This window comes from Kocuria palustris, assembly GCF_007666205.1.
GTDB lineage: Bacteria > Actinomycetota > Actinomycetes > Actinomycetales > Micrococcaceae > Kocuria > Kocuria palustris_A.
In genome coordinates, this window is sequence record NZ_VDOR01000006.1 from 113058 (window position 1) to 154808 (window position 41751).

General features: G+C 70.3%; 33 protein-coding genes and 1 pseudogene. 20 read left to right on the top strand and 14 right to left on the bottom strand.

Annotation, left to right across the window (positions count from 1 at the left end):
* Positions 1-66 precede the first annotated feature (66 nt).
* The 6 genes from mtrA (at position 67) to secA (ending at position 10187) form a co-directional block, all read left to right on the top strand.
* Positions 67-753 carry an MtrAB system response regulator MtrA gene (gene mtrA / locus FSY66_RS07815; RefSeq protein ID WP_144793222.1) on the top strand — a complete coding sequence of 229 codons (687 nt, stop codon included), beginning with the start codon at positions 67-69 and terminating at the stop codon, positions 751-753.
* A gap of 22 nt (positions 754-775) precedes the next feature.
* Positions 776-3352 carry an MtrAB system histidine kinase MtrB gene (mtrB, locus tag FSY66_RS07820; RefSeq protein WP_260853581.1) on the top strand — a complete coding sequence of 859 codons (2577 nt, stop codon included), beginning with the start codon at positions 776-778 and terminating at the stop codon, positions 3350-3352.
* 1 nt (position 3353) lies between these two features.
* Positions 3354-5120 (top strand): LpqB family beta-propeller domain-containing protein, encoded by a 1767-nt coding sequence (locus FSY66_RS07830; protein WP_144793225.1) that lies wholly within the window; start codon positions 3354-3356, stop codon positions 5118-5120.
* Positions 5121-5238: 118 nt separating this feature from the next.
* The gene (locus FSY66_RS07835; RefSeq protein ID WP_144793228.1) at positions 5239-6150 is read left to right on the top strand and encodes a ComF family protein; all 912 of its coding nucleotides are present in this window, start codon (positions 5239-5241) and stop codon (positions 6148-6150) included.
* A gap of 118 nt (positions 6151-6268) precedes the next feature.
* Entirely contained in the window at positions 6269-6949 is a 681-nt protein-coding gene (gene hpf, locus FSY66_RS07840) for a ribosome hibernation-promoting factor, HPF/YfiA family (protein ID WP_144793231.1), read from the top strand.
* 229 nt (positions 6950-7178) lie between these two features.
* Positions 7179-10187, top strand: coding sequence for a preprotein translocase subunit SecA (secA, locus tag FSY66_RS07845; protein WP_260853582.1), 3009 nt, complete (start codon positions 7179-7181; stop codon positions 10185-10187).
* 3 nt (positions 10188-10190) lie between these two features.
* On the opposite strand, the gene FSY66_RS07850 is transcribed toward secA, so the two are convergent.
* Together FSY66_RS07850 and FSY66_RS07855 are read right to left on the bottom strand one after the other, a co-directional pair.
* Positions 10191-10676: an Rv3235 family protein gene (locus tag FSY66_RS07850; RefSeq protein WP_144793234.1), complete on the bottom strand. Its 486-nt coding sequence runs from the start codon at positions 10674-10676 to the stop codon at positions 10191-10193.
* A 43-nt stretch (positions 10677-10719) separates the two neighbouring features.
* Positions 10720-10938: a LysM peptidoglycan-binding domain-containing protein gene (locus tag FSY66_RS07855; protein ID WP_144793237.1), complete on the bottom strand. Its 219-nt coding sequence runs from the start codon at positions 10936-10938 to the stop codon at positions 10720-10722.
* A 789-nt stretch (positions 10939-11727) separates the two neighbouring features.
* Between FSY66_RS07855 and FSY66_RS07860 the strand changes: the two genes are divergently transcribed.
* Positions 11728-12297 carry a hypothetical protein gene (locus FSY66_RS07860; protein WP_144793241.1) on the top strand — a complete coding sequence of 190 codons (570 nt, stop codon included), beginning with the start codon at positions 11728-11730 and terminating at the stop codon, positions 12295-12297.
* Positions 12298-12311: 14 nt separating this feature from the next.
* On the opposite strand, the gene FSY66_RS07865 is transcribed toward FSY66_RS07860, so the two are convergent.
* Entirely contained in the window at positions 12312-12530 is a 219-nt protein-coding gene (locus tag FSY66_RS07865) for a helix-turn-helix domain-containing protein (RefSeq protein WP_144793244.1), read from the bottom strand.
* A gap of 395 nt (positions 12531-12925) precedes the next feature.
* Here FSY66_RS07865 and FSY66_RS07870 point away from each other — a divergent pair, with 395 nt between their 5' ends.
* From FSY66_RS07870 to FSY66_RS07880, 3 genes are read left to right on the top strand one after another with little or no spacing between them, the layout of a single operon-like run.
* On the top strand, positions 12926-13570 hold the full coding sequence (locus FSY66_RS07870; protein WP_144793247.1) for an SAF domain-containing protein: 645 nt from the start codon (positions 12926-12928) through the stop codon (positions 13568-13570).
* Positions 13567-15144, top strand: coding sequence for a CpaE/TadZ family protein (locus FSY66_RS07875; protein ID WP_144793250.1), 1578 nt, complete (start codon positions 13567-13569; stop codon positions 15142-15144). The genes FSY66_RS07870 and FSY66_RS07875 overlap by 4 nt, the downstream gene beginning before the upstream one ends.
* A gap of 43 nt (positions 15145-15187) precedes the next feature.
* Positions 15188-16819: a sensor histidine kinase gene (locus tag FSY66_RS07880; protein ID WP_186304504.1), complete on the top strand. Its 1632-nt coding sequence runs from the start codon at positions 15188-15190 to the stop codon at positions 16817-16819.
* Between the two features lie 78 nt (positions 16820-16897).
* On the opposite strand, the gene FSY66_RS07885 is transcribed toward FSY66_RS07880, so the two are convergent.
* A complete protein-coding gene (locus FSY66_RS07885; protein WP_144793256.1) occupies positions 16898-17146 on the bottom strand; it encodes a WhiB family transcriptional regulator in 249 nt (82 codons plus the stop codon).
* A gap of 365 nt (positions 17147-17511) precedes the next feature.
* Between FSY66_RS07885 and FSY66_RS07890 the strand changes: the two genes are divergently transcribed.
* From FSY66_RS07890 to FSY66_RS07910, 5 genes are all read left to right on the top strand, one after another.
* The gene (locus tag FSY66_RS07890) at positions 17512-17949 is read left to right on the top strand and encodes a hypothetical protein (protein ID WP_144793259.1); all 438 of its coding nucleotides are present in this window, start codon (positions 17512-17514) and stop codon (positions 17947-17949) included.
* A gap of 215 nt (positions 17950-18164) precedes the next feature.
* Positions 18165-19352 carry a UDP-galactopyranose mutase gene (gene glf / locus FSY66_RS07895; protein WP_144793262.1) on the top strand — a complete coding sequence of 396 codons (1188 nt, stop codon included), beginning with the start codon at positions 18165-18167 and terminating at the stop codon, positions 19350-19352.
* A gap of 89 nt (positions 19353-19441) precedes the next feature.
* Positions 19442-21406 (top strand): glycosyltransferase, encoded by a 1965-nt coding sequence (locus FSY66_RS07900; RefSeq protein WP_144793327.1) that lies wholly within the window; start codon positions 19442-19444, stop codon positions 21404-21406.
* Positions 21407-21538: 132 nt separating this feature from the next.
* On the top strand, positions 21539-22408 hold the full coding sequence (locus FSY66_RS07905) for an ABC transporter permease (protein WP_144793265.1): 870 nt from the start codon (positions 21539-21541) through the stop codon (positions 22406-22408).
* 5 nt (positions 22409-22413) lie between these two features.
* Entirely contained in the window at positions 22414-23379 is a 966-nt protein-coding gene (locus FSY66_RS07910) for an ABC transporter ATP-binding protein (RefSeq protein WP_260853583.1), read from the top strand.
* A gap of 59 nt (positions 23380-23438) precedes the next feature.
* Here the strand turns inward: FSY66_RS07910 and FSY66_RS07915 are convergent, their stop codons facing one another.
* Entirely contained in the window at positions 23439-23816 is a 378-nt protein-coding gene (locus FSY66_RS07915; protein WP_144793267.1) for a hypothetical protein, read from the bottom strand.
* A gap of 1976 nt (positions 23817-25792) precedes the next feature.
* Complete coding sequence (locus FSY66_RS12595) at positions 25793-25951, bottom strand: hypothetical protein (protein WP_186304505.1); 159 nt, start codon at positions 25949-25951, stop codon at positions 25793-25795.
* A 455-nt stretch (positions 25952-26406) separates the two neighbouring features.
* On the opposite strand from FSY66_RS12595, the gene FSY66_RS07920 reads away from it, so the two are divergent.
* Entirely contained in the window at positions 26407-26910 is a 504-nt protein-coding gene (locus FSY66_RS07920) for an FBP domain-containing protein (protein ID WP_144793270.1), read from the top strand.
* Between the two features lie 195 nt (positions 26911-27105).
* Here FSY66_RS07920 and FSY66_RS07925 read toward each other — a convergent pair whose 3' ends face one another.
* From FSY66_RS07925 to FSY66_RS07940, 4 genes are all read right to left on the bottom strand, one after another.
* The gene (locus FSY66_RS07925) at positions 27106-27348 is read right to left on the bottom strand and encodes a hypothetical protein (protein WP_222115522.1); all 243 of its coding nucleotides are present in this window, start codon (positions 27346-27348) and stop codon (positions 27106-27108) included.
* A 446-nt stretch (positions 27349-27794) separates the two neighbouring features.
* A complete protein-coding gene (locus tag FSY66_RS07930; RefSeq protein WP_006215294.1) occupies positions 27795-28106 on the bottom strand; it encodes a putative quinol monooxygenase in 312 nt (103 codons plus the stop codon).
* Positions 28107-28113: 7 nt separating this feature from the next.
* The gene (locus FSY66_RS07935; RefSeq protein ID WP_144793273.1) at positions 28114-28662 is read right to left on the bottom strand and encodes a type 1 glutamine amidotransferase domain-containing protein; all 549 of its coding nucleotides are present in this window, start codon (positions 28660-28662) and stop codon (positions 28114-28116) included.
* 551 nt (positions 28663-29213) lie between these two features.
* On the bottom strand, positions 29214-31895 hold the full coding sequence (locus tag FSY66_RS07940; protein WP_144793276.1) for an excinuclease ABC subunit UvrA: 2682 nt from the start codon (positions 31893-31895) through the stop codon (positions 29214-29216).
* Positions 31896-32120: 225 nt separating this feature from the next.
* Here FSY66_RS07940 and FSY66_RS07945 point away from each other — a divergent pair, with 225 nt between their 5' ends.
* Positions 32121-33314: an alcohol dehydrogenase catalytic domain-containing protein gene (locus FSY66_RS07945; RefSeq protein WP_144793279.1), complete on the top strand. Its 1194-nt coding sequence runs from the start codon at positions 32121-32123 to the stop codon at positions 33312-33314.
* Positions 33315-34146: 832 nt separating this feature from the next.
* Here the strand turns inward: FSY66_RS07945 and hxlA are convergent.
* Entirely contained in the window at positions 34147-34770 is a 624-nt protein-coding gene (hxlA, locus tag FSY66_RS07950; protein WP_024290845.1) for a 3-hexulose-6-phosphate synthase, read from the bottom strand.
* A 53-nt stretch (positions 34771-34823) separates the two neighbouring features.
* Positions 34824-35396, bottom strand: a complete 573-nt coding sequence (gene hxlB, locus FSY66_RS07955; protein WP_006215287.1) for a 6-phospho-3-hexuloisomerase — start codon at positions 35394-35396, stop codon at positions 34824-34826.
* A gap of 92 nt (positions 35397-35488) precedes the next feature.
* Between hxlB and FSY66_RS07960 the strand changes: the two genes are divergently transcribed.
* Positions 35489-36340: a LuxR C-terminal-related transcriptional regulator gene (locus FSY66_RS07960; protein ID WP_144793282.1), complete on the top strand. Its 852-nt coding sequence runs from the start codon at positions 35489-35491 to the stop codon at positions 36338-36340.
* A 324-nt stretch (positions 36341-36664) separates the two neighbouring features.
* Here the strand turns inward: FSY66_RS07960 and FSY66_RS07965 are convergent, their stop codons facing one another.
* Positions 36665-38422 (bottom strand): oleate hydratase, encoded by a 1758-nt coding sequence (locus FSY66_RS07965; protein WP_144793285.1) that lies wholly within the window; start codon positions 38420-38422, stop codon positions 36665-36667.
* Between the two features lie 87 nt (positions 38423-38509).
* Between FSY66_RS07965 and FSY66_RS12665 the strand changes: the two genes are divergently transcribed.
* Together FSY66_RS12665 and FSY66_RS12865 are read left to right on the top strand one after the other, a co-directional pair.
* A complete protein-coding gene (locus tag FSY66_RS12665; RefSeq protein WP_222115523.1) occupies positions 38510-39241 on the top strand; it encodes a TetR/AcrR family transcriptional regulator in 732 nt (243 codons plus the stop codon).
* Between the two features lie 163 nt (positions 39242-39404).
* Positions 39405-39780 (top strand): annotated as a pseudogene (locus FSY66_RS12865) (transposase); the annotation flags it as partial.
* 32 nt (positions 39781-39812) lie between these two features.
* Here FSY66_RS12865 and nhaA read toward each other — a convergent pair.
* Positions 39813-41678, bottom strand: coding sequence for a Na+/H+ antiporter NhaA (gene nhaA, locus FSY66_RS07980; protein WP_260853586.1), 1866 nt, complete (start codon positions 41676-41678; stop codon positions 39813-39815).
* Positions 41679-41751 lie beyond the last annotated feature (73 nt).

Sequence of the window (41751 nt, forward strand, 5' to 3'; positions counted from 1 at the left end):
GGCAGATGCGCCCGGCGGAGGAGCCGGCGCGCGAGCCGGCCCGATGCGAAGGAGAGAGACGGTTCAGTGGCCAAAGCACGCATCCTCGTCGTCGACGACGACTCCGCCCTGGCGGAGATGATCGGGATCATCCTCACCGCGGAGAACTACGAGACGATCTTCTGCGCCGACGGCGCCGAGGCCGTGGACCTCTTCCGCTCCTCCGATCCGGATCTCGTCCTGCTGGACCTGATGCTGCCGGGCAAGGACGGCATCCAGATCTGCACGGAGATCCGGCAGTTCTCCGACACCTCGATCGTGATGCTGACCGCCAAGTCCGACACGGACGACGTCGTGCGCGGCCTCGAGGCCGGGGCCGACGACTACATCCCCAAGCCGTTCAAGCCCGCCGAGCTGCTGGCCCGCGTCAAGGCCCGGCTGCGCCCGGGATCGCGCGCCACGAGCGACGAGCTCGTCGTCGGCGACGTCACCGTCGACATCACCGGGCACCGCGTCCTGCGCGGCGAGGAGGAGATCCCGCTGACGCCGCTCGAGTTCGAGCTGCTGGCCACGCTCGCCCGCTCGCCCGAGCAGGTCTTCACCCGCGACATGCTGCTGCGCCAGGTCTGGGGCTACCAGAACGCCGCCGACACCCGGCTCGTGAACGTCCACGTCCAGCGCCTGCGCTCCAAGGTCGAGAAGGACCCGGAGAACCCCCAGATCGTCGTGACCGTGCGCGGGGTCGGCTACCGCGCCGGCCACGAGCACCGCTGAGCGGGCCGGGGATCCACCGCCCATGACCGAGCGCGCCGCGGCCCCCTCCGCACCCTCCGGCACCGCCGAAGGGCCGGAGCCGAGCGCGCGCGCCGGCATGCCCCCGGAGCCCTCCGCGGCCGGGCCCACGCTGCCCGTGGACGTGCTCGACACCCCGGACCGTGAGGTCTCCGAGGCCGCGGGGTCCTCGGCCGGCCGGAGGGGGAGGCGGCCGCGGCGCAACCGGTACCGGGGCCCCGTCGGCGGGCTGCGGCTGCGGGTGCGCCTGCTGCTGCGCCGGTGGCGGCACTCCCTGCAGTTCCGCGCCGTCTCGGTGGCTCTCGTCGGGGCCCTGATCGTCTTCCTGGTCACCGGCAGCTTCCTGTCGCACCAGATCTCCGAGCGGCTCTTCAACGACGCCCTGGGACAGGCCCTGAGCCAGTCCGAGGCGGACTACCGCAGCGTGCAGGCCAGCTTCGAGGCCTCCGAGGGCGGCGACCAGGCCCAGCTGCAGACCCTCGTGTCCTCGACCCTGGGCGGCCTGGACTCGGGCAGCGACCGGGAGCGCAGCCGCTGGGTGCTGCTCCCGCTCGACGAGGAGGCGGACCGCGGCCCCGACGCCCTGCCGCCCCAGGCCGAGAAGGACTGGATGGGCCCGGACACGATCCCGGAGGACCTCAAGCAGGAGGTCGCGGAGAGCGGCGGGCCCGGCGAGCGCGTGTACTGGCAGTCGAGCTCGGCCCGCATCGACGAGGACGCCCTGCCCGTCCCCGTCGTGATCGTGGGCCAGGTCGTCGAGCCGGAGCAGGGCTCGCCCTACGGCCTCTACTTCGTCCACGACTTCTCGCAGCCGCAGCGCACGCTCGATGCCATCCACGCCGTGCTGCTGCTGGCCACGCTGGTGCAGGCCCTGCTCGTGTCCGGGGTGGTCTGGTACGTCACGCGGGAGGTCGTCCGGCCGGTCACCTACACCGCCCGGTCCTCCGAGTCGCTGGCCGACGGCAACCTGGACGCGCGCATGGAGGTCCAGGGCTCGCACGAGGTCGCCCGCCTGGGCCGGTCCTTCAACCGCATGGCCGACAACCTCGCGGATCAGATCACGCGGCTCGAGCAGCTGTCCAAGATGCAGCAGACCTTCGTCTCGGACGTCTCCCACGAGCTGCGCACGCCCCTGACGACCGTGCGCATGGCCGCCGAGGTCCTGTACAACGCCCGCGACGACTTCGACCCGGTCAACCGCCGCTCGGCGGAGCTGCTGTACCACCAGGTCGATCGGTTCGACGTCCTGCTCGCGGATCTGCTCGAGATCTCCCGCTTCGACGCCGGGGCCGCCCGGCTCGAGATCACCGGGGTCAACATCCTCCAGCAGGTCTCGGGGGTCCTGGAGTCCACGGCCCCGCTGGCCGCGAACGCCGGAAGCGTGATCCGGGTGCACGCCGACCGCCAGCGGATCCTCGTGCAGATGGACCAGCGGCGCATCGAGCGCATCCTGCGCAACCTGGTGGTCAACGCGATCGAGCACGGCGAGGGCCGTCCGATCGACGTCGTCGTGCGGGCCTCGGACGCCGCAGTGGGGGTCGCCGTGCGGGACCACGGCATCGGGCTCACCGAGGAGCAGACCGCCAAGGTCTTCGACCGCTTCTGGCGCGCGGACCCGGCGCGGGCGCGCACGACGGGCGGCACCGGCCTCGGCCTGTCCATCTCGGCCGAGGACACCCGGCTGCACGGGGGCTGGCTGGACGCCTGGGGCTCGCCGGGCGAGGGCGCCTGCTTCCGCCTGTGCCTGCCGCTGCTGCAGTCGCGGCCGCTGAGCGAGGACGACGAGCCGCCGGTCGAGCTGCCCCCGGAGACCGAGTCCATGGCCGTGGTCGGCGTGGTCACGGACACCGGCACCATGGTGGCCATCCCGCTCGATCAGGACTCGGTGGCCGCCCGCTCGACCGGCCAGCTGCAGCTCGCCGCGATCCGGCAGGCGGCGGCCGATGACGTCGACGCGGACGCGGACGCGGCGGCCGAGGCGGGGGCCGCAGCCGAGGGGGAGGCGGGCGGCCGGTCGCCGGCCGAGGCCGCGGAGGCCCCCGCAGCGGCGCCGAGGGGGTCGACCGCCGCGGCCCGCGAGTCGATCGACGGCCGCTTCGTCGGGTCGTCCGCGACCGGGCGCTCCGAGGGAGGGCCCCGCTACACCCCGATCGCCCTGGACGACGAGGCCCGGGAGGATCTGCTCCTCCCGGCGGTCCAGGAGAGCGGGCCGACCGGCATCGCCGACCCGGGCCAGGGGCAGGAGGAGGTCCCCGGCTTCCGCTCGGGGATCCTGGACGACGACGGCCGCCTCGCCGCTCCGGGCCCGGACGCAGGGCCGCACGACCCGGAGGCTCGGCTCGGCACGGCCTTCCGCGATGCGCCGGCATCGGATGAGCCGCCGGCGCCCTTCGAGGAGGACGACCTGGACGTGTCCTACGATGACCTGTTCCCGGACGACACCGGCGAGCTGCCGGCCTTCCGCGATCTGCCGGAGGAGCCGGCGGGGCCCGTCGGCGGCGAGGCGCCCGCGGCCGCCGAGGACGCCGATGAGGTCGCCGCCGAGGACGGGGACGAGCACGGCGACGGACGGAGCACCTGACATGCAGCGCATCCCACGGAACCCCGGTGGTCAGGCCCGCGCCGCAGGCGCCCCCCGGCCGCGCCTGCGATCGCGCCGGGCGCGTGCGGCCCTGTCCATGGGCGCGGTCGCCGCGCTCGTCGTGACCGGCTGCGCATCGATCCCCACGTCCGGTCCGGTCCACATCGCCGAGGGCCCCACCGACGAGGCCACCGACGAGACCGCCCCGGTCTTCGCCGCCCCCGCTCCGGGGGCATCCCCCGAGCAGATCGTCACGGACTTCCTGGCGGCCGGGCAGGGCGCGGCCGACGACTACGCAGCGGCGCGCGAGTACCTGGCCCCGGATCTCGCCGACAGCTGGCGCCCCGGGCAGCAGACCGTCGTCTTCTCCGGGGAGGCGGGGATCCAGCAGGGGCTCGAGGAGGACCAGGTCCGGGTCAGCGTGGACACGCGGGCAGAGATCGACGTCGACGGCATCATGGACCGAAAGGAGCCAGGGACCACCGACGAGTTCGACCTGCGGCTGACGCAGGTCGACGGCGAGTGGCGGATCTCGGAGGCCCCCGATGCCGTGCTCATCCCGGCCGGCAACCTGGACGACGTCTACCAGCCGTACAACCTCTACTTCATGGAGCCGGGCGGGCAGTTCGCGGTGCCGGATCCGCGCTGGTTCCCGGACCGCCCCGTCGTGTCCACGCAGCTCACGCGAGCGCTGCTCAACGGCCCGGCGCCCTATCTCGAGGACTCGGTGCGCAGCCACTTCCCGGACGGGGCCGATCTGGCCGACGGCACCACGGTCCCGGTGCAGGACGGCGAGGCCTCGGTCGAGATGACGATCCCCGAGTTCAGCCCCACCGATCTGGAGACGACCGAGGGGATGTACGGGCAGCTCATGCTCACCCTGGGCGACCTCCCGTCCGTCGACGACGTCGCCATGACGGTCAACGGGTCCCCGCTCGAGCTCGCCCCGGACGCCGCGGCCGAGCTGCCGTCGACCGCCAGCTCCGTTCCGGGCCGCCAGGTCGGCCTGCGCGACGAGGAGCTCGTGTTCCACCAGGGCGGCCAGATCAGCCCGGTCCCCGAGCTCGCGGGTGCCCTCGACGGCCGCTCGCCGAGCGCGCCGGCGATGGATCCCGACATGGAGGGCTTCGCGGCCCTGGCCGATGACGCCGGCACCATGGTCACCTTCACGACCTCCGAGCCGCAGCCGCAGGATCGCGTCAGCGGCAGCGGGCTCACGGACCCGTCGGTGGACAGCCGGGGATGGGCCTGGACGGCGGACGACGAGGGCGCTGTCAGGGCGGCGGCGCTCGCCGAGCCGGACCGGCCTGCGCTCGAGGTCCAGGCGGATGCCCTCGAGGACACGCCCATCTCGAGCCTGCGGGTGTCCCGGGGCGGCACCCGGGCGCTGATCGTCACCGACGAGGGCGAGGACTCCAGGATCCTCGTGGCCGGCATCGTGCGCGGCGAGGACGGCGAGCCGGAGCGGCTCAACGACCCCCAGCTGGTCGATCTCGGCACCATCGAGTCGCCCGCCTCAGCGGCGTGGATCAGCGACTCCGAGTTCGTGGCGGCCGCAGCGGGCCAGGACGGCGCCACGCCCCAGATCTACGACGTCTCGGGCCGTCACCGCAGCCTGCCCGTGGTCGCCGACGGCGTGCAGAACGTGGCCGGCGGCGACGGCGAGGGGGAGATCTACGTCGAGAGCGACGGCGAGGTGCGGCTGCTCACCGGCGAGGCCTGGTCGCCGCAGACCGACGAGATCTCCGACCTGGCCTTCGCCGGCTGAGATCCGGCGCGGGAGGCCGCGGCCCCACAGCACGGCCCGGTGCTCCCGGCCCCGCGAGACGGTGCCCGCGCGCAGCGGGGGTCTGCGGGCCAAGACCTGCTCGGGCAGGCTTCCGGGGATGAGCATCCCGACCCGCGGCCCCCGCCAGGATCCGACCCGCGCCGGCCGCCCGGGCGACGGGGGCGACGGCGGGCCGGCTCGTGCGCATCGGGTGAGCGGCCGGCGACTGGATGCGAGTCTGGTCCGCGCGAGCGCGGCTGCGCACCGGGCGATCGAGCCGATGCTGCCGGTGCAGTGCGCGGTGTGCCGCGAACCGGGCCGATCCCTGTGCCGCGCGTGCCGCCGGCTGCTGCGTCGCAGCTGCGCGCGGCCGCATCGGGTCGGCTCCGCGTCCGCGCAGCTGCGCGGGCTGCCCGTCGTGGCCGCCGGCGCCTACGAGTTCGAGCTCGCAGTGTGCCTCATGGCTCTGAAGGACGGCGGCCGCACCGACCTGCTCGGCGAGCTCGCCCCCGTGCTGGCCGCGGCCGTGCGGGCGGCGCTGGGAGACGCCTGCGGGGGCGCCGTGCTCGTGCCGATCCCCACCTCCGCCCGAGCGCTGCGGCGCCGCTGGTTCGACCCGGTTCAGGAGCTGCTGCGGCGGGCCCGCCGCGACGGCCTCCTGCCGGGCTGCACCTCGATCGAGCCGTGGCTGGGGCACCGCTCGCGCCGGGCGGGGGCCGCGGCGGCCGGGCTGGGCGCCCGGGCCGCTGCCCAGAAGACCCGCGACGCCGCGGGGCGCGCCCGGGCCGAGGACCCGTTCGAGGTCGTCCGGCCCCGCGGCCGGACCGGGCCGCCCCCGGCCGTCGTCCTGGTCGACGACGTGCTCACGACCGGCGCCACCCTGCGCCGCGCCGCGGACCGGCTCGAGGCGACGGGCCTGCGGGTCCGCGGAGCCGTCGTGCTGGCGGCGGTGCGGGCCCCGTCGGCCGGGCCGGCGGACGACGATGACGACGTGCGCGTCCAGGGCGAATCGCCGATGGCCGGACGATGAATCCTCGATGTGCTCCGAGTAACATCCTGTTACCGGGGCCCCTCGTCCCGGGTGGAGGTCGCCTCCGCCGGCCTCCGCAGCGTTGACGGCGGGATCCGCCGCCGATTGGGAGGACAGCATGGAACTCACCATCCAGGGTCGCAGCGTCACCATCTCGGATCGCTTCCGCGAGTACGTGGAGGGCCGGGTCGTCAGGTTCGAGGAGCTGGGCGACAAGGTGCAGCGCATCGAGATCAAGGTCCTCAAGGAGAATCCGCACCCCGGCCACGACGGCATGCGCGTCGAGGCCACCGTCATCGGCCGCGGTCCCGTGGTGCGCGCCGAGGCCCGCGGCGACGACAAGCAGGCGGCCTTCGACGCCGCCTACGCCAAGCTCATCGAGCAGCTGCGCCGCGCCCGCGATCGTCGCAAGATCCACCGCGGCAATCACCGTCCCACAGCTGTCCACGAGGCGACCGCCGATCTGCCCGTCGCCCCGGTCGGCGAGCAGCCCTATGCCACGCCGGAGGAGCTCAGCGCCGCCGAGGAGGAGGCCTTCGACACCGAGTACCCCCTGAGCGAGGACGTCCCTCCGGTCGAGATCCGGCGCAAGAGCTTCCCCGCCGAGCGGATGAGCGCCGATCAGGCGATCGATCGCATGGAGCTCGTGGGGCACGACTTCTTCCTCTACCTCGATTCGGAGACCGACGAGGCCTCGGTGGCCTACCGCCGCAAGGGCTGGGAATACGGTGTGATCTCCCTCAGCGAAGCGGTCGCCGAGCCCGAGACGACCGAATCGAGGGCCTACCAGACGAGCTGATGCCCCGCCCGGCGGCGCCGTCCCGACGGGCCGCGCCGCCTCGGGCACCGCGCGCACGGCAGCCGCGGCCGGGACCCATCCGGCCGCGGCTGCCGTCATGGGCTCTGCCGTACACTGTCTCGAGTCGTCGGCCGACCTCGCGGCCGGAACCGGGAGCAGACCGCGGAGATCCCGCGCTCGAACCCGGTCGATCGCGGCGACGAACACCACGATCAAGGAGCGTGAGCCTGTGGCGTCAATCCTGGAGAAGGTGCTCCGGACCGGCGACAAGAAGGTCCTGCGCCGACTGCGGTCCTACGCGGATGCGATCAACACGCTGGAGGACGGCTTCCGGGAGTTCACCGACGCCGAGCTGCGCGCCGAGACGGATGCGTTCCGGCAGCGCGTCGAGGAGGGCGAATCCCTCGACCGCATGCTCCCCGAGGCCTTCGCGGTGGTCCGCGAGGCCTCGCACCGCGTTCTGGGCAAGCGCCACTACGACGTCCAGCTGATGGGCGGTGCCGCACTGCACCTGGGCAACATCGCCGAGATGAAGACCGGCGAGGGCAAGACCCTCGTGGCCACGGCGCCGGCCTACCTCAACGCCCTGTCCGGCAAGGGCGTCCACGTCATCACGGTCAACGACTACCTCGCCTCGTCCCAGGCCGAGCAGATGGGCCGCGTCTACCGGTTCCTGGGGATGGAGACCGGGACGATCGTGGCCGGTCAGAGCCCCGACGTGCGCCGCAAGCAGTACGCCGCGGACATCACCTACGGCACGAACAACGAGTTCGGCTTCGACTACCTGCGCGACAACATGGCCTGGTCCGTCGACGAGCTCGTCCAGCGCGGCCACAACTTCGCGATCGTCGACGAGGTCGACTCGATCCTCATCGACGAGGCCCGCACGCCGCTGATCATCTCGGGGCCCGCCTCCGGGGAGGCGAACCGCTGGTACTCGGTCTTCGCCGCGCTCGTCGAGCGCCTGGACCTGGACGAGGACTACGAGGCCGACGAGAAGAAGCGCACCGTCTCCGTGCTCGAGCCCGGGATCGACAAGGTCGAGGACTGGCTGGGCATCGAGAACCTCTACGACACCTCGAACACCCCGCTGATCGGCTTCCTGAACAATGCGCTCAAGGCCAAGGAGCTGTTCACCCGCGACAAGGACTACGTCGTGATGAAGGGCGAGGTCCAGATCGTCGACGAGCACACCGGCCGCATCCTGAAGGGCCGGCGCTACAACGAGGGGCAGCACCAGGCGATCGAGGCCAAGGAGAAGGTGAAGGTCAAGCCCGAGAACCAGACGATGGCGACCATCACCCTGCAGAACTACTTCCGCCTCTACGACAAGCTCGGCGGCATGACCGGCACGGCCGAGACCGAGGCCGCGGAGTTCATGAACACCTACGAGCTCGGCGTCGTGGCGATCGAGACCAACCGGCCGATGATCCGCGAGGACCAGGAGGACCTGGTCTACAAGAACGAGGTCGTGAAGTTCGCGGCCGTGGTGCAGGACATCGAGCAGCGCCACGAGAAGGGCCAGCCGGTGCTCGTGGGCACCACCTCGGTCGAGAAGTCCGAGTACCTCTCCAAGCTGCTGGCCAAGCGCGGCGTGCGGCACGAGGTCCTCAATGCCAAGAACAACGAGCGCGAGGCCGCGATCGTGGCCCAGGCCGGGCGCCGGGGCGCCGTCACGGTCGCGACCAACATGGCCGGGCGAGGCACCGACATCATCCTGGGCGGCAATGCCGAGGCGATCGCCATGGAGCGGATGAAGGAGCTCGGCCTGGACCCGGACCGCGATCCGGAGGCCTACGAGCAGCAGTGGCCCGAGGCCCTCGCGGCCGCCGAGCACGAGATCGGCGACGAGCACGAGCAGGTCAAGGAGCTCGGCGGGCTGTACGTGCTCGGCACGGAGCGCCACGAGTCCCGCCGCATCGACAATCAGCTGCGCGGCCGCGCCGGGCGCCAGGGCGATCCCGGCGAGTCCCGGTTCTACCTCTCGCTCAACGACGACCTCATGCGCCTGTTCAACGCCGGCGGCGCCTCGCGGCTGATGGCCAACGCCGCCGAGGACACCGCGCTCGAGTTCCGCATCGTCTCCCGCGCGATCGCCTCGGCCCAGAACATGGTCGAGGGCCGCAACGCCGAGCAGCGCAAGAACGTCCTGAAGTACGACGATGTCCTCAATCGCCAGCGCACGGCGATCTACGCCGATCGCCGACGGATCCTGGAGGGCCACGACCTGCAGGATCAGGTCCAGCAGTTCCTGCGCGAGGTGGTCGGCTCGATCGTCGTCGACAAGACCAGCTCCGGGCACCCCGAGGACTGGGATCTGGACGCGCTGTGGGAGTCCCTGCGCACCGTGTACCCCGTCTCGGTGACCCAGGACGAGCTGATCGAGGAGGCCGGCGGGCGCGACCGGCTCACGACCGCGTTCCTGCGCGAGCAGCTGATCTCCGATGCCGAGGTGGTCTACGAGGAGCGCGAGGAGCAGATCGGCTCCGAGGCCATGCGCCATCTCGAGCGGCGCGTGGTGCTCTCGGTCCTGGGCCGCAAGTGGCCGGAGCACCTCTACGAGATGGACTACCTCAAGGACGGCATCGGCCTGCGGGCCATGGCCCAGCGCGATCCGCTGGTCGAGTACCAGCGCGAGGGCCACATCATGTACCAGACGCTGATGGAGGGCATCCGCGAGGAGACGGTCACCTACCTCTTCAACGTGGATCTCGCCTCCCAGCGCGCGGGCGCCGGCGGGGGCCCGCTGGCGGGCGGGCTGCCCAAGCAGCCCAGGTTCCTCCAGTACTCGGCCCCCACCGAGAGCGGCCGGACCCAGGTGCGCACCGAGCGCAGCGGGGGCGACTCGGCCGACTCATCGGGTGCGGCGTCCTCGGGCTCGCAGGCGTCCTCGTCCGGTGGGGGTGCCGACGACGAGAGCGCGAGCCGCAAGGGCAAGGGCGCTGCCTCCCGGAGCTCGGCGGGGAGGAGCTCATCGGGCCGAGGCTCGGCGGGCAAGGGCTCCGGTCGCAGGGGCTCCGTGCGCGGGGGAGCGACGGCCGGCGCAGGCTCCTCCGCGGCAGGGGCGACACCGGCGGCCGCCGCCACCGGGACGGCGACCTCCGTGGCCGACCCGGCAGCCGCCCCCGGGGAAGCGGGTGCGGATGCTGCCCCCGCCCCCCGGTCGCGCGCCGAGCGCCGGGCCGCCGAGGCCCAGGCCGCTCGCAGCGCCAGGAAGCGGGCCAGGAAGAGCGGCTGAGCCTCACCCGATCTCGAGGACCGTGACCCGCCACGAGTGCTCCGATCGCTCCGCGCGCACCACGACGGCGCGCGAACGGGCGTCGTCGCGGATCACGAGGGCGGCCTCGTAGATCCCCTCCGCGACAGCGCACACGCGCTGGCCGAGCACCTCGGAGTGCTGATGCACGCGATGCACCGGGGCCTCCGGGGGCTCGAGGCGTCGCCGACGCTGCAGGAGCACGCAGCGGCGATGCAGGCGCTCGACGATCTCCGGCTCGACCCAGCGCGTGAGCTGCGCCGCCGGGCGCGCCCCTGCCAGGACCTCGACCGCGGCCACCGCGACGGCGCGGGTCAGCGCTGCGGCGCGCTCGCGTTCCGTTCCGGGAGCGGTCCGGGCCTCCTGAGCGCGCTGCTGCCCTCGCCAGACGTAGGGGCGAGCCGTGCCCGGCGGTGCCGGCGGGCGGTCCCCGGAGCGCGGGGCGGGCGGTCGGTGCGAGGTGATGGGCATGGTGGGCTCCTCATGCTGCGGACGGGCAGGGGCGGATCGGGTCTCAGGGCTCGGGCAGCAGCTCGGCGGGCACCAGCAGGACAGTCCCGGCCAGGACGCGATCCGGGTCGCGGATCTGATCCGCATTCGCCTTCCAGAGCAGCGGCCACGCCCGGGCGACGTCCTGCGGCGCGGCGTGCGGACCCAGCAGGTCCGAGGTCAGCGACCACAGCGTCTCGCCGCTGCGGACCGTGATGGCTCCCTGGGCCAGGCGGTCCTGCATCGCCCTCCGGCCGTCCGCTCCGGGGGTGCTCACCGGCTCGGCCGGGGCCCACAGGGGGCTCGGCACCCCGGGCTCGGCCGCCGCGGACGCTTCGGAGACGGGTGCTTCGGGGACGAGGGGGGACCCGCTCGTCGTCGGCGCACCGGCAGCCGTCCCGGTCGTCGCGTCCGGTCCGGGCACGGGGCGCTGCACCTCCGCGGGCGGCGATGCCTGAGCGATCGCGGGCGCGGCGCAGCCCGTCGTCGCGGAACCGCCGGCCGCCAGCAGGAGCAGACCCTGCCGCCAGCGGAGGGATTCGGCGGATCGCCGTCGCCGCGGGCGGTGGCATCGGTCGGCAGGTCCCGGGGCGGGAGCTGAGGGAGACGGGGTGAAGCGGGCCGCGGTCCGGGCTGCCATGGGGCACCTCTCAGGATGTCGTGGGCATCGACCGGGGTGCTGACCGCCGCGCGGGCGGGCCATCGGCTCGTTGCGTCGATGCCTCTGAGTCGTCCGCCGCATCGCGCGGTCGGCGAAGATGATCGCAGTCGATGCGTGCGGAAGTCGGCCAATGCCGTGTTGTGTCATTTGATGCTGTTTGATTCCGATTGCTGTCATCAGCATCGCGGCGCCGGGGAAACCTGTCAATGACCGATGAATTCCACTGCGCATGGCTTGGAGGGCCGCCCCTCCCTAGACTCGAGCCACCTGTTCCGAGCGGCAGCAGGACGGCCCGGCGCGGGACATGACGCACACCCGCCGTCGGCCATGTCCGGTGCGGCGATGCCCCGCGGGGCGGGCGAGGGGGAGAGGATGCGCTGGGACGAGCTCTTCGCGGACATGGAGGCTCAGCTGGCGGCTGCGCGGTTCCGGGACGTCGAGCGCGAGGCCGCGGAGCTGACGCGTGCGGAGACGGCCGAGGCCCTCCTCCAGGATCGCTTCGCCGGGTGCCAGGGCGCTCGAGTCCGGATCGGCCTGCGCGGCGGATCGTCGGCGCGCGGGGAGGTCGTCGCCGCCGGGATGGGATGGGCGATGCTCCAGGACGGAGCGGTCGAGCTGGTGGTCCCCATGGAGTCCCTGCTGTGGGTCGAGGGCCTCGACCGGCGTCGCAGCGCACCGGAGCAGCGCAGCCGGCTCGCCCTGGGCCATGCGGTGCGCGCGCTCGCCCGGGCCCGCGCGGCCGTGCGGATCGTGCTGGTCGACGGGGTGCCGGGGGCCTCCCTCGACGGCACGATCGACCGGGCCGGCCGGGATCATCTGGATCTGGCCATGCACCCGGACGACGAGTTCCGGCGACGTCGCGCCGTGCGGGCGGTCCGCACGATCCCGTACTCGGGGATCGCGTGCCTGGTCTCGATGACGTCCGGGTCCGGAAGCGCCTGAGGGCGGCCCGGGGATCAGTCCAGCGAGGCTCCGCTGCGCACAGCTTCGGCCGTCTCCTGGTGGCGGCGCTCGACCCACTGCTCGAAGCGGGCCTTCTCGACCCGCCACTGCCCGCGGCCGCCGACCTGGATGGCGGGCAGCTCTCCCGATCGCACCATGGCCCGGGCCTGGGAGGCCGAGATGGCGAGGATCTCGGCCACGTCGGCCAGGGTGTAGAACTGCTGCTCGGCCATGGCATCTCCTGGGGCGTCCGGTGCGACGATCCGACGGCGTCCGCGGCGCAGGGCGGAGCCGACTGGACCGATGCGCGCCGTCGGCGCGCCATCGGGCGGTCGTCGCATGGGGGATCCGGACCGCGGCCCGGCATCGCTGTGCGGCCATTGTGCCATTCGAGGCCATCGGGCGCGGGCAGCCTGTGGAGGGCGCCCGCAGGTCGCGGATGATGCGGCTGAGGGGCGCTCGTCGCCATTCGGCCTCAGGTCAAGTCATCGAGTCGTCCACAGTTGGTTCGGAGGCCTCCCGCGGGGGAGGCGGCATGGTCACGATGGTCGAGACGGCACCGCATCCGCCGTGCTGCCCAGGACCGCCGTCCCCGGCGGCCGCCCGCCCGAGCGCTCAGGAGCAGACCGTGTCCAGGATCCGCACCGCCGCAGCAGGCCGCTTCCGGCGCCCGAGCTGGCGGGAGCCCCGTCTGCTGATCGGGCTCGGGCTGGCCGTCGTCTCGCTCGCCGCCACGACGGCCGCCGTCACCTACGGCGACGCCACCGAGCCGTTCGCCGTGGCCGCGCACGACCTCGAGGTCGGCGAGGAGGTGGGCGCCGATGATCTGCGAGCCGCCGACCTGCGGCTCGAGTCCACCGGGGAGGCCTATCTCTCGGGGGCCCAGGACCTGCGGGAGGGGGCCGTCGTCGTCGACCGCGTGGCGGAGGGGCAGCTCATCCCCGTCGACTCGATCGGTCGCCGTCAGGATCTCGACCGGCGACCGATCGGGATCCCCCTGTCGACCCCTCTGCCGACCGGCACGGAGCCGGGCGGGCTCGTCGACATCTGGGCCGCGGAGCGGGAGCGCACCGGCGGCGACTGGAGCGAGCCGGAGCAGATCCTCGAGGGGGCCGAGCTCGCCGGCGTCGAGGACGCGGCCGGAGGCCTGGGAGCCGATGCCGACGCCGCGGCCCAGGTGCTCGTGGACTCCGATGACGTCGAGGACGTGGTCGCAGCGCTGTCGGGGGAGTCCCGCATCACCCTGGTGCCGCATCTCGGCGGCGGGCGATGAGCCTCCCGCTGGCCTGCCTGGGGCCGCAGGCCGATCTGCTCGGGCAGGAGATCGATCGGCTGCACGGCCCCGTGACCCTGGTGCGGCGCTGCGCCGATCTCGTCGAGCTGCTCGCCGTCGTGCGCTCGGGACTCGCGCTCGCCGTGATGATCGACGAGGACGAGCCCGAGCTCTCGGCCGTGGTCATCGACTCCCTGCAGCAGGCGGCGGCGGTGGTCGCGGTGGTCGTGGGCATTCCCGCACCGGCCGGGGCGCTCGCCGGGGACCCGGACGGCGGACCGGCCGCAGAGCCGTCCGGGGACGCGCCACGGGAGACGGGGTGGACGGCGCTGGGCGCGGTGGAGATCCCGGCGGACCTGCCGGGGCGCCAGGCGGCCTCGGCTCTGATCGAGGCATCGGAGGGGCTGCCGCCGCCGGGGCGCACCCGTGAGATCGCCGCGGTCTCCGACGGCCTCGGCGGCGATGGAGCCGACACCGGGCGGGAGCTGCCGCGCAGGACGGGGCTGCCGCTGGATCCGGACGACGCGGGGTTCGACGAGGACTCCGCCGTCCAGTACGACGCTGCCTCGACCGGGCCTGGCGGTGAGCACCCGGTCCCGCCGCGAGGGCGCGTCGTCGTGGTGTGGGGCCCGCACGGATCTCCCGGGCGCTCGACGGTCGCGGTCAACCTGGCCGCGGAGTGCGCGCAGCAGGGGGCCGCGGTGACGCTGGTGGATCTCGACACCTGGGGGCCGTCCGTCGCCGCTCTGCTGGGGCTGCTGGACGAGACCGCGGGCGTGGCCCTGGCCTGCCGGGCCGCCGATCGGGACCGGCTGACGCCCGACGCGCTCGATCGCGCCGCCGTCGAGGTCCAGGTGGGGCCCGCTCGCCTCACCGTCCTGACGGGCCTCACCCGCCCCGAGCGGTGGCCCGAGCTGAGGGCCGGCAGCGTCCAGCGGCTGCTGCGCGCCTGCCAGCACATGCCCCGGGCCGAGCAGCTCGCCGCAGACGCGGAACCCGGTGCGGCTCGGAGCGCCGCGCTGCCGTCGGGGCCCGCTCCGGTGATCGTCGTGGACGTCGGCTTCAGCCTCGAGGAGGACGAGGAGCTCGTCACCGAGCTCGAGGCCCCGCGCCGCAGCGCGGCCACCACCGCGGCTCTGGCCGAGGCGGATCTGGTCCTGGCGGTGTGCTCGAGCGAGGTGCTCGGCATCCCCCGGGCTGCCCGATCCCTGCCGGCCCTGCTCGAGGCGACCCCCGCCCCGGTCATGCTCGTGGCCAACCAGGTGCGCCGCTCGGCGGCCGGGGCCGCGCCCCGCTCGGCCCTGAAGGAGGCATGGGCGGCCACCGGGGCGCCCGGTCAGTGGGATGCCTTCCTGTCATGGGAGCCGCGAGCCGTGGACACGGCCGCCCTGGCCGGCTCGGTGCTCGCGGAATCGGCGCCGAGCTGCGCGCTGCGGGGGCAGCTGCGGGATCTGGCCGCCTCGGTCCTGCGGCGCCTCGACGGCGACCTCGGGGCGCCGGGCGAGCCCGAGGAGATCGAGGACGTCCGCGGCACTCGCCTGGGCCGGGCCCTCGGAGGCTGGAGGCGCCGGTGATAGCCTCGAAGCCACGTCTCCGGCCGGGCGAGGATGCTCGGCTGTGCACCGGAAGGATGTGGCGCACGTGTCCCTGGCCGAGCTGCACAGCCGCGACGGGTTCTCCGCCGAGGCCGTCGAGCACCTCCACCTGCTCGTCGGCGAATGGCAGGTCCTGGCCGATCTCGGCTTCGGCGATGTCCACCTGACGTTCCCCGACCGCAGCTTCCAGCCGTCGCCGGGCGCCATGCGGATGCCCAGCAGGGACTCGGACTTCCTGATCCTGGATCACGCGCGCCCCGGCACGGCGCAGACGCTGTTCCCCGCCGATCAGATCGGGCAGCACCTGGACGCGCCGCTGAACAGCCTGCTGCGCGAGGTCTGGGGCGACCGCGGCGTGAGCGCCCACCGCAACACCGAGCGCAGGCTCATCCCCCGGGTGAGCGAGGCCGCCCAGGCGCTCGTGACCACCATCTTCTTCGCCGACCAGCCCATCGCGGTCCTGTCCCTGATCACGACCCGCGCAGCGGGGACCACTTCGGCTCCCGGCGAGGCCACGTACCGTGAGATCGCCGCGGAGCTGCTGCGGATGGCGGGCGCCGGGGACTGGCCGCAGGCCGGCACGCAGCCCTCGCCGCGGCGCGGCAATCCGCGCGTGGGCGACGGCGTGATCCGGCTGGGCGCGGACGACCGCGTGAGATTCATGTCGCCGAACGCCGTCTCGGCGGTCGCGCGCCTCGGGGCGGGGGAGACCGCCGTCGGCCGTCAGCTCACCGAGGTGCTGGGTCCGGAGTCGTTCGTCGGCGAGCAGGTGGACGAGGGCCTGATGGGCGTGCTGCGCGGGCGGGTGCCCAGCCACGCCGAGGTCCGCCGGGGTCGGTCGGTCGTGATGTTCCGCTCGATCCCGCTGAGCGACGACGGCCTCCGGGTGGGCGCCGTGCTGCTGTGCCGCGACGTCTCGGAGCTGCGGCGCCGGGAGCGCGAGCTGTCCTCCAAGGACGCGACCATCAGGGAGACGCATCACCGCGTCAAGAACAGCCTGCAGGCCGTCGCGGCGATGATGCGCATGCAGTCGCGGCGAGCCGGCAGCGACGAGGCGCGGCGCGGCCTCTCCGAGGCCATGCGCCGGCTCGAGGCGGTCTCTGCGGTGCACGAGACGCTGTCGCACACCCCGGAGGGATCGGTCGACTTCGACGAGCACTTCAGCCGGCAGATCCGGGCGATCGCCGAGCTCGCGGCCACCGGCCAGACGGTGCGCACCCGGGTCACGGGGGAGTTCGGCCGCCTTCCCGGGCAGCAGGTGACGGCCATGGCGCTCGTGCTCAACGAGATGCTCACCAATGCCGTGGAGCACGGCCTGCGCGGCAGGGACGGCACGATCGAGGTCGACGCCCGGCGTCGCGTCCCGGAGCCGTCAGAAGGCGGGCAGCCGCTGAGCGAGGGCCGCCCCGCGCCGGCCGCGGAGCTCGTGGTCACGATCGCCGACGACGGGGTGGGCATGGATGCGTCGGTGAGCACCGGTCGCTGGTCTGCCGACGATCCCGACTCGTCGGCCATGCCGTCCCAGGGGCTCGGCAGCCAGATCGTGCGCAGCCTGGTGCTCGGCGAGCTCGAGGGCAGCGTGAGCTGGCGCCCCGGAGACGACTCCGGCACGGTCATGGAGATGACCGTGCCGGTGCACGAGACCTCGCGCTGAGGAGGTCTCAGGGGCTGCTCGTCGGGCGTCGGCGCTCCGGTGCGGGACGGGCGGCGAGGCGCCGGAGGGGAGCCGGGCTCAGGAGGCGCGGCGGGCGCGCGCGTTGCGGCGCTTGAGGGAGCGGCGCTCGTCCTCGCTCATGCCGCCCCAGACGCCGGCGTCCTGGCCGGAGGACATGGCCCAGGCGAGGCACTCGTCCATCACGGAGCAGGTGCGGCACACGGCCTTGGCCTCCTCGATCTGGAGCAGGGCCGGTCCCGTGTTCCCCACGGGGAAGAACAGCTCGGGGTCCTTCTCGAGGCAGGCTGCTTGTGAACGCCAATCCATGACGCATCGACTCCTTTCGGAAGGCACGGAGTCTGCCGGGCATGGGCAGGCCCGAGCAGAAGAGGGGTGCCCGGAAGCGGGCGGACGACGGGCCTGTTGCGACCCGTTCGAGATTGCATCCACTTTTCCATGTGAACGGCACGTGAACAAGGAGTTGGGATGTTCATCACACCCCCTGGCGGGCGGGGGCGACGGCCTGCAGGCCGCGCCTCGGCGATGACCCGAGCGGGGGATCCGGGGCCGCAGGGGCGGCCGCGGCGGATCGGGTGCCCGACGTCATGACCGGCCGGGCCGCCCGGATACGCTGGGCACTCGCAGCGCGGCTGACCGCAGCCCGAACCGACACCCGCACGAAGGAGCAGCCCGTGGCATCCGCCGGCGACCGAGACCCCTCCGAGGCCGCGACCCGGCCGCTGCGACCGCAGGCGATCGTGCCGCTCGTGGCCGTCGTCGCTGCGCAGAGCATCGTGCTCTTCGCCGCAGCCGTCTGGCTGCTCTCGGGGCTGTTCACGGGGCATGCGGCGTCGGTGGGCGCCACCGTCATGCTCGCGGCGCTGCTGGCCGGCGGCGGGCTGTGGCTGCTGCGCGCGGCCATGGGCCTGTGGGCGGGCCGGCGCTGGCCCCGGGCCGCGGCCCTGACCGCCCAGCTGTTCGCCGTGATCATCGCCGGGGCTGTGATCCTCCCCTTCAGCGGGTGGCTCGCCCTGGCCGTGATCCTGGCTGCGCTGGTCGCAGGCGCCTCCCTGTTCCGGCAGTCCGTCGTGGACTGGACGACCCAGGACGTGCCCGAGGATCGGCGCTGAGGACGGCTCATCGGCCGGCCCCGTGACTGGGCAGGGCCTGGGAGCCGGCGCAGAGACGCTGCAGGAGACCGTCGCTCCTGTGCGTCCGCCCGGGAGCACGAGGCGGGCTCCGGTAACGTGGCCCCGATGCCGACCGGCCGCGGGCATGCGGGCCGGAGATCGACGCGGCCGCCGCCCCGCTGGATCGGCGTCGGCCGAGGAACGGGAGACAACTGATGAACGCAGACCTCGTCGTGGTCGGATCGGGCCTGTTCGGCCTGACCGTCGCAGAGCGCGCCGCCAACGACCTCGGGCTGAAGGTCGTGATCCTGGACCGGCGCTCCCACATCGGCGGCAACGCCTACTCCGAGAAGGAGGAGCGGACCGGGATCGAGGTGCACCGCTACGGAGCGCACCTGTTCCACACCTCCAACGAGCGCGTGTGGGACTACGTGAACCGCTTCACCACGTTCACGGACTACGTCCACAAGGTCTACACCCGCCATGACGGCGAGGTGTTCCCCATGCCGATCAACCTGGGCACGATCAACCAGTTCTTCCGCTCGGCCTACTCCCCGGGCGAGGCCCGGGAGCTGATCCGGGAGCAGGCCGGCGAGCTGGCGGGCACCGATCCGCAGAACCTCAACGACAAGGGCATCCAGCTCATCGGCCGCCCCCTCTACGAGGCGTTCATCAAGCACTACACGGCCAAGCAGTGGCAGACCGCCCCGGAGGAGCTGCCGGCCTCGATCATCAAGCGGCTGCCCGTGCGCTACACGTACGACAACCGCTACTTCAACGACACCCACGAGGGCCTGCCCACCGACGGCTACACCGCGTGGCTCGAGCGCATGGCGGATCAGCCGAACATCGAGGTCCGCCTGGACACCGACTTCTTCGACGACTCCCACGAGTTCTCCAAGTCCAGGGTCGTCGGCCAGGTCCCGGTGATCTACACCGGCCCCGTGGACCGCTACTTCGACTTCGTCGAGGGAGACCTCTCCTGGCGGACGATCGACCTGGAGGAGGAGGTCCTGGAGATCGAGGACTTCCAGGGCACCCCCGTCATGAACTACCCGGATGCCGACGTCCCGTTCACCCGCATCCACGAGTTCCGCCACTTCCACCCGGAGCGCGACTACACCAAGGACGCCACGGTGATCATGCGCGAGTTCTCCCGCTTCGCGCAGAAGGGCGACGAGCCGTACTACCCGGTGAACACGTCGGCGGACCGCGAGAAGCTGCTCAAGTACCGCGATCTCGCGGCCGGCGAGTCCGACGTCCTCTTCGGCGGGCGCCTGGGCACCTACAAGTACCTCGACATGCACATGGCCATCGGAGCAGCGCTGTCGATGGTCGACAACAAGATCACCCCCCACTTCCGTGGCGGCCACCGGATCCAGAGCGGAGGAATCGACGCGTGAGCCAGCAGAGCACCCCCGGCGAGGCAGCACAGGCCGGCACGGCCCCCCAGGACGGAGCCGGCAGCGGCGAGCAGGACCCCCAGGGCTTCCTGGGCAAGATCACCAACGCCCCCGAGCAGTCCCAGCAGGCCCTGCGGGAGGTGGCCCGCGTGGTCCTGCCGCAGGCCAAGGACCTGGATGCGCTGCCCCTCTACGTGGACGGGCCGCTGCACCGGGCGGGCACCTCGGGCTCCGCCGACGAGGTCGCCGAGCATCCCGACGACATCCTGAGCCGGCGCTCCATGCGCATCCGCTCGGGACGCCGCGTCTCCTTCGGCTCCTACTTCAACGCGTTCCCGGCCTCTTACTGGCGCCGGTGGACGACCGCGGAGAAGGTCGTGCTCTCGGTCCGGACCACGGGCGCGGGCTCGCTGATCGTCTACCGCTCGAACGCCCGCGGCATCTCCCAGCGCGTGGAGAACGTGCGGCTGTCCGCAGACTCCGAGGTCACGGAGTTCGAGCTGACGCTGGCGCCCTTCGGCGACGGCGGCTGGTACTGGTTCGACCTGATCGCCGACGAGGAGGGCATGATCCTGGACGGGGCCTCGTGGTCCGTCCCGGACACCGTCGAGCAGGGCACCGTGACCCTGGGCGTGACGACCTTCAACCGCCCCGACTACTGCGTGAACACCATCCGGACGATCGCCGAGGCCGACGGCTTCGACGACATCCTGGACGAGCTGATCATCGTGGACCAGGGCAACAAGCTGGTCGAGGACGAGCCCGACTTCCCGGAGGCGCAGGAGGCCATGGGCGGGCGGCTGCGCATGATCCGCCAGGGCAATCTGGGCGGCTCGGGCGGCTTCTCCCGCAACATGTACGAGGTGGTCCAGGGCCGCGCCGACGGCTCGGCCTCCGACTACGTCCTGATCCTCGACGACGACATCCTCCTGGAGACCGAGGGCGTCCTGCGCGCCGTCGCCTTCGCGGACTTCTGCCGCACTCCCACGATCGTGGGCGGGCACATGTTCGACATGTACAACCGCCCGGTGCTCAACGGCTACGCCGAGGTCGTCGACCGCTACCGCTTCCTGTGGGGCCCGATCGAGCATCTGGGCGGCATCGACTTCTCGGAGGCGGGCCTGCGCTCGCGACCGAACCTGCACCGCCGCTGGGACGCCGACTACAACGGCTGGTGGATGTGCCTGATCCCGCGCAAGGTGCTGCAGGACGTCGGGCTGTCGCTGCCGGTGTTCATCAAGTGGGACGACTCCGAGTACTCGCTGCGCGCCGCCGAGGCCGGGTACCCGACCGTCTCCCTGCCCGGGGCGGCCGTGTGGCACGTGTCCTGGATGGACAAGGACGACGCCGTCGACTGGCAGGCCTACTTCCACGAGCGCAACCGCCTGATAGCGGCCCTGCTGCACTCGCCGTTCCCGCGCGGCGGGCGCATGGTGCGCGAGTCCCTGGCCGTGGACACCAAGCACACGGTCTCCATGCAGTACTACGCCGCAACGTGCGTGCTGATGGCCATCGAGGACGTCCTGCGCGGCCCCGAGGGCCTGCACGGGATGATCGGCACCAGGATGCCGGAGATCCGCTCCCTGAAGTCCGAGTTCTCGGACGCCCAGTTCAGCCAGGACCAGGGCGCGTTCCCGGCGGCCAAGCGGCGTCGTCCGCCCAAGCGCCGAGGCCTGCCCAAGCCGCCGGCCTACTGGCAGCTGCCGCCGTGGGCGGTCAAGACCCTGCTCAAGCAGACGGTCCTGCCGGTGCGCGAGCTGGCGCAGAGCCATCCCGAGGAGTGGGTCGCCCACCAGGATGGCAAGTGGTACCACCTGGCCACCCTGGACTCGGCCGTGGTCTCCAATGCCGACGGCACCGGTGCGGCCTGGCACAAGCGCGACCCCAAGGCGGTGCGCGAGCTCACCGCCCGCAGCGCCAAGCTGCACGCCGAGCTGCTCTCGCGCTGGGACTCGCTGTCCGAGCAGTACCGCGAGGCTCTGGGCGAGATCACCTCGCCCGAGGCGTGGGCGAAGACCTTCGAGGACAACCCGCCGGTGGACGTCCAGCGCTGATCCGCGGCGCATGACCGATCCACCACGACGACGGGCGCAGCGGCGCACCCAGCCGCTGCGCCCGGCGTCGTCGTGATCCCAGCGCACGGCCGCCCCAGCGCCGCAGTGCGCTCACTGACGCAAGGAGCAAGGATGAGCACGACAGCGCCGGAGCTGATGACACCCGGCAAGGGACGCGGACTGCTGGACGTCTTCCGGAACCGCTATCTGCTGAGGCTGCTGGTCGACAAGGAGATCCAGGTCCGCTATCGCGGGACCGTGCTGGGCCTGGTGTGGTCCTATCTCAAGCCGGCCGTGCAGTTCTTCGTCTACTACATCGCGATGGGCATCTTCCTGGAGCTCGAGAAGGGCCTGGAGAACTTCGCGATCTACCTGTTCTCCGGGATCGTGCTGATGAATCTCTTCGGGGAGATCTTCGGCAATGCCTCGCGGTCCATGACGGACAACGGCGGGCTGCTCAAGAAGATCTACCTGCCACGGCAGCTCTTCCCGGTGGCCAATCTCTTCGTGGCCCTGGTGCACTTCGTGCCGCAGCTGCTGATCCTGCTGATCGCCTGCCTGACGGCTGGCTGGCATCCGGATCTCAAGCAGTTCCTGTGCATGATTGCCGGGTTCGTCATCGTGGCGGTCTTCGCGCTGGGGCTGGGCATGATCTTCGCGACACTCAACGTGTTCTTCCGCGATGCCGAGAACTTCGTGGACCTGATTCTCATGGTCTCGACTTGGGCTTCGCCCGTGCTATATCCCTTCACCCGGGTTATCGACAAGTTGCCCGAGTGGGTCTACTACCTCTACTTCGCCAATCCGCTCACGGTGGCAGTGGAGCTGTTCCACTACGCCTTCTGGTTCCCCTCCACCGAGCTGCCGCAGCCGCTGTGGCATGTGGCGGATCACCTCATGACGTTCTGGACGCCCTTCGCCCTGCTGGTCTCCGTGGCTGTTGTGCTCATCGGCGATCTCATCTTCCGCCGCTACGAGGGCAATTTCGCCCAGGAGCTCTGATCCTCATGACCACCATCCCCTTCAAAAAGCCCGGGGTCACCCTGAGCGAGGACACCGTGGCGATCCGCGCCGAGCGCATGACCAAGTGGTTCACGCTGCGGCACACCCGCTCCATCAAGGAGGCCGTGCTGTGGATCCTGCGCGGTCGGAAGAAGGATCTCTCCGACAAGTTCAAGGCCCTCGACGACATCTCCTTCGACATCCACGACGGTGAGACCGTGGCGCTGCTGGGCTTCAACGGCTCGGGCAAGTCGACGTCGCTGAAGATGATCTCCGGGGTCATGCATCCGGATGAGGGCTATGTGGGCACCCGTCGGAAGGTCGCGGGGCTGATCGAGGTCGGCGCGGGCTTCCACCCGGATCTCACCGGACGCGACAATGTGTATCTCAACGGCGCGATCCTGGGCATGGACAAGGCGGAGATCGACTCCAAGTTCGACGAGATCGCCGCGTTCTCCGAGATCGGGGAGTTCATCGACACGCAGGTGAAGTTCTACTCCTCAGGCATGTACCTGCGCCTGGCCTTCGCGGTGGCGATCCACACCGACCCGGAGGTCTTCCTGGTCGACGAGATCCTCTCCGTGGGCGATGAGCCGTTCCAGAAGAAGTGCATCCGCCGCATCAAGGATCTGGTGCGCCACGGCAAGACCCTCGTGGTCGTCTCCCACGACCTGGACCTGATCATGGACATCTGCGAGCGCGGCATCGTGCTCGAGCACGGGAAGGTCGTGTACGACGGCTCCTCCGTGGGTGCGGTGGCCATGCTGCGCGACCGCCCCGCCGATGAGGTCCAGCGCGAGCAGAACGAGCGCGTGGAGCGACGCCTCCACTGGAAGCGGGTCGACCGCGAGAAGGAGGCCGCCGAGGCCGCCGAGCGCGGCGAGGCCTATGTGCCGGAGTACGATCCCGAGCTGGACGATCCGGCGGATCTCGATGATCCCACCAAGGTGCGCCGCACCATGGGGCTGTGAGCGTTCGTCGGAGCGCGGCGGGATGAGCGAAGGGGGCCGGTCGGATGACTGACCCCTTCTCACGCTCCGGGCGGCCGGCCCAGGAACCACGCCTCGGCCCGGCCGTAGCGGGCCGGTCCGTGTGAGTACTCCACCCCGCGGTAGTCGAGCAGCAGGACGTGGGCGTCGTCGAGCAGGCGCGAGGCGCTGGGGCCGGCGATCACGCGGGTGAGATCCAGGACGCGCAGACCGCGCAGGGGTGCGTCGCCCTGATCGTCCGGGGCCGCCCAGCGCCGCACCGGGATGCCGGAGGACTGGAAGCGCAGCCACGGGCCCCGCGCCGCTGCGCGGCCCTGTGCGCAGCGCGCCCAGCGCTGGGGCGAGCGCACCGCCGCAGCCACCCCGCCCGCATCGCGCACGCGCTGCTCGACCTCCAGGGCCCGGTGACGGCGCAGCACCTCCCGCAGGCGCTACGGCTCCGAGGCCCCGAGGGCTCGTTCGATGGCACGGGCGTGGTGCAGGTAGTTGCCGTGCAGGCGCACCCAGCCATCGGCGGTGGCGTGGAAGCCGGACAGCGGACCGGCGGTCTCTACCCTGCGCCCGTTGACGCGCAGGTGGGAGATTGAGGCGAAGGAGGCGGCCGTCCGCTGGAGATATTTGGAGAAGGCGCACCCGGTCAGGTGCGCAGGCGACGCGCTCGGCAATCAAGTTAGGACAGCCCTCCACCACAAACTTCCGTCGATTCTGTTGGCGACCCTGAAAACGAGCCGAGTCGTTGGTATGGGGGCATGACTGCGACTAGACGTAACGACCAGTCTGAGGACAGGCAGGACAGGACCTTCGGCAGGTGTTGATCCTGTGCGATGAAGGCGAACCGGGAGGGGCAGGGAGATAGTCACGTTTACATGGAAATCATGGGGCGGGCATCAGGCAAGCATGGTTTTCCCTAAACGACACGATCGGTGTCTATGGAGCAGGCGCTCGCCAGACTGGGGAGAGCACATCGCGCAAAACTCAGTGCCGGTTGCAGCGAGTTGTGAGATGTGACACGATGCCGATGTCCGTTGTAGCTACGCTATGGAAGGTGTTGATTGTGAAGCGACTCAAGATGGGTGCAGTGGCGGCAGTGCTGACTATGAGTCTCATGGGGGTTTCTGCTCCTGGGGCATCGGCGGCGCTTATTTCCAAGGAGGTAATTAAGGGTCCATTTAGTGGAATTGATTTTTGTCATCGGTCAGTGCAGTACAATGGTGGAAGTGCGAGTGCTTGGTGTGTGAAGCACGATGACGGCAAGTGGTGGTTGCACGTTTTGGTGCCAACTGGTCGAATGTGAGAGTTGCGGCGTCAATGACTTGAGGTGCGCCTAGCTTTTCACTTGACCTGATTCGAAATCATTGAGGGGCCCGCATTGCGTGGAGTTTCGCGCGAGGCGGGTCCCGATCACTTTGGTTTCTGTAAGTGAAATTGGGTGCGGCCATTATTCTTTTATTTGATTTGTTTCGCCGATTGAAATCGCGAGAATAAAACGACCTGCCGCAGGTGGCGCAACCCCGGTTGTTCTGGTCGCAGGAGGTCCAGTGGCGCACACCGTGGCCTGGTCGTTTGTTGGAGCCGACGTGGAGTGCGCCCGTGTGGGGGCACTCGGTCTTGAACAAGGTTGTTCATAGTCTTCGCGTGCGCGTTGTAGCGCGTGTCGCCTTCGGTCCCAAACGAATGTTCGATGCCCACCAGGGGCGGGTGCTAGGTGTAGCGAAAAGGCATGTATCGATTTCCTGCGTCGCCGTGGCCAATCAGAGAACCAGGTAATTCGGGATGTCCTTCACGATTGCGTCGCCACATTGGGAGTTGCGGGGAGTCGCGATGGAGGCATAACGAGATTGGTGCGCATTCTAAAGCTGACGTGCCAGCCCACGACTCGCAGAGCGAGCATGTCCTCTACAAACGGGAGGAGATGAACCCTGCCCAGGTCTTCACGTACGTGACATATGCGACCGCATGTGACCCCGTGCTGCGGTAGAGTTTTGATTCAACAGGTCGCCCGCACATCTGCCATCGGCCCCGGGGCCGGGTGGTCCGTAACTACGTTGACTGGCGGATGCCCTCGAGCCAGATGCCGTTGCATGGTGTGGCCGAACTTGTCCGCGGGAGGTGCCGGTGAGACCAGCTCGACGGCGCAATTGCGCGACCCACTTCCTGCACCCGGAGCGACCTTCTGGCGTCATCCTCAGTTGCCTGGTGACTCGATTCACGCCCCTGGACAGAGCGCGGGTCATTCTTTAAACAAAACATCTGCGAAAGTTCAAGCCGCTATACGATCCGGGCTCATCCAGGCGCGGTAGGTGCGTGCAGAGAACCTTGTGTCCTGCTGGTTCAGGACTCGCAGGGTGGCTCGACTGGTAGCCTTCGGCCACCATCTCGTTAATGTTAGCTAGGGTCAGCCGTTGCTGGTGTCGAGCAATCCCGCGAAGGCAATCGAGGCCCGGCACAGGATGGCATTGATCTCCCGCAGGCACTTCTTCTCCGCGTGGAGACGCTGGATCTCGGCGGACTCCTCCGCGGAGGATCCGAGGTCCAGACGCCCGTTCGATGGCACGGGCGTGGTGCGGGTAGTTGCCGTGCAGGCGCACCCAGCCGTCAGCGGTGGCATGGAATCCGGACAGCGCTCCCGCGGTCTGCGGACGACGGCCGTTGACGCGCAGGTGGGAGATCGAGGCGAAGGAGGCGGCCACTCTCTCGGCATCCACCGAGAGGTCCCGCCCGGTGAGATGCGACAGTCCCGTGGCGGCGGCCTGCGCCGAACCCAGGGCCAGGCCCTCCACGTCCAGGGGTCCGCACCACCACAGGCGCGGACCGCGGATGGCGGCCGCCTGGGACGGGTCGAGGTCGACGGCGGCGGCGAGATCGCTGAACAGCGGCGGTACGGCGGCCATGGGCACAATCTATCGTCCGCTGTGCTCCCGGTCACAACTGCAGGGGCTGTGATACCTTCGGCGCCGCCCTCCGGGTGCTCCGAGCACCCGTCCCTCCTTCCGCAGAGAGCCGACCCCCGTGCACGCCCACTCCGAGTCCGAGATCCGCAAGAGCTTCCTGAACTGCTCCAAGGGAGCCGCGCAGCGCCTGGCGGTGCCGAAGGATCTGGACCAGATCGACTGGGACGCCCAGATCATCCTGGGCTGGACCGATCCCAAGTCGCCCAAGGCCGCTTACCTGGTGGTCGAGACCGACGACGGCCTGCGCGGGCTGGTGATGGAGAAGTCGACGCTGAAGGGCAACGGCGGGGCGCGGATGTGCCAGCTGTGCCTGACCCTGCACACCTCCACCGGGGTGTCCATGTTCTCGATCCAGCGCTCAAAGTCGGCCAAGGACCGGTACAGCAGCGTGGGCACCTACATCTGCACGGACCTCGCCTGCAGCGACTACACCGTGGGCCGGCGCAAGCCCGACGGCGTGCGGCAGATGGAGGAGACCCTTTCCCTGGAGGAGCGCTCGCAGCGTACCCTGGAGAATTCCCAGGGCCTGGTGCAGAGGGTGGCGCAGAGCCTGGGGAGGTGATTCCCCAGGCGACTCCCGGAACGGGATACAGGGTCTGCTTCAGATGGGCCGTATGGACCTGTTCGAGATGGACGGTCATCCCGTCGACGCAGAACCAGAACTGCGGAATCTCTTCATCGCGGACGAGGATCCGGACCTCGGGATGTACTCGGACTTCTTGGTCGGCTGCGGTACCGAGGTGTGCCTGCCCACTGCTCAGGGCCGCTCGACGATGAAGGTCGCGCCGTCCTCGTCGTCAGAGTCGAGCCACTCGACGACCTCCTCTCCCAGCCCCGCGGCGATGGCTTCAGCGGTCTCGCGCCATGAGGTGAACTTGGCGATCGCCAGGTGCGGCTGCGAGGTGGAGAAGGAGGCTCGCGCGGCGTCGATCAGACCCTGAGCCCATCGAGCTCGGTCGTGGTGGTCAAGCGCGAACATCCAGGGGTACTGCGACGTCATGGGGACTGCCGCATGGATAGGTCAAACTGTCACCTGATCGTGCGGCAGTCCCGATGTCGTGCGTTCTCGCACGGTCTGTCGGAGGCGCAGTGCTGTGGCCTGCGGCACGACCATGAGGACGCGGGCCGGGATTCGCGCGAAGCTGTCCGATTCCTCATCTCGGAGGGCATCTCTCAGATACCGACGAGTCCGCCGCGCTCGTGCCGAGCCAACTGGCGGAGCAGCAGCCGATCCGTGCCCAGCGACGATCGAATCGCGTGCCGCAGATGCTCGGGTGGCCGAGGAGCAGGGCCCTGGGTGCCCCGCTGAGGGGACCATCGGCCGCCAGCGGGCAGCGCAACTCGCACGGTCCTGGATCGGGACGCCCCGGGAATCGGCTCCACAGCCCTGGCCACGGCTGTGGAGCCGATCGGGGGCACACCCCGAGGTCAATCGACGCTGTTTCTCTAGGAGGTCTCGCCGGGCAGCTTGTACGCGATCACGTCGACGTTCTGGATGCTCGGTTCTGTGCTGAACAGATCTGCTCCCTGTGCAGCGAGTGCCTGACCGACGCCTCCGGAGAGGTGGGTCTGGCGGGCCTCGTCGTCGGGGAACACGTCGAAGATCCCGAAGGTCGATTCGTCGAACTGAAGAGCGAACCAGGCCCGCGTACCCTCCTCCTGCTCGACGATGGGACGGGCGCTGCGGAGGAAGTCCGCGACGTCCTGCTCCTTCCCGGGCTTGGCGTGCACGACGACCGACAATGCAGAGTTGATCATGGTTTCCTCACTTGTCCTGGCTGAACAGCTCGACCATCGCGGCGTTGAAGGCCGGGAGATCCTCGGGCGAGCGGCTGGTGATCAGGTTCCCGTCGCGCGCCACCTCTTCGTCGACGACGTTCGCTCCGGCATTGCGCAGGTCGGTGCGGATGCTCGGGTACGAGGTCAGCGTCCGACCCTTCGCGACACCGGCCTCGATCAGCGTCCACGGTCCGTGGCAGATCGCGGCGACCGGCTTGTCGGCGACCATGATGTCGCGCACGAATCCGACGGCGTCGGTGTCCACGCGCAGCTGATCGGGGTTGACCGTGCCGCCGGGAAGCAGCAGGGCGTCGTAGTCGTCGGCCGAGGCGGACTTCACCAGGGCATCGACCGAGAATGTCCCGGCCTCATCCAGGTCGTTCTCCCGGGCCTTGATCTCGCCCTCGTGCAGCGACAGCAGCTCGGTGGTGGCCCCCGCGTCCTGCAGAGCCTGTCTCGGCTGTTCGAGCTCCACGCGCTCGACGCCGTCCGCGGCCAGGATCGCGATCCGCTTGCCGTGCAATTCGTCTGCCATGTTCTGCTCCGTTCTGTGGGAGGTGACGGCCTGCCCTTGCGGGCGAGCCGCACGCTGTCCGTACCGGGCAGCGTGGTTCGGGTGCAGGACGACTCGCGTGCAGTCGTCGTTGCGCTCATCGAGGTCCCGGCAGGTGGTGGCTGCCGATTCTCGGGCCGGGTTCTGGGGGGGGCGGAGAAGAAGCTTCGGCCCGGAGGTCGTCGCTGACGTTTCGCCATCGACGGTGGGCCTTCTTCGCCGGGGCCTGGCCGAATGTGAGCGTCTGCCCCTCAGTCAGTGTAGACCTCGTACGTCAGGGACGGGGCGCACGTGGCCATCTCCTCCGGGACGCCGCGATGCCGGGGGCACGAGGACGTCGACGCCGCCGCAGGACGTCCGGTCAGCGTCGTTCGAGGGTCACCGGTTCCCGACCTCATCCGCAGGCGGGGCGGAGCGCCTGCTGACCGCGCGGGGAAGTCACACGGCGAGGGTCACCGATCAGGTGACGCAGCCTGCTCGTCCGATGCGCTCCCTGCGACGAGGTCATCGCCCTCGTCGCAGCCGTACGACGCTCACGTCCGGGAGGCGGCCTCCCGGAGCGCGGCCTCGAGGTAAGGTGCCGACGCACCGGCTCCGGACGAGGCGACCTGCGCGGGCGTGCCTGAGGCGACCACCGTGCCGCCGTCGTCCCCCGCCCCGGGCCCGAGGTCGATGACGTGGTCGGCCACGGCGACGATGCGCATGTCGAGCTCGACCACGACGACGGTGTTGCCTGCGTCCACGAGGGTCTGGAGATGCGTCACGAGCCGATCGGAATCGGCGCTGTGCAGCCCGGACGTCGGCTCGTCGAGGACGTAGAGGGTGTCCCCGCGCTGGGATCGTTGGAGCTCGGAGGCGAGCTTCACTCGCTGCGCCTCACCTCCGGACAACTCGGTGGCCGGCTGTCCGAGACGGAGATATCCGAGGCCGACGTCGACCAGCGCCGTGAGCGAGCGCATGATGTCGAACTCGCCCTGGAAGAAGTCGTGGGCCTCCTCGACGCTCATGGCGAGGATCTCCGCGATGTTGCGGCCACGCCAGGCGATCTCCAACGTGCTGGACTGGTAGCGGGTGCCGTGGCAGTCGGGGCACTCGGTGTAGACCGAGGGGAGGAAGAGCAGCTCCACCATGACGGATCCTTCGCCCTTGCAGGTAGGGCAGCGACCGCCGGTGACGTTGAAGGAGAACCTGCCCGCTTTGTACCCGCGAGCGCGAGCCTCGGGCGTCTCCGCGAACCTCCGCCTCACGTGGTCGAACAGGCCCGTATAGGTGGCGACGTTCGAGCGCGGGGTGCGACCGATGGGCTTCTGGTCGATGCTCACGACGCGGCGCACCCCGTCGACGTCGCCTCGGATCTCACCCTCGAGCTCGTCGGGCTCGTCCGACAGCAGGAGCTCGTCCCCGTCGGCGTCGTCAGCGTCCTCCGCCTCGTCTGCTCGTCCCTGCCGTTCGTCGAGCAGCGCAGGCAGTGCCTGGCTGACCAGGCTCGACTTGCCCGATCCGGAGACTCCGGTGACGGCGGTGAATGCCCCGAGCGGAAGGGAGATCGACACATCGCGCAGGTTGTTGCGCGTGACGTGCTCGAGCCGCAGCCATCCCTCTGGCTCCCGGGGGGTCCGGTGAGGCAGGCCGCTGCCCCCGAAGACATACCCGCGAGTCGCGGACTCCTCCACCGCGGCGAGTCCCTCGGTGGGACCGCTGTAGACGACGCGGCCGCCGCGCTCGCCCGCGCCGGGACCGATGTCGACCAGCCAGTCCGCGTGCCGCATCACGTCCACCGAATGCTCCACGACGAACAGGCTGTTGCCTCGGTGCTTGAGACCGTCGAGGATGCCGAGCAGCGCGCTGACGTCCTGCGGATGAAGCCCTGCGGAAGGCTCATCGAGCACGTAGACCACACCGAACAGTTCGGAGGTCAGCTGGGTCGCGAGCCGCAGTCGCTGTAGCTCCCCACCCGAGAGGGTGGGGGTGGTGCGGCTCAGGGAGAGATACCCCAGACCGAGGTCGATGATGGGCCGCAGTCTGTTGACGAGTTCTGCGCCCAGGCGCGCTGTCGCGGCCAGCTTCTCCACCGAGTGGTTCGGCGTCCTGCGCACGTCGGGGGCTGCCTCATGGGCTGATCCGCCGGCGTCGACGCGCTGCTGCACAGCGTCGCGTCGGGCTGTCTCGTCCAGTGCCTGACCGGCAGTCTCGGTCCCGTCGAGATCGCCGGTGGCCCGCTCGACTGCCTCCTCGATCAACGTCGAGAGCTCCGCGAGGGGCAGATCGGAGAGATCAGCGACATCGAGGCCCTCGAAGGTCACCGACAGCGCCTCCGGCTTCAGCCGCTTGCCGTGGCAGGCAGGGCAGGGCGCGGCCGTGAGGAACTGTGCCACGCGCCGCTTCATCGACCCGCTCTTGGTGTTCGCGAACGTGTCGAGCACGTACCGGCGCGCACCGACGAAGGTGCCCGAGTAGCTTGGCTCGACCCCAGCCGCGATCGCGGCCCGGGCCTCGGCGAGCGTCAGGCGCGAGTGGACCGGGACGTACGGCGTCTCGTCCGTGTAGAGGATCCAGTCGCGATCCTCCTTCGGCAGATCCTTCCAGGGCACATCGACGTCGTAGCCGAGCGCGACGAGGACATCGCGCAGCTGATGACCGTGCCAGGCCGTCGGCCAGGAGGCGATGGCCCGCTCGCGGATCGTCAATGAAGGGTCCGGCACCATCATGTCCTCGGTGACCTCGTACACCCGGCCGATGCCGTGGCACTCCGGGCATGCGCCCTGCACGGTGTTGGCGGAGAAGTCCTCGGCGTAGAGCATCGGCTGATCATCGGGGTAGTGGCCGGCCCGGGAGTAGAGCATGCGCACCAGCGAGGAGAGCGTGGTGATGCTGCCCACCGAGGACCTCGCGCTGCGGCCCCCGCGCTGCTGCTGAAGAGCGACGGCCGGCGGCATGCCCGTGATGGAGTCGACGTCCGGGACGCCTGCCTGGTCGATGAGGCGACGGGCGTAGGGAGCGACGGACTCGAGGTAACGGCGCTGGGACTCCGCGAACAGGGTTCCGAAGGCCAGGGAGGACTTTCCCGAGCCGGAGACGCCGGTGAACACCACCAGAGCCTCGCGGGGGACCGCCAGGTCGATGTCCTGGAGGTTGTGCTCGCGCGCGCCGAGAACCTGCACGTCGGGCTGAACGGGTGAGGAGTCCGACGATGCGGACCTGCGTGCTTCGACCATGCCGGCGACACTAGCAACGCGTTCCACCGATCGGTCGGAGCATGGCCCGGTCCTCCACGGCCCACCTGCCCGTGGCGCCTGTCGCCGCAGCGGCGGCGGGCACCTCGGTGGAGGACGAGATTCCTCCTCGGCTATGCTCGACGAGAGCCGAGGTCGCGGGCGACGGGCATCTAAATGACCGTGGCACTTCCGCGACCGGGCCATCCACAACTGGAGGAGATCGTCATGGCAAGCAGCAACCGCGCCGTCGTGTTCCAGAACGTCAAGGACATGCGCGTCGAAACCCTCGACTTCCCGAAGCTCGAGATGCCGAACGGCAAGAGCGCCCCGCACGGCGTCATCCTCAAGATCGTCGCCACCAACATCTGCGGTTCCGACCTGCATATCTACCGCGGTTCCTTCCCCGTACCCCAGGGCATGGTGATGGGGCACGAGATGACCGGCGAGGTCGTCGAGGTCGGCTCCGACGTCGAGTTCCTCTCCGAAGGCGACCTGGTCTCGGTCCCCTTCAACGTCGCCTGCGGCCGATGCCGCAACTGCCGCGCCCGCCACACCGAGGCGTGCGAGACCGTGAACCCCGACGTGTCCTGCGGCGCTTACGGGTTCAACCTGGGTGATTTCCAGGGCGGGCAGGCGGAGTACATGTTCGTCCCCTACGCCGACTTCCAGCTGCTCCGCTTCCCGGACAAGGACCAGGCCATGGAGAAGATCCGTGACCTCGCCCTTCTCTCGGACATCCTGCCCACCGCGTTCCACGGCCTCATGGAGGCCGGGGCGAAGCCCGGCTCGACCGTCTACATCGCCGGCGCCGGACCTGTGGGACGCTGCGGCGCCGCGGCGGCCCGTCTCCTGGGCGCTTCCTGCATCATCGTCGGTGACTACCATCAGGACCGGCTGGACCTGATGAAGAACAACGGCTGCGAGACCATCGATCTCAACCAGGACGTGCCGCTGACCGATCAGATCGAGGCCATCCTCGGCGAACCCATGGTGGACTGCGCCGTCGACTACGTCGGCAACGAAGCCCACGGGATCGGCCGCGAGGCCGAGGACATGAACCCGGCCCACGCCATCAACCAGGTCATGGACGCCACCCGCGCAGGCGGTGCCACCGGCATCGTCGGCATCTACGGTCCCGACCCGCTGGCCTCCTCCAAGGCCGAGCAGGAGGGCACCTTCTCGCTCGACTTCGGCAAGGCGTGGATCAAGTCGCCTCGGATCTCCGGCGGCCAGGCCCCGATCATGCACTACAACCGTGAGCTGATGATGTCGATCCTGTGGGACCGCATGCCCTACCTCAGCGACATGCTCAACACCAAGGTCATCAGCCTCGACGAGGCCCCCGACGCCTACGCGACGTTCGACACCGGTGCCTCGGAGAAGTTCATCATCGACCCGCATGGCATGATCCCAGCCTGATTCAGGGATGTCATGCACCCGGCCCGCGATCGTCGCTCCAGCGGCGGTCGCGGGCCGGTTCTTTGCACGGATCCTTCGACGATCCGGTCCTGGACGATGCCCGGGCGCGGGCCCGGGGAAGGTGGGGCCGGCATGCCGGCGCCCAGCGGCGTGGAGGAGCGAGGAGGGGCGTGGTCCTGGGAGATGGGCCAGCTCGCTGCGACGCTCCTGACGCCCCTCACCTCCCGCTCCGGATCGCCTCGCGGGGCGAGGAGGACGATCACCGGCGCCAGGACCGCCGGGACGCGCACGTCGCGGAGGGACCGGTTTCACTTCACCGGCGCCGGTCCTGGCGGGGAGCTCCAGCTGGGGTGTCACGCGGACGAGCGCCGGTCCACCGCGGGGCCGGCGCTGAGAAGGTCTGACGCTGCCGCAGCGACATCGCCCACGGCGGGGCCGTCGGGACGCGCCACCGCGCCGTCCAGAACGTCACGATCATCATGACGCGGATCGAGCGCCTCCCCGAGAGCACCGTCGCCGTCCGCGCCGGGAGCTCGGCGAGATCTTGTGCTCCGAGGCCAGGACGGCGGTCGATGAGCCGGAGCCCGCAGCTGTCGATCGAGCCCTTGCGGGAGTCCGGCGTATGCGCGTCATGACAGCAGCCATCGCCGGGATCGAGCGGACCTCCGAGCGGCGCCGATGCCGGGCACGTCCTGCGGGGAAGTAGGGTCACGTGGCGCTCTGTGCCACGCGGGGATCGACTGCGGCATCAGTCCACCGCATCCGGTGGGAGGGGACAGGGTCCGGGCGTGCCGTCACCTGCCCCCTCACCACGGGATGCGGTGGGCGGTGGTCACCGGATGGCGGAGCGGATGGCGGCGGCCGCGGCGGCGACGTCCGATGCGCTGTAGATGGCGCTGCCCGCGACGGCCACGTCTGCTCCCGCCTGCTGGACGGCCTCGACAGAGTCCGCACTGACGCCGCCGGCGACGGAGAACGGGACCTCGGCGGCCTTGCCGGCGGAGAGCAGGGCGTCGAGGCTGTAGCCGTCCTCCGCCTGCTCGTCGAGGCCGGCGTGCATCTCCACGAAGACGGCGCCGAGGGCGACGACCTCTCGGGCCCGTGCGGCCTTGTCGGACACGCCGATCAGATCGACGACGACGCCCTTGCCGTGCTTGGTCGCCGCGGCGACCGCGCCGGCGATCGTGCTGTCACCGGCGACGCCGAGCACGGTGACCAGATCGGCTCCGGCGGAGAAGGCGATGTCAGCTTCCAGCTCCCCGGCATCCATGGTCTTGAGATCGGCGAAGACGGTCTTGTCGGGGTGGGCGGCCTTGACCGCCGTGATCGCCGCGAGGCCCTCGCTCTTGATCAGAGGGGTGCCGAGCTCGAGGATGTCGACGTAGGGGGCGGCCTTCGCGGCGAGGTCGAGGGCGGACTCGGTGGTCAGGGTGTCCATGGCGAACTGCAGACGCATGTCAGGGTGTCTCTTTCTCGTGGTGGTGTCGATGAGGGAACGGGGAAGAAAGGTCATTCGAGGTTGGCATGACGGGGCCAGAGCGCATCCGCACTCTGTCCGCTCTTCTGCCACAGGACGTCGAAGAGAGCGTCGCCGACGAGGACGAGGAGCTGCTCGAAGAGGCTGCCGGCATACTGGGCCGACTGCTGCTCGGACCGGTCTGTCTTCGTCGCCGCACGGATGACCAGGACGGCGTGGGACAGCTGAGCAAGCGGTGACTCGGGGTCGGTCGTGATCCCGATGACGCGGGCACCGACGGATCGCGCCGTCTCAGCCGCGCTCACCACCCCCGAGGTCGTGCCGGAACCGCTGGCGGTCAGGAGCAGATCGCCCTCTCCGATCGCCGGGGTCGTCGTCTCACCGACGACGTGGACCTCCAGCCCGAGGTGCATGAGGCGCATGGCCGTCATCCGCAGCGCGAGCCCGGAGCGTCCAGCGCCGTGGACGAAGACCCGCCGGGCGTCCGCTGTCAGCTCGACGGCGGCCGCGAGCGCGGGCGCGTCGGGAAGGGCAGCTGCCCCCTCGATCTCGTTGACGATCCGCGTCAGCGAATCCTGAATGCCTCGTTCTTCCATGTCGACCATCTTGGGCCGGTCCGCGGCGGTCCACTGCTGCCCGATGAGCGGGGCGCCCCGTTCGATCGGGTGGGTCTCCCAGGTCGGGCTAGAGTAGCGGGGTGAGCGACCCCCCGACCCCGCTGGAACGTGCCCGCTCCCTGTCGCGGGACCGTGCCCTGACCGAGCAGGCCGATCAGCATGCGATCACCCTCGAATCGATCCTCGCCGTGCTCCGCTCCGGCCGACTCGCGGATGCTGCCGCGCGCAGGGAGGCCACGGAGATCGCCTCCTCCGCGCTCATCCGTGCTCGTTCGGTCCATGCGCAGCAGGAGAGCGTGCTCGAGCCGGTAGCCGAGGCATTCTCGCGCCTGCGCGCCGAACTGCGTCCTCTGATCCGCTCCGGGCCACTGCACGTCCAGTTCGCCGAGCCTCCTGCGCGAGGACGGGCGCTGCCGGGCCCGGTCGCTCGGGAAGCCCGAGCCATCTCCCGCACAGCAGTGCTCTCGCTCATGGACCGCGCGGACGCTGCACGCGCCCGGATCGGCTGGGACTGCGATGGCCGCAACCTGCTGATGGAGGTCCGTGACGACGGGGGAACCGCGGTGACGGCGGACGACGACACACTGCGTCCGATCGTGGAGCGGGTGGCGGCGCTCGACGGAACCATGGACGTGGAGACGACCCCGGGCTGGGGGACGACGCTGCGGATCGAGATCCCGCTGGACCCACCCAGCGCAGCGCTCACCGTGGAGGGCGCCGAGGAGCTCACCGACCGAGAGAAGCAGGTGCTGCGCCTGGTCGCGACCGGGATCTCGAACCAGCGCATCGGCGACCAGCTCGGGATCACGGCGAACACCGTGAAGTACCACGTGGCCAACTTGCTGCGGAAATACGGCGCCCGCACGCGCGCCGAGCTCGCAAGCATCACTCACTCCCATGATGCGCACCATCCGAGCTCCCGGACTCGATAGCGGGCCTCGGTCCGGACGGTGACTGCGGTGCCCCGACCTGGCACCCGGCGCGGAAGATCCCACCATCACCGGTCGGCCGGCACTGCGAGCGGCGGCGTACCCGCAGCATGGGCGTGGGTCCGGGCTGTCGAGCGATGGTGACCACCAGCGGACATGGTGCGCATCCTTCTGGGCCGCCCCTCGGCCACGCCAGAAGAGTCACCTATCCTTGCGGCGGTCCCCCTTCTCAGGCCTTGAGCACGCGGCACCGACATTCTGCCGACCAACCCCTGGGCGCGCCTCGGGGCCGGGCCGAGGCGCACTCCGGGTGGGCGGGCACGAGGCTCAGATCAGGCCGTGCTCCTCGAGGAGCTGACCGATCTCTCCGTGCTCGAGCCTGTCGCGCAGGTAGCTGCGCAGCGCGGCTGGGCCGGGGATCTCCACCTTCTTGCCGTCGCGCATGCGCGCCGAGGCCTCGAGGAGGTCGCGCACGTCGTACGTGGAGCCCCAGGTCTCCGGCACGCCGCGCTCCACGTCGAGGAGCTCGTAGACGGCCTCCATGCCGGTGCGCACCGAGTACTCGGTGGTGAAGATCGTGTCGCGGCCGGTCTCCGCGAACTGCCCGAGGAACGCGAAGTTCTCGGCACCCTCCGGGACGACCCGAGGGCGATCCCCAGCGCGGCGGGGCATGAAGAAGCTCGTCACGTAGGGCATCATCACCGGCACGCACCGGGCGCCGGTCGCCGCGAGCTCAGGGATCTCCTCCACGGGCACACCCAGGTGGTAGAGCCACTCCTGGGTGATCTCCTCACCGGTGCACTGCGACAGGGGCTTCTTCACGTAGTCGCCCTCGACGTCGACGAACAGGCCGTAGACCCAGACGACGATCTGATCCTTCGGCTGCTTCTTGAAGTGCGGCTGGCGATTGACCGTCCAGCTCAGCAGCCAGGAGGAGTCCTCGGCGGTGACGATGCCGCCGGTGACCACGCGGCCGCTGAACGGATCGCGCTGGGCGATGCGCTCGATGTAGGCCGGGATGCGCTGATCGAGCGTCGTGACCGTGGCCGATTCCCACTTCGTCTCCTCGATCGAGGAGCAGAAGACCTCCGGGCGCCCGAACGACGGGTCCTTCTTCGCGATGCGCTTCCACAGGTCCCAGGCCGGGGCCGGGCCCTCCTGGAGCACAGCGGGGGTGTGGTGGTCACCGTCATCGGAGTTGTCCACGAGCGATCCGATCGTCATCAGCGCGAGGTCGTGCTCACCGAGCTCGATGGTCTCCTCGGCGCCGTCGCGGCGGCAGTGGATCGCGGTGGCGCGGATCTCGCCGTTGCGGTGGGCGAAATCCACATCGAGGACCTCGGTGCCGGACTGGAAGACGACGCCGTGTTCGGTGAGGTAGTGCATGAGCGGCAGGACGAAGGACTCGTACTGGTTGTACTTCGTGAATTTCAGCGCCGTGAAATCGGGCAGTCCGCCGATGTGGTGGACGAACCTGTGGAGATAGAGCTTGAACTCGAGCGCGGAGTGCCACTCCTCGAAGGCGAACATCGTCCGCCAGTACATCCAGAAAGGCGAGTCGAGGAACTCACGGCCCATCACCTCGTCGATGCGCTTGCCCTCCATCTCCGCGCGCTCGGCGAGAAAGACCCTGAGCAGGTCCTTCTGCGCCCGCTTCGGCAGGCTGAAGCGGCCCTCGTGGCCCGCGTCCTCGCCCTGACGGACGGTGGCCCGGCGCAGCGAGTAGTTGGGGTCGTCCTTGTTGAGCCAGTAGAACTCGTCGAGCACGGAGGCGTCCTCGAGCTCGAGGGAGGGGATGGAGCGCATCATGTCCCACAGGCACTCCATGTGGTCCTCCAGCTCCCGGCCGCCGCGGATGACGAAGCCCTTGTCCGGCACGTCAAGGCCGTCGAGCGCACCGCCGGCGACGTCGCCCTTCTCGAGGATCGTGACGTTGGCACCGGGGACCCCGGCGTCGCGGATCAGGAAGACGGCAGCCGCGAGCCCGGCCAGCCCGCTGCCGACGATGTAGGCCTTCGTCTCCTGGGCGTGCTGTGCGGGGCGGGGACGCGCGAACGCCTCGTAGTTACCTGCTGTGTGCTGCATGGTCCATCCTTCCCGACGCGTGGCGGATGCCGATCACCCGGCCTGCATTTTGAGCGTACTCAAGATTGAGTCGACTACAATGGTTGTATGGAAACTCGGAATGGCACGGGGCTGGGGCTGTCGGCGACGCTGGGCAGGCGCGAGCGGGCGAAGGCGGAGAAGCGCGCCCGCATCCTCGCCGCGGCGCGCGCGCTGTTCGAGGAGCGCGGATTCCAGCGGACCTCGATGAGCGAGGTCGCGCGCGCGGCGGATGTGGCCGAGGGGACCGTCTTCCAGTACGCCGCGACGAAGACGGAGCTGCTCATGATGGTCGTCGATGCGCTCTGGGGAGCCCACGAGCGCGCGACGGCCAGTCCTCCGCTCTCTGCGTTCGCCGCGCCCGGCGGGTCCGATACACCACCGCCGGCAGGGGAGATCGCGGACCAGATCGCGGCGCTCATCTCGCCGCTCGTCGCCGCGATGTGCCGCTGGCCCGAGCCCGCGACATGGGTCGCCCGCGAGATCCTCTTCGGTGCAGAGATGCCGCACCGCCGGCGGGTCCTCGACCATGTCGAGAGCCTCGAGGAGCAGATCGCCTCGCGCTTGCAGGACAGTCGGGCCCACGCGTCAGGTGCGGTCGGAGTGACGCGGGACGGCGCGGCCGGAGCTGCCGGCGGGGCCCCCGGAGCGGTCGAGGCAACCGCCGCCCGGCTCATCGTCACCGGGGTGCTGGCCGAGCTCAACCGCTCCCGGCAGGGGCGCAATGAGAGCGAGAACGTCGATGCGGCTCTGCGTCGGCTCATCGATCTCGTGGTGGCAGGGGCGATCGCCTCGCGGTGACAGGCAAGCCGTCCCCATCGACACCGCCATCACGGGGACCGATGCTTTGACGAGCACGCCCTCGGTGTGACGTGCAGGGCGCGTGTACCGCCGCGAGGCGGTGCGCCGGGCTTTCCAGAAGGAGCCCAGCGGGTTCTCGGGGTCTCGATGAGAGGAGACTCCGAAAGCGGTGGAGCGCGACGGCTGCTACCTCAGCGACCTCCACGCCCTCATCGGCACGATCGGCGTGGCCGTCCCCCATCTCCGCCCGGGCACCTGCCTCCCCCGTGGCTGGTCGAGCGGTGTAAGCGCGCCGGAGCAGCCCTAATCCCGGTCGTCGCGGACTGCTATCTCGCCGGGTCTGCACCCACCGGAGGAATCTGCCCACGCGCCGCCGCGCTGGCGCGGAAAGTCCGGGAGGGCGGGGGCGTGATCTCGCCGTCGTCCCCCTCGCGATAGGCATGAACGGGGACGGGCACCGCGAAGTGCTCGGCATGCGGGTTGCGACCAGCGAGACCGGAGCTGCGTGGAACGGGTTCCTCGCCGGCAGGGTCGCCCGCGTCCCACCGTGTTCCGGGTTCGCGGATCGGCCTCAGGCCTTCGCCGCCTGGGTGCGGCTCCCGCGACGGCTGGATTCCAGCATCTCGGTCAGTGAGCGCGCGTCATAGCTGCCCACCATCCGACAACCATCGATGAAGAACGTCGGGGTCATCTTGGCGCCGCTCGCCTCCGCGCTCGCGATGTCCCGCTGCACCCTCGCAGCAACCTCGTCGCTGTCGAGATCCTCGATGAACGCCTCGACATCGAGGCCCAGCTCAGCCGCGTAGCCGATGAGATCCTCCCTCTCCAGCGCGTTCTGCCGAGTGAAGACGAAGTCGAGCCACGGCCAGAACATCTCCTGCTTCGCGGCCGCCTCGGCGGCCCGTGCGGCGAGGGGGCCGTGCGGATGGTGAGGCAGATGCCGCACGACATAGCGCAGATCGTCACCGAAGCGCCCGTGCAGGTCCTCCCAGGAGCCAGTGGCGTGCGCGCAGTACGGGCACTCGAAGTCCACGAACTCCACGAGGGTGAGCCGGGCGTCCTCCGGTCCGCGGATGTGATCCACCTCGGGGTCCACCGGAGAGTCGAGCGTCATCGGGAGATCCGCCGTCTCCTCTCCCCACCGATGGGCCGCGACCTTGAAGATCGACCAGCCCAGAACAGTAGCGAGCACCATCGCCACGAGCACGCCCAGCGTCGCCTGGCGCCCCAGATCAGAGGAGGAGTCGAAAGCGAGGCTGATGACCAGCAGCGACACGGTGAAACCGATGCCCGAAAGTGCTGCCCCGCCGAACACGCTGCCCATTCCGACTCCCTCCGGCAGTCGGCCTGCGCCCATCCGAACGGCGAGGAGCGTCGCGATCCCGATTCCGAGGAGCTTGCCGAGCACGAGCCCCGCGATGACGCCCCACGTCACAGGCGAGCCCAGCGAGTCGGCCACCACCCCGCCGCCCAGGTCGACCCCGGCATTGGCCAGAGCGAAGATCGGCACGACCAGCAACGCCGTGGGGAGACGGAGGTACTCGTGCAACCGCTCGTTGACCGACACGCCCTTGGACAGCCCCCGTCCGACGGCACGCGCCGAGGAAGCGCTCGGGGATTGCCAGAAGTCGCGGAACAGCTGCCGGGCGGCGGCCACCTCGTGCCTTTGCGTCGGGTAGGCGGGGATCAGAAGGCCGGCGATCATGCCCGTCAGCGAGGCGTGGATGCCGGAGGACAGAGTCGCCAGCCACAGCACGATGACGATCCCCACATACGGAGCAGCACTCCACTGCCGGGAACGGCCCAGCAACCACAGGGCGACGAGGCAGCCGAGAGCGACCAGCAGCGGGACGGGCCGGATCTCCTCGCTGTAGAACACCCCGATGATCGACACCGCAAGGAAGTCGTCGACCACCGTGAGAGTCAGAAGGAAGACGCGAAGCTGCCCGGAAAGCCGGGGGCCGACGATCGCGAGAGCACCGAGCATGAACGCCGTGTCCGTTCCGACGACCGCCCCCCACCCGCGAAGCCCCTCACCACCGGACGCTCCGACGACCAGGACATACACCAGCGCGGGCAACGCCACGCCCGCGACACCGGCGATCGCTGCCAGGCGTGCGCGACTGCTGTCCCGCAGGGCCCCATACGCAAACTCCTGGCGCACCTCGAGACCCACGACGAAGAAGAACACGACCATGAGCCCGTCGTTGATCCAGTGGTGCAGATCCAGGTGCAACCCGAACGGGCCGACGTCGATCCCTACGCTCTGGTGCCACAACTCGAAGTAGGAAGAGGACAGCGGCGAGTTCGCCCAGAGGAGAGCGAAGGCCGTGACAATGATGAGCAGCATGGCCGATCCCGACTCCGTGCGGAGTCTTCCGACCATGCCCCGGGGGGATGAGCTTGAGTGAGACACAGCTGCATTCTGCCTGAACATGCTGGCTAGCTGTTGTGGGTCATGAGGTTCTTGGCGCGGGTGCGTCGATGAGATGAGGAACGGGCTCCTCGTC

Bases quoted from the DNA above. Each gene is read 5' to 3' on its own strand.
- mtrB (WP_260853581.1), top strand. From the start codon at position 776: ATGACCGAGCGCGCCGCGGCCCCCTCCGCACCCTCCGGCACCGCCGAA.
- FSY66_RS07830 (WP_144793225.1), top strand. From the start codon at position 3,354: ATGCAGCGCATCCCACGGAACCCCGGTGGTCAGGCCCGCGCCGCAGGC.
- FSY66_RS07835 (WP_144793228.1), top strand. From the start codon at position 5,239: ATGAGCATCCCGACCCGCGGCCCCCGCCAGGATCCGACCCGCGCCGGC.
- hpf (WP_144793231.1), top strand. From the start codon at position 6,269: ATGGAACTCACCATCCAGGGTCGCAGCGTCACCATCTCGGATCGCTTC.
- FSY66_RS07850 (WP_144793234.1), bottom strand. From the start codon at position 10,676: ATGCCCATCACCTCGCACCGACCGCCCGCCCCGCGCTCCGGGGACCGC.
- FSY66_RS07855 (WP_144793237.1), bottom strand. From the start codon at position 10,938: ATGCAGGACCGCCTGGCCCAGGGAGCCATCACGGTCCGCAGCGGCGAG.
- FSY66_RS07860 (WP_144793241.1), top strand. From the start codon at position 11,728: ATGCGCTGGGACGAGCTCTTCGCGGACATGGAGGCTCAGCTGGCGGCT.
- FSY66_RS07865 (WP_144793244.1), bottom strand. From the start codon at position 12,530: ATGGCCGAGCAGCAGTTCTACACCCTGGCCGACGTGGCCGAGATCCTC.
- FSY66_RS07875 (WP_144793250.1), top strand. From the start codon at position 13,567: ATGAGCCTCCCGCTGGCCTGCCTGGGGCCGCAGGCCGATCTGCTCGGG.
- FSY66_RS07885 (WP_144793256.1), bottom strand. From the start codon at position 17,146: ATGGATTGGCGTTCACAAGCAGCCTGCCTCGAGAAGGACCCCGAGCTG.
- glf (WP_144793262.1), top strand. From the start codon at position 18,165: ATGAACGCAGACCTCGTCGTGGTCGGATCGGGCCTGTTCGGCCTGACC.
- FSY66_RS07905 (WP_144793265.1), top strand. From the start codon at position 21,539: ATGAGCACGACAGCGCCGGAGCTGATGACACCCGGCAAGGGACGCGGA.
- FSY66_RS07910 (WP_260853583.1), top strand. From the start codon at position 22,414: ATGACCACCATCCCCTTCAAAAAGCCCGGGGTCACCCTGAGCGAGGAC.
- FSY66_RS07925 (WP_222115522.1), bottom strand. From the start codon at position 27,348: ATGACGTCGCAGTACCCCTGGATGTTCGCGCTTGACCACCACGACCGA.
- FSY66_RS07930 (WP_006215294.1), bottom strand. From the start codon at position 28,106: ATGATCAACTCTGCATTGTCGGTCGTCGTGCACGCCAAGCCCGGGAAG.
- FSY66_RS07935 (WP_144793273.1), bottom strand. From the start codon at position 28,662: ATGGCAGACGAATTGCACGGCAAGCGGATCGCGATCCTGGCCGCGGAC.
- FSY66_RS07940 (WP_144793276.1), bottom strand. From the start codon at position 31,895: ATGGTCGAAGCACGCAGGTCCGCATCGTCGGACTCCTCACCCGTTCAG.
- FSY66_RS07945 (WP_144793279.1), top strand. From the start codon at position 32,121: ATGGCAAGCAGCAACCGCGCCGTCGTGTTCCAGAACGTCAAGGACATG.
- hxlA (WP_024290845.1), bottom strand. From the start codon at position 34,770: ATGCGTCTGCAGTTCGCCATGGACACCCTGACCACCGAGTCCGCCCTC.
- hxlB (WP_006215287.1), bottom strand. From the start codon at position 35,396: ATGGTCGACATGGAAGAACGAGGCATTCAGGATTCGCTGACGCGGATC.
- FSY66_RS07965 (WP_144793285.1), bottom strand. From the start codon at position 38,422: ATGCAGCACACAGCAGGTAACTACGAGGCGTTCGCGCGTCCCCGCCCC.
- FSY66_RS12665 (WP_222115523.1), top strand. From the start codon at position 38,510: ATGGAAACTCGGAATGGCACGGGGCTGGGGCTGTCGGCGACGCTGGGC.
- nhaA (WP_260853586.1), bottom strand. From the start codon at position 41,678: ATGTTCAGGCAGAATGCAGCTGTGTCTCACTCAAGCTCATCCCCCCGG.